The sequence below is a fragment of the Calidithermus terrae genome, assembly GCF_003574345.1.
Classification (GTDB): Bacteria; Deinococcota; Deinococci; order Deinococcales; family Thermaceae; genus Calidithermus; species Calidithermus chliarophilus.
In genome coordinates this window covers 1-57,671 of the sequence record NZ_QXDL01000001.1, presented here as the reverse complement: position 1 = coordinate 57,671, position 57,671 = coordinate 1, and the positions used below count along the sequence as shown (strand labels likewise).

Below are 57,671 nucleotides of genomic sequence, written 5' to 3'. Positions count from 1 at the left end.
AGCCCGCTGGGCAGCAGGTACAAGTAAGGCACGAGGCGTTGCCGGCGAGGCACTGGTATATTCTAGAATTGCTCACTGCCAGACAACCAAGGGAGGGGCCTATGCGAGTTTGGAAGTTCGTCGTCGGTCTGGGGGTGCTGCTGGTACCGTTTTCATGGGCGCAGGTGGAGATCACCGTCTGGCACTCGGTGAACGACCCGGCCCTGCGGCAGTTGATCCAGGGCTTCAACCGCGCGCAGGACGAGGTGCGGGTCGAGGAGGTGTACGCGGGCGACCACAACGAGCTGGTCACCCGCCTGCAGGCCGCGGTGGCGGCGCGGCGGCAGCCGGAGGTGGTCTTCCTCGAGGTCACCCGCTTCGGGCTCTTCGCCGAGCGGGGGGTGCTGGAGCGGCTGGAGCCCTACCTGCGCTCCGACCCCGCGCTGCAGGCCGACCTGCTGCCCGCGGCCCGCTCGGTCTCGACCTACCGCAACCGCACCTACGTGCTGCCGCTGGTGGTGGTGGTGCCGGTGATGTACTACAACAAGGCGCTGTTCGAGCAGGCCGGGCTCGACCCCGCCCGGCCCCCGCGCACCTGGGGCGAGCTGGAGGCGGCGGCCCGGCGGCTGAGCCGCGAGGGGCAGTGGGGCGTCAACATCCCGGGCCAGTGGGTGCGCTGGGCCTTCGTCAAGCAGAACGGCGGGGAGTGGATCGACGAGGGAGGCCGGGTGCTCATCAACGCCGCGCCCAGCGTCGCGGCCTACGAGTACCTGCTGGGGCTGGTGCGGCAGGGCTCGGCCTCGCGCGAGGCGGCGCTCAAGGAGGACGTGGGGCGGCAGCTCTTCTACGCCGGCCGGGTCGGCGTCACCTTCGACTCCTCGGGCAACTACGGCTTCTACGCCCAGAACGTCGGCTTCGAGCTGGGGGTGGCGGCGCTGCCCTGCCAGGTCAAGTGCGCCGCGCCCATCGGGGGGACCGCCATGGGCATGACCGCGGCCGCCCCGCCCGAGAAGAAACGGGCCGCCTGGGCCTTCATGCGCTACCTGCTGCACCCGGAGAACAACGCCAGGCTGGTGACCCAGAGCAACTTCATGCCCCTGCGCCAAAGCACCCTCGAGCGCCCCGAGGTGCAGGCCCACTTCCGGACCAACCCCCAGTGGCAACTGTTCAACCAGCAGCTCAAGGTGGCCTTCCCCCGCCCCCGCCCCCCGGCCATGCCGGCCATCCGGCTGATGGAGGAGACGGTGTGGCAGAGCATGGTGGTGGGGCAGAAGACCCCTCGGCAAGCCCTCGACGACTTCGCGGCCGAGATCCGGCGGCTGCTGGCCCAGCCGTAGCCCCAGGGTCTCGGCGCGCCTCGCGAACGCCCCGCGCGGCCAACCCGGCCGTGCGGGGTATTCGCGGGAACCGCTCTCAAGAACCGGCCGAGCTCTCGGTCAGCGGGAGGACCGGGGCAGCCCTGGCGAGCGGGGCGAGGGGCTGCCAGCGGCCCTCGAGCACCTGATCGGCCGCCGCCCAGAAGGCCGGGCGCCGGGAGGGGGGCAGGCCCTGGGCGAGCCCGGCGAGCACCCCGCTCGCCCGCTCGAGGCAGTCCTGGGCCTCCGCGAGCCGCCCCAGGTGGGACAGCCAGTGCGCCTGCTCGGCCTCCAGCAGCCAGTGCTCCAGGGGGAGCCCCATCGCGGCCGCGGTGTGCGCCGCCTGCCGCAGGCGCTCGAGCCCGGCGTCGAACTGCCCCTGGCAGCCCAGCAGCACCCCCCGCGAGGCCAGCGCCAGCAACGCGTAGCGGGGGTGTCCGGCGAAGTGAGCCTCGAGCCCCTCGACGTCACGCTCGGCCTCCTCGCGCGCGCCGCCCAGCAGCAGCGCCTTGGCCTCGTTCCAGCGCAGCCCGGCGAAGACGCTGAAACGGCCGTACTCCCGCCGCCCCAGCGCCGCCCGGGCCAGCTCGGCAGCCTCCTCCCAGCGGCCTTGCCACAGGCGCAGGTCGCACAGCCGGGTGAAGGGAAATTCCCCGAGCTGGTCCCAGTGGATCCCGACGGCGCGCGCCTCCTCCAGCAGCGCCTCCGCCGTGCCCCAGTCGCCCAGGTTCTGGTGGGCGAGCCCCAGCAGGATCAGGCTGCCCATGCGGCGGGGGGGACGGGCCCGCGCGCTCAGGCGGTAGGCCGACTGGGCCACCTCGAGGCCCTCGGCGTAGTGCCCGGCGGTGAGCAGGGCGAAGCCCAGCGCCAGCGCCGCGCCGAGCTCCTGCTCGTAGCTGCCCGCGCGGGCGGCCAGCGCGTGCGCCTTGCGGGCGGCCTCGAGGCTCTTGTGCGGCTCGCCCGACTGCACGTGCAGCCGCGCCTTGAGCACCCAGCCCTCGGCCTCGCCGCGGGCGTTCTCCGTACGGGCGAAGCGTTGCTGGGCCTCGCCCAGCGCCGCCTCGGCGGACGCCCAGTGGCCCAGGTAGAAGTGGGCGCTGGCTAGGGTGAGCCAGGCCCACGGCTGGATGTCCGAGAGGCCGGCCGCGCTGGAGAGCTCGACCGCCCGCCGGGCGTGTTCGATGGCCTTTTGCAGGCGCTGCCGGTGGTGGGCGGGGTCCTGGCCGGTGCGGCCCATCTGGTTGAGCACCGCCAGGTAGTACTCGGTCTGGGCCAGCTCGGCCAGCAGGCCGTGCCGCTGGGCGATGCGCTGGGCCTCGAGGTGGTGTTCCTCGGCCTGGGCGGGCCGGAGGTTGGGGCCGGCCCAGCTCAGGAGGTGGCCCAGTTGGTTGAGGGCGCGGCACTCGAGCTCGGGCGCCCGGCCGGCCCGGGCCCACTCCAGCGCCCGCTCGAAGGCGGCCTGGGCGCCGATGGCGTCGCCCTGGTAGTGGGCCAGCCTCCCCAGCAGCAGCTCGAGCTCGGCCCAGTCCCGCGCGGAGGCCTGCCCCGAGGCCTGCCACAGCGCCCGGGCCCGCTCCAGGTGCGCCACGCCGTCGGCGTAGGCGTAGGCTTTGACCGCCTGCTCGCCCGCCTGCAGCCAGTAGCGCCCCGCCTCCAGCCCCTTCCCCGCCCCCTCGGCGTGCCGGGCCTTGAGCGCGGGCGAGACCGGGCCGGGGCCGGCCTCGAGGAACTCCAGCACCCGCAGGTGCAAAAATTGCACGACCCCCGGGGGGATTCCGTGCTTGACGGTCTCGCGCCACAGGTCGTGGCTGAAGCGCAGGCCCTGCAGCACGCGGGCTTCGGCCAGGGCCTCCAGGCCCGCGCTGAGCTCGAGGGGGTCGAGGCGCAGGGCCGCGGCGGCCAGCTCGTGGGAGAAGACCTCGCCGGCCACGGCGGCCAGGCGGGCCAGCTCGCGCGCGGTGTGCGGCAGGCGCTCCAGGCGCCGCTCGATGATGGTGGTGACGGTGGGCGAGCGCGGCAGGCGGGCCTCGCCGTGGGCGGTCAGGCCGCCCGCCTCGTCGATGGCCCGCACGGTCTCGAGCACGAACAGCGGGTTGCCCCCGGTGAAGCGGCTGAAGGCCTCGGCCAGGGGCTCGAGGTCGGGGCGGCCCAGCGCCAACAGCAGGCGCCGCACCCCGTCGGGGGGGAGGGGGTGGAGGTCGAGGCGCACGGCCGCCTCGCGCTCGAGCAGCGCCCGGACCTGCGCCTCCACCGCCGGCTTGAGCTCCCCCCGGCGGTAGATGAACACCGCCCGCAGCCCGCCCTCCAGCACCCGGTTGAGCCCGTAAATGGCGGCCTCGAAGCTGGCGAGGTCGGCGTTGTGCAGGTCGTCGAGGATCAGCGTGCCGAGCCCGGGCCCGGCCCGGCGCATCAGCTCGGCGCAGGCCTCGAGGAAGCGCAGCTTCCCCTCCTCGCCCTCGATGCGCTCCAGGGCCAGGGGCTCGGCCTCGAGCTCGGGCAGGATGCGCGAGAGCTCGCGGCGCACCCACAGCGGCAGCAGCGAGCCGGGGTGGCGCTCGAGCAGGCGGCGCAGCAGGCGGGCGAGGGTGGCGTAGGGGATGTCGGCGTCGGTGGGGAAGGCCTCGACGCAGGCAAAAGTCCCCATCCCGGCCGCGAACTCGCTCGCCAGGCGGGACTTGCCCACCCCCGGCTCGCCGGTGATGAAGATCAGGCTCCCGGCGCGCCACGCCGTCTCGAGGGCCTCGAGCTCCCCCTCCCGCCCCACCAGCATCCTGGTCCGGGCGCGCGCGTCGCCCAGGAGGCCGGGGCGGGGCTCGTGGTGGCTCGGTCGCAGCAGGGGCCGCACCAGCAGCTCGGTCTCGAGGGCGGGCTCCACCCCGACCTCGCGCCGCAGCAGCTCGCACAGCGACTGGTAGGCCTCCAGGGCCTTGCCCCGGTTGCCCGCGCGCAGGTAGAGGGTGATGAGCTGGCGGTGCGCGACCTCGTCGAGGGGCTCGAGCTGGATGCGGCGCGCGGTGCTCTCCAGCGCCTTGTGGAGCTGGCCTGCCTCGGCCTGGGCCGCGGCCAGGCGCTCGAGCACCTGGGTCATCTGCTGCCGCAGCGCCTCCCGCCGCAGGGCCACCCAGTCCTCGAAGTCCGGGGCGTCGGCGAAGCCCAGCCCCTCGAGGAATTCCCCACGCCACAGCGGGATCACGGCCTCGTGGCGCTCGAGCAGGGCGGGGTGGTCCTCGGGCAGGCGCAGCACGGCCTCGAGCTCGGACAGGTCGAGCCACAGCGGCTGCTCGGGGGCGAGGGCGATCCAGTCGGTGTCCGAGCGCAACGGCTCGAGCCCGGCCGCCCCCAGCGCCTTGTTGAGCTGGGCCAGGAGGTTGCGCAGCGCGGCGCGGCTGGAGGCCCGGTTGCCCGCGGGCCACAACAGCTCGGCGAGGTGCTCGCGCGACTGAGCCCGCCCCTCCACCGCCAGGTAGGCCAGCAGGGCCACGGCCTTGCGCGGCAGCAGGCCCAGACGCACCCCCCCGGCCCGAAACTCGGGCCTGCCCAGGAGGGCGATCTCGAGGGGGATGGGGCTGGGACTGCGTTTCGACGGCACTGCGCCGGGCCTCCGGTGGGGATAGGGCGGGTGGTTTAGATGCCCCCTTCATTTTACGTTAGTACCCCGTTTTTTCGGCGGTTGCGGGACCTGGCCTCCATCGCCTCGGGGCGTTGCGTTTTCGTTGCGCCCGGGCGCTAGGCTAGCGCCATCCTCGGGGCGCAGGCCGGGGACGGAACGGGGTGAACGAGATGTATTCGGCCAACCGTGCGCTGCTCGCAGGTGGTCCCTCCCACGCGAGCGTGGCACTGGCGAGGCTGCTCGCTATTTGCCTGATCGCCCTCTTCGCCCCCGGCCTGGCTGCGAGGAAGCCTTGTGGGCCCAAGGGCCTGGAGGCCCTTGGGCTTCGCCCCGCCGACCCCCCGAACAGGCCCCGCTAAAAGCCGGCGAAACAGCCGTAGGCCCGGGCACCGCCGGGCCTGTCTTTTTCCGCCGGCGAGCCCCGGGCCCGCGGGGCAGCCCGTCGTGGGCTCGAGGCCCCCGACCGATAACCGCGTCGGGTATGGCTTCATGGGCACGGGGCTTTGCGTCCCCGCACGCGACGCTTTCGCAGAAGGTCTATAGAATCGACTTGTCATGAGGCCCTGTTCCCCGTACCCGACCGCCCGGCGCGGCCGGGAGCCTGTCCGCGCCGGGCTCGGCCTGCCGCCCGGGCCGCCTCGAGGCTGCGGCGCCGGGGGCGCGAGGAAGGCGGTATGAACGCGCCCCGCCCGCCCTCGCTCACCAAGTACGCCACCGCTACGCTCCTGACCGCGCTCGCGCTCGCCCTGACCGGCCTGCTCTTCCCGGAGAGCCGCCGCGACACCTTCATGCTGGTCCTCCCGGCGGTCATGCTCAGCGCGCTGTACGGGGGTCTGGGTCCCGGGCTCCTGGCGTCCCTGCTGGGCGCGGTGGGGGCTACCTTCTTCCTGCTCCCCCCGGCCTACGCCTTTGCCGTCGCGCTCCCCGCCGACCTCCTGCGGCTGTTCCTGTTCTCCGCCACCGCCACCCTCGTCAGCTACCTGGTCGCGGCCCGGCGCCGGGCCGAGGAGGCGGCCCGGGCCAGGAGCGAAATGGTGCGCTTCCAGGCCGAACTGCTCGACGCCGTCGACCAGGCGGTGATCGCCACCGACCTGAGCGGACGCATCACCTACTGGAACCGCTTCGCTCAGGAGCTGTACGGCTGGAGCGCGGCAGAAGCCCTGGACCAACCCCTGATGGACCTCCTGCCCGCTTACACCGAGCGGGCACAGGCCGAGACGATCATGGCCCTGCTGCGGCAGGGCCATAGCTGGTCGGGGGAGTTCGAGGTGCGCCACCGGGACGGGCGGGTGTTCACCGTGCTCGTCACCACCTCCCCCATCCGCGACAGCCGGGGGGAACCGGAAGGCCTGGTGGGCGTCTCCCTCGACATCAGCGAGCGCAAGCGGGCGGAGGAGGCCCTGCGCGAGAGCGAGGAGCGCTACCGGCGGCTGGCCGAGGCCCAGAAGCGCTTCGTGGCCGACGCCGCCCACGAGCTGCGCGCCCCCCTCACCGCCATCCAGGGCAACCTCCAGCTCCTGCTGCGCTTCGAGGGGATCGACGAGCGCGAGCGCCGCGAGGCCCTCTCCGACGCCGCCCGCGAGGCCGAGCGCCTGTCGCGCCTGGTCAACGACATGCTCGCCCTCGCGCGCGGCGACGCGGGGCTGCGGCTGCGGCTGGAGCCCGTCCGGCTCGACGAGGTGCTGCAGGAAGCTTTCGTCACCGCCCGCGGCCTGGGGAACCGGCACCGGCTCGAGCCGCCCGAGCCACGGCCGCTCACGGTGCGCGGCGACCGCGACCGGCTCAAGCAGCTCGCCCTGATCCTGCTGGAGAACGCCCTCAAGTACACCCCCGAGGGCGGGGAGGTGCGCCTGGAGCTGGAGCCGGGGGAGGGCTACGCCGAGCTGCGCGTGCGGGACACCGGCGTCGGCATCGCCCCCGAGCACCTGCCCCACGTCTTCGAGCGCTTCTACCGCGCCGACCCCTCGCGCTCGCGCGACCCGGGCGGCACCGGGCTCGGCTTGTCCATCGCCAAGTGGGTCGTCGAGCAGCACGGGGGGGAGATCCGGCTACAGAGCGAGCCGGGCAAGGGCACCACCGCCGTCGTCCGGCTGCCGCTCGAGCGGGCCAGGCAGCCAACGCCCTCCGCCAGCGAGGGAGGCTAGCCCACGAGGTTTCTCGCGGATCGGCCACGCGATGCCCCGCGAGGTTGAACCAGCCGCCGGCCTCGCCTCACCCGCCCCAGGCGCTCGACAGAAGAGCGCCGGGGCCGATACTCTCAGCCCCGGCGCCGTGCGGCACCCGTTGTTTACTGGGCCGAGAGCGTGTTGATGATCTGGAACAGCGGCAGGAACATGCCCGCGACGATCAGGCCCACCACACCGCCCAGGAACACGATCATGACGGGCTCGATGGCGGCGGTGAGGCTGCTGACGGCCTCGTCCACCTCGCGCTCGTAGAAGTCGCCGATCTTCTGCAGCATCACGTCGAGGGCGCCGGTCTCCTCCCCGATGGCGATCATCGAGCCCACCATGGGCGGGAAGACCTGGGGGTAGGCCTGGATGGTGGCGTAGACCGGCTCGCCGGCTTGGATGGTGGTCTTGGTCTCCTCGAGGATGTCCTCGATGATGGCGTTGCCGGCCGTGCCCTTGGTGATGTCGAGCGACTCGACGATGTTGACGCCGCTGGTGATGAGCAGCCCGAAGGTGCGCGAGAAGCGGGCCAGCGCACTCTTCTTGTTCAGGTTCCCGAACACCGGCATCCGCAGCTTGATGCGGTCAACCACCCTGCGGCCTTGTTCGGTGCGGTAGTAGGCGCGGTAGGCGAAGTAGCCCACGATGGCCAGCAGGATGAGGAGGGGCGTCCCTGCCCGCAGCGCGTCGGAGATGGCGATGAGGAAGCGCGTCAGCAGCGGCAGCTCCGAGCCGAGGCCCGACAAAATCCCCGCGAACTGCGGCACCACGCCGGTCAGCAGGAAGTAGGTGACGCCGATCGCGAAGACGAACACGATCGCGGGGTAGGTCAGCGCCGAGCGGATCTTGCCGCGCAGCTCGAGGTCTTTCTCCAGGAAGGTCGCCAGCCGGTCGAGGATGGCGTCGAGGGTGCCCGAGGTCTCCCCCGCCTTGACCAGGTTGACGTACAGGCGCGAGAAGAGCTTGTGCTTGGAGAGCGCGTCGCTGAAGGTGGTGCCGCCCTCGACCTCGGTGCGGATCTCCTTGATGATCTCGCGGAATTTCTTGTTCTCGGTCTGCTTCTCGAGGATCGCCAGCGACTGCACGATGGGCAAGCCCGCCGAGAGCATGGTGGCGAGCTGCCGGCTGAACACCGCGAGGTCCTTGAGGCTGGGGCCCCGGTCGAGCCCCGGGAGCTTGACGTCGGCCTGCAAACCCCTGCCCTGCTCCTTGATCTCGGCCACGAAAAAGCCCTTGTCGCGGAGTGAGCGGGCAGCCGTACGGATGTCCTCGGCTTCGATCACCGCGGCGATCACGCGCCCCTCGCGGTCACGAGCTTTATAGTTGAAACTCGGCATACTGGTAGTATAGCCAGGGTTGAGGGGCGGAGGTGTCCGTTTTCCACCCTGGCTCAAGACATCATGAACGCAGCACAGGCACAGTTGTTGGCAGTGCTCTTCGCCGCGGGCCGGCCCGTGGGCCTGAGCGAGCTCACGGCCTTAGCCCCGGAGGAGACCGTCTTGCGGGAGCTGGTGGGCCTGGAGCACTGGCTCCTCCAGCACCCCATCGGCGTACAGCTCGAGCGGGTGGCCGGCGGGTGGCGGCTGGTGGTCCACCCCAACCACCTCGACGCGGTCGAGCGGGTCCTGCGGCCCAACCCGCCCCGGCTCTCGCGGGCGGCCCTGGAGGTGCTGGCGATCGTCGCCTACCAGCAGCCCATCACCCGCGCCGAGCTCGAGGCCGTGCGCGGGCGCAACGTGGACGGGGTGCTGGAGGGGCTGCTCGAGCGCGAACTCGTGCGGGTGGTGGGCGAGAAGGACAGCGTGGGCAAGCCCAAGCTCTACGGCACCACCGACCGCTTCCTGGAGATCTTCGGGCTCGAGAGCCTCGACGACCTGCCCGAGCTCGAGGAAGGCCCCGTGCTGCTGCTGCGCGGCTAGAGCGCTCTTCACAATTACTGAGCCATTCACAACTCGATTGCACTGTCCTGCACAGCACCGTTGCCTCCCGGATGGGAGGCAACGTCTGTGAAGGGTGCGATAAGCCCCGGCCCGCCGATCCCTGATAATATGCCGTGATGCGTTTGCGGGTTGACCTTCAGCGGAACAAGAACGCTTACCCCGACCAGGTGATCGCGGTGGCCGTGTTCCACGGCAGCGTCGTCGGGGCTTTGCTCAACCAGGGGGCCAGCGAGGTCTGGGTGGCGCCGAGCATCCGGTCGGCCCGGCTGCTGGCCCGCCCCGGCGACGTGCTGCTGGGCGAGGAGGAGGGCATGCCGCCCGAGGGCTTCCACCACAGCCTCTCCCTGCGGGACCTCCTCAAGACCGACTTCTCCGGGCAACGGGCCGTGGTTTTCGCCTACACGCTGTGCAAGGCGCTGGCCCCCACCGACACGCGGGTGATGCTGGGCTACTTCCGCAACGCCCGGGCGGTGGTGGAGGCCAACCTCGACGCCCGCGAGGAAGTGGCGCTGGTGTGTGCCTCCGACGCGAGCGGGGAGCCCAGCCTGGGCAACATCCTGGCCGCGGGGTTCCTGGCCAAGCGCATCCAGCAGCTCGCCAAGGCGGAGCACCTCGAGGGAGCCATGCTGGCCTCGAGCCTGCTCAGGGCCTTTCCCGACCCACAGGAAGGCCTCTTCGCCAGCGCAGTGGGGCAGCGGCTCTACCGCATGGGCCGCAGCGAAGACCTGGCCCTCGCCAGCCTCATCAGCGTCGAGGACGTGATCCCCGAGCTCAAGGAGGTGCGCGTGCTCGACGCGAAGGAGTACGGCCTGAGCAAGAACCGCCCGGTCTACCGCTTCGGGCGCCGGGGGGAATGATGCGGCGGGCGGAAATCCTAGGGCTGCCGGTGGACCTCGTAGGCCTCGAGGAGGCCGTGGAGCGCATCGGGCGGATGCTGGACGCGCCGGGCACCCACCAGGTCATCACCCTCAACCCCGAGTACGTGGTGCGGGCCCAGGGCGACCCCGAGCTCGCGCGGGCCGCGCGGGAGAGCGAGCTGGTCACCGCCGACGGCGTGGGCATCGTCTGGGCGGTGCGCCGCCTCACCGGCGAGCGGTTGCCCGGCCGCGTGACCGGCGCCGACCTCACCCCCGCCCTCCTCGAGCGCTTCGGCCCCCGGCTGCGGGTGTTCTTCCTGGGCGCCAGGCCTGGCGTGGCCGAGAAGGCCGCCGAGAACGCCCGGGCCCGCTGGGGCATCCAGGTGGCGGGCGTGCAGGACGGCTACTTCAAGGACGAAGCCCCGGTGGTCGAGCGGATCGCCCAAGCCCGGCCCGACCTGCTGCTGGTGGGCATGGGCGAGCGCCAGGACCTGTTCATCCACCGCCACAAGGCCCGGCTGGGGGCCAAGGTCGCCATCGGCGTGGGCGGGGTGCTGGACGTGCTGTCGGGCGAGGTCAAGCGGGCGCACCCGCTGGCCCAGCGGCTGAAGCTGGAGTGGCTGGTGCGCATCGCGGGCGACCGCAGGCGCTGGGGGCGCTTCCCGCGGCTGCTCCGGTTCGTGCGGCTGGTGCGGGCGGCGGGGAAAGCCCATAGCTGATGGCCGACCGCCAAGGCGTCAGTCCTGCGGCGCCGGCTGGGCCTTCACCAGCGCGTAGGCGTAGCCGTCGGTGAGGGCCTTGAGGGAGGCCTCGAGGCTGTTGCGGCTCGCGCCCACGGTGGTCCAGCGCTCGCCGGCGCGGTGCATCTCGATCACGACGCGCACCCCGCTCGAGGTGCCGCTCTCCTGGCCGCTGAGGATGCGCATCTTGTAGTCGGAGAGCTCGATCTCGCCGATCTCGGGGTAGAAGGCCTGCACCGCCTTGCGGAAGGCCACGTCCAGAGCTGAGACCGGGCCGAACTTGCTCTCCCCCGCCGTGTGCTGCACGCTCTCCCCCACCTTCACCCGCACCGTGGCCTCGGCCCAGGTGGGGGTGTCGGGGCGGTCGTCGTTGGCGTGCATGAACACGCTGAAGCCCATCAGCTCGAAGGGGAGCTTCCCCCCGCGCAGCCGGTGGGCCAGCAGGTAGAAGCTCGCCTCGGCGCCCTCGAAGGAGTAGCCGGCGTGCTCGAGCTGCTTGACCTCCTCCAAGAGCGCCCCCGCCGTCTCCTTGGGCACCTGCACCCCGGCCTCGGCCAGCTTGGCGAGCAGGTTGCTCCGGCCCGAGAGGTCGGAGACCAGCACCCGGCGGGTGTTGCCGACTGCCTCAGGTTCGACGTGCTCGTAGGTGCGGGGGTTTTTCAGGACTGCCGAGACGTGGATGCCGCCCTTGTGGGCGAAGGCCGCGTCGCCGACGTAAGGCGCACGGATGTTGGGCGTGAGGTTGGCCCGCTCGTCCACGTAGTGCGAGACCTCGCGCAGCTCGGCGAGCTTCTCCCGGCTGATGCCCTGTAGCTCGAGCCCGCACTTGAGGATCAGGTTGGGGATGGTGCTGGTGAGGTTGAGGTTGCCGCAGCGCTCGCCGTAGCCGTTGACGGTGCCCTGCACGTGGGTCGCCCCGGCCCGCACGGCGGCCAGCGCGTTAGCGACCGCCAGCTCGCCGTCGTTGTGGGGGTGGATGCCGACGCGAACGCCCGGGAAGGCCTCCACGACAGCGCGGGTGATCTCGGCGACCTCCTCGGGCAGGCTGCCGCCGTTGGTGTCGCACAGGCACAGCGTGTCGGACCCGCCCCGCACGGCGGCCTCGAGCGTCGCCAGGGCGTAGCCCCGGTTGGCCTTGAAGCCGTCGAAGAAGTGCTCGGCGTCGTGGATGACCCGCCGGCCCTGGCTCACCAGGTAGGCGTAGGTCTCCTCGATCATGCGCAGGTTCTCCTCCAGGCTCACCTCCAGCGCCTCGGTGACGTGGAAGTCCCAGGACTTGGCGACCACCGTGACCACCGGGGTGTGGGCCCCCAGCATGGCCTGCACCGAAGCGTCGTCGTGTGGCCTCAGCCCCTTACGCCGGGTCGAGCCGAAGGCCACCAGCCGGGTCCGGCCCAGGTCCACGCCCCTCATGCGGGCGAAGAACTCGGCGTCCTTGGGGTTCGACCCCGGCCAGCCGCCCTCGACGAGCGGCACGCCGAAGGCGGAGAGCCGCCGGGCGATGGCTACCTTGTCGTCGCTGGAGAGGCTCACGGCCTGCCCCTGGGTGCCGTCGCGCAGGGTAGTATCGAGGATTTCGATCATGTCTACTCCAACCTCTCCAGATCAGCCAAGTCCTGGCTTCTGCCGGAGGCTCGTTTGTTTTTGCGTAGGTCCCGAGGCTGATGAGGGGGATCCTAATACCATCCACCTCGAACTCCTGGCGGTTTTCATAACACTCCGCGAACTCCACGCCCGAGGGTTTGGTCAATAAATCGATCCGTACAGGCGGGTATCCAATCTGGACAACCGTTCCGGCTTCGAGAAAGTCCTCGGCCTTCAACCCCAACGAGGCGAAACCGACACTCTCGATAGCCTTGACTACCTTCTCGGCATTTTCTCGCGAGGCTTCAATCCAGATATCGAGGTCTTTGGTGTACCGGGGATAGCCGTATAAACCTACAGCGTATCCCCCTATCAGCAGATACCTAACTTGGTGTTGGTTTAAGCACTCTAAGAACTCGCTGAAGTCGCGGCTGAGCAGTGCCATATTTCCACTCGTTATATTCGGCGCGGATGGACTCTATGGCTTCGAGGCGTTCCTCTATGGGCCGCGTCCTCCAGTACGCCGCGTCGGAGGGTTCCTCGCCCACCCTGCCCTTGAAAACAACCGCCGCAATTTGCCGTGGCATAGCCCAATTTTACCACCTCCCCGTCCCCAGGTCGCGCCAGCCGTACGCCCATTCCACGAGTTTCTTCCCGCCCACCTCGATCTCCCGCTCGCGCACCTTCACCCCGCCCATGCGCTCGTAAAAGCCCGTGGTGGGGTTCTCGGCCAGCACCCACAGCAGCATGGAGGAATGGCCCCTCGAGGCCATCTCGCTCGTGAAGCGGCGGAAGAGCTGCCCCCCGGTCCCCTTTCCCTGGTGTGCCCGCAGGAGGTAGAGGGCCCACAGCTCGCAGGAAAACTCCCCGTCAGGCTCTTGCGGCGGGCCCCCGGCCACGAAGCCCACGACCCCGTGTTCGGGGGCCTCGGCCACGAACAGCACGCCCTTCCAGCCGGGGTGCTCGAGCCCGCTCTTCCACATCTGCTCGCGCCGCTCGTAGGAGAGCGAGGCCAGGAAGTCGCCGGGGACGATGCCTGCGTAGGTCTCGCGCCAGGAGTCCACGTGGACGCGGGCGATGGCCGGGGCGTCGTCGGGGCGGGCCGGGCGGACGGTCACGGGTATACCGGGGTGGGGTGCCATACGGTGGGAAAGGGTTCGTAGAAGCGGTGGAGCAGCTTTTCCCAGTCCTGGTACCGCGGCGACTGCCGGGAGCCGGCGGTGTGGGCCTCGAGCGTGTCCCGCTCCACGAGCAGCAGGTAGAGGCTGGGGTCCTCGAGGGCGCGGTGCAGCCGGTGCCGGCGGTAGCCGGGGGTCGAGGCGATCGGGCTCGAGGCTCGCCCGAAGGCGGCTTCGAACTCCGGCCCCTGACCGGGCTTGACGCTGGGGTAGGCGGACTCGAGGACCATGCTGTTCCTGGCCTACGGCTATCGCCCATCGGCGGCTTCAGAAGGAAGCCTTCAGCGCACGATGCCCTTGATCTGCACCTCGTCCAGGCTCGGCGGGTGCTTGGCCGCCTGCCCGGCGACCAGCTTGTTGGCCGCGTCGAGGTAGGCGCGGGCCGAGGCCTCGATGATGTCGGGCGAGATGCCGTGGCCGGTGGCGAGCGCTTCGCCGAGCTTGAGCTTGACCGTGACCTCGCCCAGCGCCTCGGTGGTGCCGGTGACGGCCTCCACGCGGTAGAGCTCGAGATCCGGCTGGATCTCGATGGCCTCGGCGAGCGCCTTGTAGACCGCGTCCACCGGCCCGTCGCCGATGGCCGTGGTGGTCACCTCGCCCTCGGGGGTCTTCAGGCGCACGGTGGCGGTGGGCAACATGCCGTAGCCGGAGAAGAACTGGAGCTGCTCGATGCTGAACAGGTGCGCGGTGGGCGCGGTCTCGCTCTCGACCAAGGCCCGCAGCTCCTCGGTGCTGATGGGCCCCTTGCGGTCTACGATCTCGCGGAAGCGCTGGAACACCGCCTGCATCTGGCTCTCGCCGAGCTCGTAGCCCAGGTCCTGCAAGGCCTTCTTGACCGCGGCCCGGCCCGAGTGCTTGCCCAGCACCAGCACCGCGGCCTCGCGCCCGACCATCTCGGCGTTCATGATCTCGTAGGTCTCTTTGTTCTTGATCACGCCGTCCTGGTGGATGCCCGACTCGTGGGCGAAGGCGTTGTCGCCCACGATGGCCTTGTTGGGCTGCACCACCATGCCGGTGTAGCGCTCGACCATGCGGCTGATGCGGTAGATCTCGCGGGTGTTGATCCGGGTCTCGGCCTGGTAGTGGTCGCGGCGGGTGTAGATCGCCATGACCACCTCCTCCAAGGCGGTGTTGCCGGCCCGCTCCCCGATGCCGTTGACGGTGCACTCGATCTGGGTCGCGCCGTTCTCCACCGCCGCCAGGCTGTTGGCGGTGGCCATGCCCAGGTCGTCGTGGCAGTGGGCGGAGATGTGCACGTCGCGCCCGCGCACCACCTCGCCGTGGATGCGCTTGATGAGGGCGCCGTACTCCAGCGGCGTGCCGTAGCCGGTGGTGTCGGGGATGTTGATGGTGGTGGCCCCGGCGGCGATGGCGGTCTCGTACAGGCGCAGCACGAAGTCGAAGTCGGCGCGCATGACGTCCTGGGCGCTGAACTCCACGTCGTCCGTGAAGGTGCGGGCGTAGCGCACCATGGCGTCGGTGAGCTCGAGGACCTGCTCGGGGGTCTTCTTGAGCATGTACTCCAGGTGCACCCGGCTGGCGCTGGTGAAGACGTGGATGCGGCGCTTCTCGGCGGGCTCGAGCGCGGCCGCCGCCCGCTCGATGTCGAGCTTGTGGGTGCGGGCGAGCCCGCAGATCACCGGCCCCTGCACCTCGCGGGCGATCTTGTGCACGCACTCGAACTCGCTCGCCCCGTTCACCGGGAAGCCCGCCTCGATGATGTCCACGTTCAGGCGGGCCAGGGCGTGGGCGATCTCGAGCTTCTGCTGCAGCGAGAGGGCTACGCCAGGGGATTGCTCCCCGTCCCGAAGCGTGGTGTCGAAGATTCGGATGTGGCGCATAAAAAACCTCCGGTTGGGTCTTACGCCTTACGCACTACGCCAAAATCACTTCATGCTCATCGCATCCTCTAGGCGGGAACTGCTTTTAGCCCTGGGCGTACGACGTAGGACGCAAAACGTACGGCCATAAGGGCCTAATCCCCCGCTACCTCTTCCTTGGAAAAGCGCGACTTCAAGAAGGGCATCATCGCGCGCAGCTTGGGGCCGACGACCTCGATGGGGTGGTTCTTCCAGTGGTTGCGGTTGGCGTTGAGGGTGGGCTGGCCCACGGCGTTCTCGAGCATCCACTCCCGCGCGAACTCGCCCTGCTGGATCTGGCGCAGCACCTCGCGCATGCGGGCCTTGGTCTCCTCGCGGTTGACCACCATCGGGCCGCGGGTGTAGTCGCCGTACTCGGCGGTGTTGGAGATGGAGTAGCGCATGCCGGCGAAGCCCGACTCGTAGATCAGGTCCACGATGAGCTTGACCTCGTGCAGGCACTCGAAGTAGGCCATCTCGGGGGGGTACCCGGCCTCCACCAGCGTCTCGAAGCCCGCGGCGATGAGCTGGGTCAGGCCGCCGCACAGCACGGTCTGCTCGCCGAAGAGGTCGGTCTCGGTCTCGTCCTTGAAGGTGGTCTGGATGGTCCCGGCGCGGGTGCCGCCGTTGGCCTTGGCGTAGGCCAGCGCGGTGGGCAGCGCCGAGCCGGAGGCGTCCTGGTAGATCGCCACCAGCGAGGGCACGCCCGAGCCCTTCTCGTACTCGCTGCGCACGAGGTGGCCCGGGCCCTTGGGGGCGACCATCCACACGTCGAGGTCGGGGCGGGGCTTGATCTGGCCGAAGTGGATGTTGAAGCCGTGGGCGAAGGCGAGCGCGGCCCCCTCCTTGAGGTTGGGCTCGACCTCCTCGCGGTAGACCTTGCCCTGGGTCTCGTCGGGGAGCAGCACCATCACCACGTCGGCCTTGCGCACCGCCTCGGCGACGGGGAGCACCTCGAGCCCCGCCCCCCGGGCCTTGGCCTCGTTGCGGCTGCCCGGGCGCAGCCCCACCACCACCTTGACGCCGGAGTCGCGCAGGTTCATGGCGTGGGCGTGGCCCTGCGAGCCGAAGCCCAGGATCGCCACGGTCTTGTCCTTGATAAAGCCCAAGTCTGCGTCGGAGTCGTAATAGATCTTCATCGGATGGTTCTCCCTTCGTATCGCGGCGCTTCCGCGCCGAAAAAGGCAGACCCTGCGGCCTGCCTCACACCGCCGGCTTCTTCTCGCGTACCTTCAACACCTGCTCGCCGCGCGAGAGCGCGACCGCGCCGGTGCGCATGACCTCCAGCAGGCCGTAGGGCCGCATGGCCTCGACGAAATTCTGCACCTTGCTCGAGTCGCCGGTGAGCTCGAAGATGATCGACTTGCGCGCCACGTCCACGATGCGCGCGCGGAAGGCCTCGGCGATGTCCTTGATCTCCAACCGCTCCTCCATGCCCGGCACCGCCACCTTTACCAGCGCCAGTTCGCGCTCGACGTGGGGCTCGGAGTGGTCGGTGACCTTGATGACCTCGACGAGGCGGTTGAGCTGCTTCTCGACCTGCTCGAGCACCCGGTCGTCGCCCGTGACCACCAGCGAGACGCGCGAGAGCCCCTCCTGGTGGGTGCGCCCCACCGCCAGCGACTCGATGTTGAAGCCCCGGCGGGCGATCAGGCCCGCGATGCGCTGCAGGACGCCGGGCTTGTCCTGGACCAAAACGGAAACCACGTGTCGCATGAATTCTCCTTATCCGCCCCTCGCCCCGCGGGTCAGTCGCCGGCCTCGACGGTCTCGCGCGGGTTCTCGATGATCATGTCCTCGGCGGCCCCGCCCGAGGGGATCATGGGGAACACGCCCTCCTCGTGGTGCACGCGGCACTCCAGCAGCACCGGGCCGTCGTGCTCGAGCACCTCCCGCACGGTCTCGGCCAGCCGGGACTTGTCCTCCAGGGTCACGCCCTTGATGCCGTAGGCCTCGGCCAGCCGGGCGAAGTCGGGGTTGGAGTCGGCGAGGTAGACCTCGCTGTAGCGCTTGGCGTGGAAGAGGTCCTGCCACTGCCGCACCATGCCCAAAAAGCCGTTGTTGAGGATGACGATCTTGACGGGGAGGTTGTACTTCTTGACCGTGGCGAGCTCCTGCAGGGTCATCTGGAAGGAGCCGTCGCCGTCGAAGTCGATGACGGTCTCGCCCGGCCTCGCCAGCGCCGCGCCGATGGCGAAGGGCAGGCCCACCCCCATCGTGCCCAGCCCGCCGGAGTTGATCCACGAGCGGGGCTTGTCGAACTTGAAGAACTGCGCGGCGAACATCTGGTGCTGCCCCACCCCCGACGTCACCACCGCCTTGCCCCCGGTGGCCTCCCAGAAGGCGTGGATGACCTCCTGGCTCTGCAGGTAGGGCTGGGGCTTCCAGCTAAAGGGGTGGCGGGTGCGCCACTCGTCCACCTCCTGCCACCACTCCTCCAGGCGCAGCTTCTTCGCGCCCTTGGCGAGCTCGGCGGCCACCCACTTGGCGTCGCCCACCACCGGGATGGCGGTGTTGACCAGCTTGCCGATCTCGGCGGGGTCGATGTCAACGTGGATGATGGTGTGGGCGTTGGGGGCGAAGCGCGAGACCTTGCCGGTGACGCGGTCGTCGAAGCGCAGGCCGATGGCTAAGATGGTGTCGGCGTACTGGATGGAGCGGTTGGCCGCCACCGAGCCGTGCATGCCGGGCATGCCCAGGAACTGCGGGTGGGTGCCGGGGAAAGCGCCCAGGCCCATCAGGGTGGGGATCACCGGGATGCCCGACTTCTCGGCGAACTCGACGACCTCCTTCGAGGCGTGCTGGGCCCCGCCCCCCACCATCAGGATGGGCTTGCGGGCCTTCTCCAGCGCCTCCAGCGCCCGCTCGATCTGGCGGGGGTGCCCCTTGAAGGTGGGCTTGTAGCCGGGGAGGTCGATCTCGGCGTCGAAGCTGCCGGTGAAGGGCGCGAGCTGCACGTCCTTGGGGACGTCCACCAGCACCGGCCCCGGGCGCCCGGTGGAGGCGATGTAGAAGGCCTCGGCGATGACGCGGGGGATGTCGCGCACGTCGCGGATCTGGAAGTTGTGCTTGGTGACGGGCTGGGTGATGCCGCAGACGTCGGCCTCCTGGAAGGCGTCGGTGCCGATGAGCGCCTGGGGGACGTTGCCGGTGATGGCGACGACGGCGGTGGAGTCCATCAGCGCGTCCTGCAGCCCGGTGACGAGGTTGAGGGCCCCCGGCCCCGAGGTCGCCATCACCACGCCGACCTTGCCGCTGGCGCGGGCGTAGGCGGTGGCGGCGTGGACCCCGCCCTGCTCGTGCCGCACCAGGATGTGCCGGATGGGGGAGTCGTAGAGGGCATCGTAGGTGGGCATGATGGTGCCCCCGGGGTGCCCGAAGAGGGTGGTCACCCCCTGCTTCTCCAGCGCTTTCAGGATTGCCGCCGCTCCGTTCATACACGCTCCTCTTCCAAAAAAACTCCCCCGGGAAGTATCCGGGGGTTTGCGATGCGCTTAAGCTCGTACAGCTACACCCTATCCCCGGCAGGCCCGATAATTACTAGGCCTACTACGACTAGGGTTAGGGCGAGGCTCGCAGGCATCTTGCCTGTGAGTCTACGGGGCTTTGGTATACCGTGTCAAGCCGCCCCTCGAGGCTAAGGGCCGCCCCCGCCCATCTCCTCGAGCACCCCCAGCACCGCCTTGGGCTCGAGCTGCCCCTTGAACCAGACCACGGGGCCGAGGATGCCCTCGAGGTCGTCGCGGCTGACTTTTAGCCGCTCGGAGACCGCGAGCACGAGGTTGTCCAGGCCCGCTTTTCTCACCTTCTCGAACTTGCGCCGCAGGTACTCGGGGTGCCAGAAGCCCACGATCTCGACGTAGACGGTGCGCCCGCCGGGGTGGCGCAGGGCGAAGTCGGGGAGGAAGACGGTGCCCTTGAGGTCCACCACCTCCACCTCGCGCTCGAGCGCCCACTCGCTGCCCAGCTTCTCCCAGCGCCTGGCGAAGGTGGCCTCGAGCATCGAGTCGAACTCGGGCGGCTTGGGGTAGTGCGAGACGAGGTTGTTGCGCGAGCTGAGCGCGTACTCGACCTCCTGGCCGTGGAGGTTGAGCCGCGCCAGCAGCTCCCACCGGCTCACGTGGAGCAAAGCGGGCAGCAGTGCGGCCATCTGCACCCCGTAGCGGCGGGTCTGGGCGAAGAGCGAGCTGGGGCCGTCCACGTGCACGCGGTAGCCCGAGTCGAGGTCGCCCTCCACCACCCACATCAGCCGGTAGAACTTGAGGTAGCGGAACAGGCGCTTGTACTGCCCCGAGGTGTTGCGGTGGGCCTGGACGACGAGCTCGGTGGCGTAGTACAGCAGCCCCTGGGCCTGGGCGAGGTTGTAGCGCTCGAGCAGCCCCCGGGGCGTGAGGTCGGGGACCGAGACCAGGACGTGGTTCTCGGGGAGGTCGGCGTAGAGGGCGTCGCGCAGGACCTCCCCCTCCAGCTTGAACTCCTCCCCCAGCTCGCCCAGCACCGCCAGGGCCTCGCGCTCGCCGTAGCCGCGCCCGGCGGCCAGGGTGAAGGCCTTGCGCCGCAGGAACTCGGGCTCCACGAGCGAGCGCACCTCGAAGGTGGCCTCGTTCAGCGCCAGGTGGGCCAGGCCGCGCACCAGGCTGTAGTCGGGGGAGTCGCCCTCGAGCGCGAGCAGGGCCTCCTCGAGCTCCCCCCGCCGCCGGCTCAGGTGCTCGCCGATGACCCGCAGCACGCCCTCGGCCCAGGGCAGCCCCTTCTCGGGCCGGGTGAAGCGGGGCGTGGCCCGCCCGCCGCGCACGGTGTAGTGCAGCAGCTCGGAGGGGAGCATCAGTCCTCCCCCAGGTCGTCCCAGAGGATGGGCTGGTCGGCGAAGGCGGCGTTCTCGAGCCGCGAACCGCTACCCCCCGGGAACTCGAGCCGCGCACCGCTACCCCCCGTAACGAGCCGCGAACCGCTACCCCCCGTAACGAGCCGCGAACCGCTACCCCCCGGGTCGAGCCGCACCCCCTCCCTGCGCCGCTCCGAGACCCGTTCTTCGCGGGTCTCTTTGGCGATGACCTCGTAGAGCACGGCCCGCTTGCCCTCCGAGCGGCGCAGGATGCGGCCCAGGCGCTGCACGAGCTCGCGGGGCACGCTCGAGCCCGAGAGCACCACGCCCACGCTGGCGTCGGGCACGTCCACGCCCTCGTTGAGCACCTTGCTGGTGACGATGGCGCGGTAGGTCCCGTCGCGGAAGCGCTCGAGGAACTCCTGCCGCTCCTTCACGCGGGTCTGGTGGGTGAGGCAGGGGATGAGGTAGGCGCGGGAGACGGCGTAGGCGGTGTCGTTGTCGGCGGTGAAGATCAGGATCTTCTCCCCGGCGTGGCGGGCGAGGATGACCTCGAGCGCCCGCAGCTTGCCCGGCGTGGCCGCGGCGATGCGCCCAGCCTCGCGGTGCGCGCGCATGGCCCGCCGCCCGGCCTCCGAGCGGGCCGACATCATCACGAAGCGCTGCCAGCCCTGCAAGGTGCCCAGCCCCAGCCCGTGCTCGTCGAGGAAGCGGTTGCGCTCCTCGAGCGCCTGGTGGTAGGCCTGCCGCTCGGCCAGGCTGAGGTCGGTGTAGATGCGCTCGATGCGGTACTCGGCCAGCACGTCGCCCTGCAGCTCGGCGGCGTGGCGGCGGTAGACCAGCGGCCCGACCAGCTCGGGCAGCTCCTCGTGGCGCAGGTCGGCCCGCTCGAGGGTGGCGGTGAGGCCCAGGCGGTAGGGCGCGAGCGAGAACAGGGCGATGGCGCGGTAGAAGTCGGTGGGCAGGTGGTGAACCTCGTCGAAGACCAGCGTGCCGTAACGGTTGCCCAGCTTCTCGGCGTGGATGGCGGCCGAGTCGTAGGTGGCGACGGCGAGTTCCGTCACCTCGTGGTAGCCCCCGCCGATCAGCCCGACGTAGGCGCCGGGGAAGGCGGCGCGGAGGTGGGCGTACCACTGGTGCATCAGGTCGAGGGTGGGCACCACCACCAGCGCGCTCCTGCAGGCCCACGCGACGGCCGAGAGCCCCACCAGGCTCTTCCCCGCCCCCGTGGGCAGCACCACCAGCCCGCGCCCCCCGGCCCGCCTCCAGGCCGCGAGGGCCGCCTGCTGGTGCGGGTAGAGCGCGTGCGGCGGGGTGAACTCGAGCTCGAGCTTCCCGTACGCCGGGGCCCGGTTCTCCCGGATCTGGCCCCGCAAGACCCGGATCACCTCGGGGTAGCTGATGGCCGGGGCCCGGTACGCCTCCACCCGGGGGTCGAACTCGAAGGGCGCGGGCGGCAGGCTGGCGAAGCCCTCGAGCAGGAGGGTTCCCCGGTCGAAGCGCAGCACCGCCATGGGAGTTCCACCATAGCCCTCGATCTGTTAAAACACAAATTCGCAGGTCACGATCAATAAATAACAGAATAGTTGTAGAAAACGCGCTTTCACAAGGGCCCCAACGCCCCCTTTGTGACCCGGCGTTACCTCTTATCCCCGCTTAACCCGCCCAAAAGGTAACGATCGGGAGGCGCTTTTGAACCAATGGCCGCGCCCTTGCTTGCTACCCTTGGCTCTCGAGGAGGTGGTTCATGCGCAGAAATACCCATACCGATAAACATCTGCGAACCGTCTACTCGGTGTTCGCCACGGGAGCCGTCCTGTGGTTCGTCGGCGTCGTCGGGCTCCTGCTGACCCTTCAGGGCGGGACCGACACGGTGCGGCTGATAGCCGGGGTCGTGATGTTCTTCGGGCAGATCGTCGCCGCCTTCGCGGTCATCCTCAAGCAGTTCCCGCCCCGCGAAGCCCGCCAAAAGCAGGCCCCAGCCCAGCTAGCGACCGACCAGTAGCGAACACCGAGGACAAAGAAGGGGCTCCGGCAAGGGGCCCCTTCGGAATTGGCAGCAAGCGGTGAGCGGTCAGCCTTCAGCGGTCAGCTATCAGCGATAAGCAGGTGGCTAGTGGCCCGTGGTGAAGGGAACCCCTCCCCGCACGCGGGGAGGGTTTATCCCCCCCAGCCCCCCTTGCTAAGGGGGGAGTAAGGCGTCTCGCGTCTCGCGTTTGGCGTTTGGCGTCTTGCGTACGACGTAGGACGTACGACCCACGCCAGCGTCCGGCGATCGGCTATCGACTATCGACCGTCCGGCACGACACGGTAAATCTTGCTGTCGTCGGTGGAGAAGTAGATGAAGCCGTCGGGGCCTACCGTCACGTCGCGCAAGCGGCCGTAGGGGCCGGACGAGTCGCTCAGCTTGCCGATGATGAGCTCCTCCTTGGCAACGGCCTCGCCGCTGAGCTCGAGGCGGTACATGCGCCCGGTCTTGAGGGTGACGAAGAAGAGGCTTCCCTTCCAGGCGGGGAAGGCGTCGGCGTTGTAGAAGGTCATGTCGGAGATGGCGACGGTGCGGTCGGCGTAGTAGGCCTTGGTGGCGGGCTGGTAGGGTTGGCGGTCGGGGCGGTCGCAGGGGTCTTCGCCCTTGCACTCGGGCCAGCCGTAGTTATAGCCCGGCTTGATCAGGTTGAGCTCGTCCTTGACGTCGGGGCCGTGCTCGGTGGACCACAGCTTGCCGGTGGCGGGGTCGAAGGCCAGGCCCTGCGGGTTGCGGTGGCCGATGCTCCACATGGCCTTGACCGCGCCGGACACGTCGGGGTCGTTGTAGTAGGGGTTGTCGGTGGGGATGGAGCCGTCGAGGTTGATGCGGAAGATCTTCCCGGCCAAGAGCTTCTTGCTCTGGGCCTTGGCGTCGTTGCCGGGCTCGCCGGGGACGTTGGAGGGGGCCGCCGCCGCGTCGCCCATGCTGACGAAGAGGTGCTTTTTGCCGGGCGAGAGCAGCACCCGGCAGCCGTTGTGGTTCCACCAGCCCAGCATGTCGTCGAGGAGCTTGACCTCGCCGGTGAGGCCAGAGCCCGAGATCACGAAGCTCGAGAGGCGGTTGCGGGCGTTCTCCTCCTTGCTGGAGTCGCCGTTTTTCCAGTAGGAGTAGCAGACGTAGACCTTTTTGTTCGCGGCGAAGTTGGGGTCGAGCTCCAGGCCCATCACCCCGCCCTCGCCTTCGTCGCGCACCGCGGCCGAGGAGGCGTAGGCGGTGACGCTGCCCGAGGCGAGCTCGAGGGCAAAGAGCTTGACGCTCGATTGGTCGCGGTCGGTGAAGTAGAGCCTGCCGTCGGGGCCGAAGTTGAGGCTCCAGATGGTCCCGGCCTTCACGTCCTTGACCAGCTCGACCTTGTAGCCCCCGGCGGGCACGGGGTCGGCGGTCTTGGCCGAGGCCTCCACCCAAGCGCTGCTCGCCGCGCCGTTGGTGGCCTTGAGGCGGTAGGCGTAGGCGGTGCTCGGCTGCAGGCCGCCGTCGGTGTAGGTGGTGTCGGCGGGCTGGGCGACCTCGGCGTAGGCGGCGGCGCCGGTCTTGCGCTCGAGGACGTACCCCTTCGCGCCCTGGACGGCCTGCCAGTCGAGCTTGACGGCGTTGGGGGAGACGGCGGCGGCCTGGAAGCCGGCCGGGGGCTCGAGGGTTTGGCCGGGTTTCTGGCAGGCCACGGCCAGCACCAGCAGCAGGGGCAATGCGGTCGTGCGGTTCATCCGGGAATTCCTCCTTCGCGGGCCCTTCGGTTCCTCGCCCAGGTTTATCCCCGCGCATTTTCGCTTTAGTAGGGTTGCGTGAATTTTCCTTTACCCAGCCTCAGGCGCGGGGGGCGGGCGCCAGCCGCCGCGCGATCTCGGCCACCGCGGCGCGGGCGTGCTCGCGGCCGTTCTCGATGAACACCGTGCGCGTGTCGGAGCCGAAGCCGGCCGAGCCCGCCACGAACAGCCCCGGCAAGGAGGTCTCGTAGGCGGCGGAGAGCACGGGCTGGTCGCCGTGCTCGTCGAAGCGGATGCCCGCCTGGCGCAGCAGGCGGTCCACCGCGCGGTAGCCGATGTGCACCACGACGAAGTCGGCGGGGAGGGTCTGGAGGCCACCGGGCTGCTCGACGGTGAGGCTGCGCGGCCCGATCTCGAGCACCTTCGCGCTCAGCAGGAGCCGGATCGAGCCTTCCTTGACCCGGTTCTCGAAGTCGGGCTTGAGCCAGTACTTGACCCTGGGCCGGATCTCGGCAGCGTGGTGGACCACCGTCACCCTCGCCCCGCCCCGGTAGAGCTCGAGGGCGGTCTCCACCGCGCTGTTGGAGCCGCCGACCACCACCACCTCCTGCCGCCAGTAGCCCAGCGCCTCGTCGATGCCGTAGCGGACGTGGGGCAGCTCCTCCCCGGGCACCCCCAGGCGGTTGGGGTTGTCGTAGTAGCCCGTGGCGACGACCACGAAGCGGGCGCGGTGGCTGCCCTCGCCGTCGCGTCCGCGGTAGCCGACCGTGAAGTTGCCCTGTGCCCCGGCGATGCCCGTGACCTCGGCGTAGGTGTGCACCTCGAGGCCCTCCACCTCCGCCACCCGGCGGTAGTAGGCCAGGGCCTCGCGGCGGGTGGGCTTGGGGGCGAGCGAGGGGAAGGGGTGCCCGCCGATCTCGAGGTTGCGGGCCTCGGAGAAGAACACGGTCTCGCGGGGCCAGCGGTAGAGGGTGTTGAGCAGGGGCCCCTTCTCGAGCACCAGCGCCCTCAGCCCGCGCCGCTTGGCCTCGATGGCGGCGGCGAGCCCCACCGGGCCGGCCCCCACGACGATCAGATCCCACATGCCCCCCATGCTACAGGGCCGGGCTTAGGGGAAACTGTTCCCCAGGAAGCGTAGGCCGCGCCTGCCCGAGGGCGCCGCTTCTCCCGGCCGCGCCCTCGCGTCTCGCGGGGAAAACTGTTGCGTACAGCACGCGAAAACTGAGTTGGTGGGGGGCGCGGTCCTCACGAAGAGTGCTCTAAGCTTGTGCATGTATGGAGTGGATCGCCAACCCCGAAATCTGGACCGCGCTCGTCACGCTGACCGTGCTCGAGATCGTGCTGGGCGTGGATAACGTCATCTTCATCTCGATCCTGGCCGCGAAGCTGCCCAAGGAGCAGCAGGACCGCGCCCGCCAGACCGGGCTCTTGCTGGCCGCGGGCATGCGGCTGCTGTTCCTGCTGGCCATCGGCTGGATCATCGGCCTCAAGGCCACGCTCTTCACGGTGCTGGGGCAGGACATCTCGGGCAAGGACATCGTGCTGATGCTGGGCGGGCTCTTCCTGATCTACAAGGCCACCAAGGAGATCCACGAGAAGCTCGAGGGCGAGGAGGGCCACGCCAGCGCCCGCGTCGCCCCCACCTTCGCCGCGGTGATCGGCCAGATCCTGCTGCTGGACCTGGTCTTCTCCATCGACTCGGTGATCACCGCCGTGGGCATGACCCCCTACGTGCCGGTGATGATGGCCTCGGTGATCGTGGCGGTGGCGATCATGCTCTTCGCCTCCAAGAGCATCTACGGCTTCGTCAACCGCCACCCGGCCGTCAAGATGCTGGCGCTGTCCTTCCTGCTGCTCATCGGCGTGAGCCTCATCGCCGAGGGGCTGGGCCAGAAGATCCCCAAGGGCTACATCTACTTCGCCATCGCCTTCGCGGTCTTCACCGAGTGGCTCAACATCCGCGCCGGCAGCCGCAGCAAGGCCAAGCCGGTGCAGCTTCACCAGCCCTACGAGCAGACGAAGGAGTAGCCGGCAATTACCCCCCGGGCGGGCGGGCCTCGAGCTCTTCCAGCACCGCGTTCACGGCCCCGAGGAGGGGCCGGATCTTTTCGTCGGGGACCCGCGAGAGCGCCTTGACGATCTGCTCGAGCGCGGCCTGGTCGAACTGCCGGGTGATCGTGCGGCCCTGGGGGCTCAGCCGCACCTGCTTCTCCCGGCGGTTGGCGGGGTTCTCGGCGCGCTCGAGAAGCCCCTGCCGCACCATGCGCTCGACCATCTGGCTGGCCGCCGCCTTGGAGAGCCCGGTGCGCGCGGCGACCGCGGAGACCTTGAGCGACTCGTTCACGCTCAGCTCGTAGAGCGTGTTGATCTCGCGCAGGGTGAGGCCGTGGATCTGGGCCATCTCGCTCACCTGCCCGGTCCAGTCGGCGAAGGCCACCTCGCTCAGCCGCCACAGGGCCTGGGCCAACTCCTGCCGTAGGGCGTCCACCCCCCCATCTTAGGCCAAAACGGCGAACGGTTCGGCGAGCCGCTATTTACGGTTGGCAAAACAGTTTGACAAACCAAACCTTCGCGGCTAGAGTGAGCCCATGGCGCGCTCGGGCCTGCTGGTGGTGCTGGCGATCCTGTTCGTGGACGTCGCGGGCGAGGGGCTGGTCTACCCCATCACGCCCAGCTTCCTGCAGGCGCTGGGCGGCGGCACGGCGCAGGAGGCGGCCCGCCTCTACGGCGGGTCGCTGGCGCTTTACGCCGGGCTGACCCTGTTCTTCGCCCCGGTGTGGGGGATGCTCTCCGACCGTTACGGTCGCAAGCCCGTCCTGCTGCTGTCGATGGCGGGGGCGGCGGCGGGGAACCTGCTCACCGCCCTCGCGCCGGGCCTCGAGCTCTACTTCCTGGGCCGCGTCGTCGCGGGGGCCACCAGCGCCAACCTGGTGGTGATCAACGCCTACCTGGCCGACGTCTCGCCCCCCGAGCAGCAAGCCCGCAGCTTCGGCCTCGTCGGGGCGGTCTTCGGCGTCGGCTTCGTGGTCGGGCCCGCGCTGGGCGGCCTGGTGGGCGACTGGGGCTTGCGGGTGCCGTTCTGGATCGTGGCGGGCTTCTCGGCCTTCACCTTCACGCTGGCCCTGGCGCTGCTGCCCGAGTCGCTGAGGGCGGAGAAGCGCAAGCGAACGCTGCGCTGGCTCGAGGCCAACCCCTTCGGGGCGCTGGCCGCCCTGGGCCGCTACCCGCTGCTGCGCGCGCTGGCCTGGACCATCCTGCTCAACGGCCTGGCGATGAACATGCTGGTCGCGGTGTGGATCCCCTACGTCGCCTACCGCTACGGCTTCGGCCCCGCCGAGAACGGCCTCACCCTGGCGGCCTTCGGGCTGATGACCGCCCTGGGGCAGGGGCTGGTGGTGCCCTGGCTGGTCCCGAAGCTGGGGGAACGGCGGGCCGTCGTGCTGGGCCTGGGCGTGAGCGCGCTCAGCTTCGTGCTCTACGGCCTCGCCAGCGCCCCCTGGATGCTCTTCGCGGTGCTGGCGGTCACCACGCTGGGCGCGGTGGACGAGCCCGCGCTGCAGGCCCTCATCAGCCGCAGCGTCCGGCCCGACGAGCAGGGGACCGTGCAGGGCGCCCTGGCGACCCTCGGCAGCCTGATGGGCGTCGTGGGCCCGGTCGCGGGCACCTACCTCTTCAGCCGCTTCACCGGGCCTCAGGCGGTAACACAGCTCCCCGGCGCCGCCTTCTTCGCCGGGGCATTGTGCGTGGCGCTCGGCTTGGGGATCGCCTACCGCGCGCTGCGCCGTTTCGCCCCCCGGCCCAGCCGGTAAAATGGCGAAGCCATGAGCTACCGCATCGAAAAAGACACCATGGGCGAAATCCAGGTCGAGTCCAGCCGCTATTGGGGGGCCCAGACCCAGCGGTCGCTGCAGAACTTCCCCATCGGCACCGAGCGCTTCAAAATGCCCCGCAGCATAATCCGGGCGCTGGGCATCCTCAAGAAGGGCGCGGCGCTGGCCAACGCCGAGCTCGGCGAGTTGCCCCGCGACAAGGCCGAGCTCATCGTGCGGGCCGCCGACGAGGTGATCGCCGGGAAGCTCGACGAGCACTTCCCGCTGGTGGTCTTCCAGACCGGTTCGGGCACCCAGAGCAACATGAACGCCAACGAGGTGATCTCCAACCGGGCCATCGAGCTGGCGGGCGGGGTGCTGGGCTCTAAAGACCCCATCCACCCCAACGACCACGTCAACCGCGGGCAGAGCTCCAACGACACCTTCCCCACCGCCATGCACATCGCGGTGGTGGAGGAGCTGCACCGCCAGCTCTACCCCAACGTGAAGAAGCTGCGCGACACCCTGGCCGCCAAGGCCGAGGCCTACGGGGGCGTGGTCAAGGTGGGCCGCACCCACCTGCAAGACGCCACGCCCATCACGCTGGGCCAGGAGATCGGGAGCTGGGTCGCGCAGATCGACTACTGCCTCGAGCAGGTCCGCCACGCCGAGCAGGGCCTCTACGAGCTAGCCATCGGCGGGACCGCGGTGGGCACGGGCCTCAACGCGCACCCCCGCTTCGGCGAGCTGGCCGCGGCCTACTTCGCCAAGGAGACGGGCTTCCCCTTCGTCTCGGCCCCCAACAAGTTCGCCGCGCTGGCCGCCCACGACGCCCTGGTGACCACCAGCGCCGCGCTGCGCACCCTGGCGGGGGCGCTGATGAAGATGGCCAACGACGTGCGCTGGCTGGCCTCGGGGCCGCGCAACGGCATCGGGGAGCTCGTCATCCCCGAGAACGAGCCGGGCAGCAGCATCATGCCGGGCAAGGTCAACCCCACCCAGAGCGAGGCCATGACCATGGTGTGCGTGCAGGTCTTCGGCAACGACGCGGCGGTGGCCTTCGCCGGCAGCCAGGGCAACTTCCAGCTCAACGTCTTCAAGCCCGTGATGGTGTATAACGTGCTCACCAGCGTCCAGCTCCTGGGCGACGCCTGCAGCGCCTTCAACGACCACTGCGCGGTGGGCCTCGAGCCCAACCTCCCCCGCATCCGGGAGAACCTGGAGAAGAACCTGATGCTCGTAACGGCGCTTAACCGCCACATCGGCTACGACAAGGCCGCGGCCATCGCCAAGAAGGCCCACAAGGAGGGCACCAGCCTCAAGGAGGCCGCGCTGGCCCTGGGCTACCTGAGCGAGGAGGAGTTCGACCGCTGGGTGGTGCCCATGGAGATGACCCGCCCGAGCGGTTCCTGAAGCTTTTCCGTCTCCGACGACAATCCCCGCCTCGCCCGAGCGGGGATTGCCCTTTGGGAGTGGGAAAATCACCCCGTGAACTTCGTTACATTAACCGGGTCTTGGTCATTTTCCCGCCTGCGACGGCAAGGGGGCGGATATATTTGCTTTGTAATCGCTATAGGAGTCCACAAGGGAGTAGCAGCTCAATGTGGTGGCGAGACGAGGCCCGAACCATGACCCCTAACTCTTCCCACCCCCCCCACGGCCAGGCCCCGCGTAAGATGCTGGGCCGGTTCCTCGCGTGGGTCCTCCCGCTGGCCCTGGCTGCCGGGTGCAACCCCGCGACCCCGCCCGCGACGGGAGACGTCCCCCTGAGCGCGAACCAGCCCCGTGCCGACTTCGTCCTGACCGTGCCGCTGGCAGGCTCGGAGAGCCGCTCGAGCCTCGAGGCGCGGTACGGGGGCAAGGCCCTCGTCTGGGAGAGCGGCCGCTACGCCATGCTGGGGCTCGACAGCAAGACCGCCGAGGCCAAGAAGGACGTGATCGTGGCCGACAACCTCACCCTCGAGCCCAACGACTGGAGCTTCCTCTCGGGCGGCCAGGCGGCCTGGATGAGCGGCTCCTCCACGATCTGGGCCGGGGGGACCTCGACGATCTGGGCCGGGGGAACCTCCACGATCTGGGCCGGGGGGACTTCGACGATCTGGGCCGGGGGGGAGTTCACCTGGATGCCCGAAAACACCGCGATCTGGAAGCGCGTCCGGCTCGAGCAGGGCCACCGGCTGGCGAAGAATCTCGGGTACGGGGTGAAAGTCGCCGTCATCGACACCGGCATAGACCTCGAGCACCCGGCCCTGAAGGAGGCCCTGGCGCCGGCGGGCGAGTGGTGGGACTTCTACGGCAACGACCCCGTCCCGCAGGAGGAGGGGGTTTTGGGCCAGGGCGGCTACGGCCACGGCACCAACGTCGCGGGCATCGTCCGCCAGGTGGCCCCCCGCGCCACCCTGCTGCCCCTGCGCGTGCTGGGCCCCGACGGCTACGGCGACGTGGTCGCGGTGGCCGCGGCCATCAACTGGGCCGTGGTCAAGGGCGCCAAGGTCATCAACCTGAGCCTGGGCAGCGACCAGAAGCACGACGCCATCGAGCAGGCCATCCGCGCGGCCAACGCCAAGGGCGTGCTGGTGGTGGCCTCGACCGGCAACACCGGCGATACCAACGTGACCTTCCCCGCCTCGACCATGGCCGACGACAAGAACGGCTGGAAGCGCCTGAGCGTCACCAGCGTGAACCTCGCCGACGCCAAGTCGGGCTTCGCGACCTACGGCAAGAGCGTCGAGCTGGCCGCGCCGGGCGAGAACGTGTACGGCCCGGCCCCTGGGCTGAGGAAGGCCGCCTGGACCGGCACCTCGATGGCCGCGCCCATGGCCTCGGGGGCGCTGGCCTTGGCGCTGGGCGAGGAGCTCGAGGTCCCGGCGGCCAACCTCGCCGACGAGCTGCGGGTGCGCTCGAGCGACATCTACAACAACGGCCTCAACGAGGCTTACAAAGACCAGGTGGGGAAAGGACGCCTCGACCTCGAGGAGTTCCTGCGCAACGTCCTCGACGACTGAGGCGCTGGGCGTGAACGACGTGAGCGAGGCCAGCTCCCCACCCGACGGCACCCTGGGCGAGGGCGACGTGGCGCAGCTCGAGCCCGCCGCCCTCACGCCGGGCTCCCCCCCGCTCACCGCCGATCAGGCCGGGGCGCGGCTCGAGGAGGGCCTGGCGCTTTACCGGCAGGGGAGCCTGGGCGAGGCCATCGGGGTCCTGGTCCAGGCCCAGCAGGGCTTCTTCACGCTGGGGCACCTGGCACCTCTGGCGCAATGCCTGCTGGCGCAGGGGCGGGTCTACCGGGACCTGGGGCAGCTCGAGAAGGCCGTGCAGCAGTTCGCCCAGGCCTCCTCCCTCGCCCGCCAGGCGGGCGACCACAAGGCGGTGGTGGAGGCGCTCAACCTCGAGGCCAGCGTGCTGAGCATCCAGGGCGAGCACGCGCGGGCCCTGGAGCGCCTGAGCGAGGGGCTGGCCGCCGCGCGCCGCCGGGGGCTGGCGGAGACCGAGGCCAACATCCTCAACAACGCCGGCCAGGTGCACCTCGCCCTGGGCGACCACGCCCAGGCCCTCGAGCACCTCAAGGCGGCCTACGAGCTCTTCAGCGCCCTGGGCCTGAAGTCGCGGGGCGGCATCAGCAACCTGGTCAACCTGGGCATGCTCTACCAGCGGCTGGGCGACTCCGCGCGGGCGCTCGAGTTCTTCGAGCAGGCCCTCGCCGCCAGCCGCGAGGCGGGCGACCAACTCGCCCAGACCGCCGTGCTCAACAACCTGGCCAACCTCTACCTCGGCAAGGGCGAGTGGGCCAAGGCGCGCACGCTCTTCCAGAAGGCGCTCAACAAAGCCCGGCAGCTGGGCCTGAGGCAGTTCGAGGTCGATAACCTCGACGGGCTGGGGCAGGTCTACATGGCGCTGGGCCAACACCCACAAGCCCTGCGCACCCACGTCCAGACCCTCGCCATCGCCCGGGCCCTGGGCGACCGCGAGGGGGAGATCGACGCCCTGCTCAACCTGGGGCGCAGCCACCTGGCGATGGGCCGCTTCGGGCAGGCCCTGGGGCCCCTCCAGGAGGCGCTGAGCCTGGCCCAGAGCCTGGGCAACCGCCGCTCGGCTTACGAGGCGCACGAGCGCCTGTGCGAGGCGCACCGGGGCCTGGGCCGCTTCGAGCAGGCGCTCGAGCACCACCAGGAGTTCCACCGCCTCGAGCGCGAGGTCTTCAACGAGGAGAGCGAGCGCCGCACCCGGCAGCTCAGCGTGCAGTTCGACCTCCAGCGCGCGCGCAACGAGGCCGAGATGTACCGCCTGCGCACCGAGCTCGAGCAGAAAGCCCGCGAGGAGGCCGAGGCCAAGGTGCGCGAGCGCACCCGCGAGCTGGAGGAGGCCCACCTCGAGGTCGTCAACCGGCTGGCGCTGGCCGCCGAGTACCGCGACGACGCCACCGGCGAGCACACCCGCCGCGTGGGGCGCCTCTCGGCCCTCATCGCCCGCACCCTGGGCTGGCCCGAGCCCGACGTCGCGCTCCTCCAGTCGGCCGCCCGCCTGCACGACGTGGGCAAGATCGGCATCCCCGACGCCATCCTGCTCAAGCCCGGCAAGCTCAGCCCCCCCGAGTTCGCCCTCATGCGCCAGCACACCCACATCGGCTCGCAGATCCTCTCCGGCGGCAATTCCAAGCTGCTGCAGATGGCCCAGGAGATCGCCCTGGCCCACCACGAGCGCTGGGACGGCACCGGCTACCCGCTGGGCCTGGCCGGCGAGCAGATCCCGCTCTCGGCCCGCATCGTGGCCGTGGCCGACGTGCTCGACGCGCTGCTCAACGAGCGCCCCTACAAGCCGGCGTGGCCGCTGGAGCGGGCGGTGGAGGAGCTCGGGCGCCAGAGCGGGCGGCAGTTCGACCCCGCGGTGGTGCGCGCCTGCTTGGAGGTCATCCGCCAGGGGCTGCTGGAAGAGGGAGCGCCGGAGTAGCGCCAAAAGTAGTGCCCTGCCCTTTGCAGGGGGGGCGGTGAATTAGAATCGGCCTTGGAGGTGGAAGCATGAGTTATCCTTTCAAACTGCCCGACCTTCCCTTCGACAAGGCCGCCCTCGAGCCCCACATCGACGCGCAGACCATGGAGATTCACCACGGCAAGCACCACGCGGCCTACGTCAACAACCTCAACGCCGCGCTGGAGAAGGCCCCCGAGCTCCAGGGCTGGAGCCTGGAGGAACTCCTCGGCCGCATCACGGAAGTGCCCGAATCCATCCGCCAGGCCGTCATCAACAACGGCGGCGGCCACCACAACCACACCCTCTTCTGGGACATCCTCACCCCGGGCGGCTCCCAGCAGCCCACCGGCCGCCTGGCCGAGGCCATCGGCGCCGCCTTCGGCTCCTTCGACGAACTCAAGGCCAAGATGACCCAGGCCGGGGCCACCCGCTTCGGCTCGGGCTGGGCCTGGCTGGTGAAGGACGGCGAGGGCAAGCTGCAGGTGTATTCCACCCCCAACCAGGACTCCCCCCTCATGCAGGGCCACACCCCGCTGCTGGGCATCGACGTGTGGGAGCACGCCTACTACCTCAAGTACCAGAACCGCCGCCCCGACTACCTGGCGGCGATCTGGAACGTGATCAACTGGGACAAGGTGGCCGAGCGGCTTTAGGCTCGAGCGCGGGCACCGAGGCCGGGGGGATCCCCCCGGCCTCCGCCTTTGGTCCGCCGACGCCTGGCCTTACGGGGTGGTGAAGTTGAAGGTCTCCGACTGGCCGATCCCGCCGTCCGCGTCGGGCCCCGCGCCGCTGCCGAGCAGGGCGACCTTGACGTAATCCCTCAAGAAGCCGCCGGGCCCCGCCGCGAGGTCGGTGGAGGTGAAGGGCGCGACCCCGATGACCTGCCACGAGTAGCTGACGGCCCCGGAAGTGGGCAACCCCAGGCCGATGGCGCTCAGGTCGGGAATTTTGGTGGTGTTGGCGGTGGTGATCACGTAGATGTCGGGGTTGGAGCCGGCCAGGTGCTTGAAGTAGAAGACGTTCACCCCGCCGCTGAAACCGGTGGTCTGGAAATCGGTGTTGATGGTGACGCCCGTGGCGTTGTTGACCGGCACCGTCAGGCCAGGGGCGGCGGTCAGGCTGACACTGACCCCGGAAGCGTTGGTCGCGGCCCCGGCCTTCCAGGCCAAGGACGACTTGACCCCGCTACTGGCCGTCGCCAGGAGCGAAATGGTCGCGCCGGTGATCCTGGGGGTGACGTAGCTGAAACCGGCGGCGGCCGAAGCGTCGGTGAGCAGGACCGTGCCCGATCCGGGGGCTACCCGCAGGTTGACCCTGCGCTGGTTCAGGGTATACCCCGCCGGGACGCTGACGCTCCCGCTGAAGGTGTCCTCGGCCAGGCTGCCCAGCGTCACGTCCTGATTATTGAAGGTGCCGCCGTTGCTGAGGGTGAGGGCCTTGCTCCCGAAGCCCTTGTAGTCGATCGGGAAGCCGGTGCCTGGGTCGAATTGCCACTGCAGAGCGTACACGTTGCCCGAGGTGCTGTCCGGGCCGAACCACGCGGCGCTCACCGGGCCGTACGCGGGACCGGCGACGCTGCTGCCGCTCTGCAAAGTCTCGGGCGAGCCAAAGAACACGCGGGTCGTGTGGTTGGCGGGGTTGGGGAAGCCGGCGCCGCCGGAGAGGTTGCCCGAGAAAGAGGCAGACTTGGGCGGGGTGAAGGACGCGAGGTTGATGGCCGTCAGGCTGGGGTCCGAACGCGTCAGCCCCTTGTAGTAGTTGACGATCTTGGTCCCGCTGTTGAACACCACGGCGTCGTAGGGGGTGCTGACGTTCGGGATGCTAAAGGTCCCGTCGGAGGCCGTGGTAGTGGTAGTGTTGCCGATCCTGACGGCGAGCCCGCCCACTCCCTGGCCGAAGAAATCGATCACCTTGCCCGAGACGGTGATGCTGGCGGGCGGGTTGATGGTGATGGTGGCGTTGTCGGAGAGCGAGCCGGAGGTCGCGGTGAGGGTGGCGGTCTGGGGGCTCGCCACGGAGGCGGGCGGGGTGTAGGTGGTGCCGGCGCCGGTGGTCGTGGAGATGCTGCCCGGCCCGCTTAGGCTCCAGGTGATGGTTCCCGAGGCGCCCGTGAGGGTCGCGGTGAAGTTGACCGGCGCGCCTCCGGCCACGACGGTCTGCGTCTTAGGAGAAACCGTAAGCTTGGGTGCCCCTCCACCCGGGCACGCCACCAGCAGCAGCAAGAGCAACGAGCCTAACAGCACCCTAGACATAGGACCCCATCGCTTCATATTCCCTCCTGCGACTGACCCCTTGGTCAGGCTACGCGAAGGGTAACAACGGCGGTGTTAAATCCCCGTTACAGCGGGGAGGGGCTCAACGCCCATCCGTCGGGCCTCGTCGGGCCGCGCCTCCGTGGCGTTCGCGTCCGTCGCGGGGGCCCGGGCTCAGGGGCTATGGAAGGACCGGCTACTTGAGTGCCTTCCCCAAGGCCCATCGGACGAAGCGGTTGTTCAGCAGCCGCGCGGAGAGGTCGGGGGGCAGGCGCTCGGAGAGGCCGGCGAGGTGCTGTTGGGTGCGCCCCAGCAGATCCGCCCCCGCCTCCTCCCCCAGGGCCCGGGCCCGGGCGTACAGGATGAAGGGCAGGTCGAAGATGCCCTCGGCCCACTCCTCGCGGCCCTCGTAGGCCAGCCTCGAGGCCTCGAGCGCCCTCTCGCGCTCGCCCCGGCGCAGGTAGGACAGGGCCAGCCCGGCCAGGGCGCGGGCGCGGTCGCGGCCCTGCCGGCGCTCGCCCCAGTGCTCGGCGGCGCGGGTCAGCACCTCCTCGCCCTCCTCGTGGCGGCCCTGCTCGACCTGGGTGAAGCCCAGCGAGAACAGCGCGTAGCCCAACGTGGCCTGCTCGCCCAAGCCCTCCATCACCCGCAGGGCCTGCTGCAATTGCTCCACGGCCTCCCCCAGCCGGTTCTCCACCATCAGGGCCGTGCCCAACGAGGTGCGCAGGATCGAGACGTCGCGGTAGGCCCGCACGGCCTCCGCCTCCTGCAGCGCCTGGCGCAGGGCCTGCTCGAGCCCGGCGCTCAGCCCCACCGCCCCGGCGTTGAGGCTCAAGATGTGCAGCGCGTCCCACACCGCCCACAGGTCGCCGCGCTCGCGGGCCTCGGCCAGCAGGGTCTCCCCGGCGGCGATGCTGAGGTGGTAGGCCCCGCGCACGAAGTCCACGATGGCGCCGTCGGCCTTGAGGCGGCGCAGCAGGAGGTCGTCGGCCAGGCCCTCGGCCAGCACCAGCGCCTTGTTGTAGGCCTCGCGGGCCCTGGCGTGGTCGCCGATGCGCGAGTAGTAGCCCGCCAGGTTGCGCAGGGCGTGGGCCTCCATGGGGCGGTCGCCCGAGATCTCGAAGTAGCGGATGGAGTCGGTGAGGGGCTCGAGCTGGGCGTCGGGGTCGCCGCCGCGGTACTCCAGCCAGGCCAGCCGGAACAGGGCCTGCCCCTTCTGCCAGGCGGTGCGGGCGAGCTCGAGGGCCCGCCGCGCGGTCTGGGTGCCCTCGGCCACCTGCCCGGACTGCACCGCGGCCTCGGCCTCGAGCAGGAAAAGCCGGAAGCGCTCCTCCGGCACCTCGCTGGAGAGCCGGGCGAGCTCCAGGCGCTCGGCCTGGGCCTGGTCGCCCAGCGCCAGCCTGAGCTCGGCGCACTCGGCCAGCACCTGGAAGCGCTCCTGGGGCGGGGCCATGGGGCCCATGAGCTCCAGCGCCTTGGTGTAGTGCACGAGCGCGGTGCGGCCCAGCGGCCCGGCCCGCAGCTTGCGGCCCACGGCCAGGTGGGCCCGCGCGGCCTGGGCCAGTTGCCCGGCGGCCTCGAGGTGGTAGGCCAGCCGCTCGGGCGGGGCGCCGGTGTCGCGCAGCACCTCGGCCAGGCGGTGGTGCACCCGCCGGCGGGCGGCCTCGGAGAGGGTCTCGAGGACGGAGGAGCGCAGCAGGTCGTGGGCCAGCGCGTAGCCCTCCGGGCCCTCCTGGACGATGCCGCTGCCCAGGAGATGGTCCAAGGCGGTGTCGTCGCTGCTGAAGGCGGCCAGCACCGCGGGGGCGAGCGGGGCGTCGGCGATGGCGAGGGCCTGGGCGAGCTCGCGGGCAGGGGCGGGGAGCCGCTCGAGGCGCTGCTGCACCACCTCGCGCACCGAGGGCGGCAGGGGGAGCTCGCGGTAGTCGGCGGTGATGGTGTCGAAGGGGGTGTGCCAGCGCCCGCCCTCGACCCGCAGCAGGCCCTGGTCGAAGAGGAATTGCAGCGTCTGGAGCAGGTACAGCGGGTTGCCCGAGGTGGCCTGGTGCAGCCGCTCGGCGAAGAGGGTGCCGCCCTGGGTGCCGGAGAGGCGCTGCACCAGCTCGTGCACCCCGGTCTCGGGCAGGGCCTCGAGCGCGCGCACGTGCAGGCGCTTCTCGCCGCTCAAGGGCCGCAGGGCCTCGTAGAGCGGCCGCCCGCGCTGGTAGCCCTCGGCGCGGGCCGTGCCCAGCAGGTAGAGCCCCAGGTGGGGCGCGCGCTGGGTCAGGTAGGCCAGGAATTCCAGGCTCGAGGGGTCGGCCCAGTGCAGGTCCTCCCACAGCACCGTGCCGCCCGGCCGGGCCAACGTCAGCAGCAGGCGGGCCAGGGCCTCGAACAGCCGCAGCTTGCCGTTGGGGGCTCCCCCGGCGAAGGAGCCCAGCTCGGGCAGCAGCTGGGCCAGCTCGTCGCGCCAGACGGGCTCGAGCCCCTCCAGCGACTGCCCGGCCTCCAGCGCCGCCCGCACCGCCTCGATCACCCCGCCGAAGCCCAGCTCGCCCAGGCTCTCGCGCTGGCGCACGGTGAACACCTCGCCCCGGCGCTTGGCGAAGTCGCGGGCCAGGCGGCTCTTCCCCACCCCCACCTCGCCCACCAGCAGCACCAGGCCCTGGCCCAGGTGGGTCTCGAGCCAGGCCCAGTCCTCGCTGCGGGCCACCAGGGGCGGGTCCTGCAGCGAGCTCGGGGAGGCGGGGGTCAGCAGCACCGCGTCGAGGCTGCCTTGCCGCAGGTGCCGGTAGAGGGCCTGGGTCTCGGCCGAGGGCTCCACGCCGAGCTCGGCCCCCAGCAGCCGGGCGTACTGCTCGTACTGCCGCAGCGCCGCCGGGACCTCGCCCAGCGCGGCCAGCAGGCGCATCACCGCCTGCTGCTCGGCCTCCTGCAGGGGGTCGTGCTCGAGCAGGCGCTGGTAAACGGCCAGCGCGTCGCGCCGCTGCGAGGCGGCCTCCAGGCCGCGGGCCCAGCCCAGCATGGCCTCGCGGTAGAGGTTCTGCCAGCGGGTCTGCTCGAGGGCCAGCCACTCCTCGAAGGCCTCGGTGGCCCGCACCTCGAAGCCCGCCAGCAGCCCGCCCCGCCACAGCCCCGCCGCCGCGGCCCAGCGGCCGCGGCTGAGGGCCTCGAGGAAGCGCTGCAGGTCGGTCTCGACCTCGCCCAGCACGATCTGCTGACCGCCTTGCTCGAGCATCCGCTCCCAGGGCGTGCCCTTGAGCCGGAACAGTTCCTGCCGCAGGTTGCGCCGGGTGCTCTCCTCGTCGCCCTCCCACAGCAGCGAGGCCAGCGTGCCCCGTTCGGCCTGCCCCCCCTGCGCCGCCAGGTAGGCCACCAGCGCCACGGCCTTGCGCGGCATCTGCGGCCAGGGTTGGTCGTCGATGAGCAATTGGGGGGGGCCAAGGAGACTCAGGAACATGGTCGGGAATCAGGGCCAGTGGCCCGCGCTTCAGCGCCACCTCCACACGCCGAGGTCGGCAGCCGGGCGGCCAGAACGAACCTAACATCGACGTTGTCGAGCCTGAGTCTACCCCTGTCGTTCAGATAGGGGGTAAACAACGCTTATTATTAAGATTTCTTAAGCCAAGCGAAGGGCAGCCGGGCGGCCCGCTCCTCACCGCCCCCGGTCAGCTCGAGGTCGTGCTGCGCTCGAGCTTGCCGAAGAGCAGGCGGCCTACTTGGGTCTGGATGGACTGGGTGATCACCACCGCCACCTCCTGCCCGCGGTAGGGCAGCGCGTCATCGACGACGATCATGGTGCCGTCGTCGAGGTAGCCCACCCCCTGCCCCGCCTCCTTGCCCTCCTTGGTGATGGTGATGCGCACCACCTCGCCCGCCACGTAGGGCGTGCGCAGGGCGGTCGCGAGGGCCTGCACCGACAGCGCCTTGACGCCGTAGATGCGGGCGAGTTGCAGCAAGGCCGAGTCGTTGGTGACCAGCGCGGCCGAGTTCTGGCGGGCGAGCGTGAGGAGCTGGTCATCGACGGGCTCGTCGCTGGCGGGGGCCTCGAGCACCTCCAGCCCTACGCGGTCCTTGAGCCGCTCGAGCACCTCCAGGCCCCGCCGCCCCCGCGCGCGCCGCTGGGCGTCGGGGTGGTCGGCGAAGTTCTGCAGCTCGCGCAGCACCATCTGCGGCACCAGCAGGGGGCCTTCCAGAAAGCCCAGGTCGGCCACCTCGGCGATGCGCCCGTCGATGAGCACGCTGGTGTCGAGGATCTTGCCCCCCCTGGGGCGCACGGGGTGCGCGGGCGGGCGGATGCGGAAGGCGTCGCGGTTGGCGAGGGCCAGCGCCGAGAAGAAGCCCGAGAGCACCAGGGCCAGCAGCAGCGAGTACCAGGGGGTGTAGCCCTCGAACTGCGAGAGCAGGTTGTTGATCAGCACCGTCAGCAGCAGGCCGGCGCTCGAGGCCACGATCAGGGCCACCGGCACCTCGGGCGGCAGCGACTTCAGCCAGCGCTGCAGCCGCAGCCACCAGCCCTCCAAAGCCGCCTCCGCGCGCGGCACCAGCAAGAAGCCCAGCAGCAGCCCGACGAGCCCGAGGTAGAGCCGGTTGAGCGAGAGCAGGCCGCCCGACTCCGCGCCCAGCAGCCCGCGCGCCTCGAGCCAGCCCCCCACCTGGAAGCCGGCGAAGAGCATCAAGAAGTAGAGCACCAAGCGCAGACTGCTCATATCAACCGCTTCACCGCCTCCTCCACGTTTCGAACGACTCCCGGATACAGCAGCCGCTCGAAGCCCGCGCGCTTGCCCTCGCGCAGGCGGCGCTCCAACCCCTCCACGCTGCGCACCTCCCCGGCCAGCCCGACCTCGCCCACCACGGCGAAATCGGCGGGGATGGGCTTGCCCACCACCGCAGAATACACCGCCAGCGCCACCGCGAGGTCCAAGCCGGCGTCGAAGACCCGCAGGCCGCCGGCCAGGTTGACGTAGACGTCGAGGTTGCCCAGCGGCAGCTCGAGCCGCCGCTCGAGCACCGCCAGCACCACGTCCACGCGGCGCGAGTCGAGGCCCTGCGAGACCCGCCGGGGCGCGGGGAAGGGGGTGCGCGCGGCCAGGGCCTGCAGCTCCAGCGCCAGGGCCCGCTCGCCGGAGAGGGTCAGGGCCACCACCGAGCCGGGCGCGCCCACCGGGCGCTCGGCCAGGAAGGCCTCCGAGGGGTTAGCCACCTCCTCCATGCCCGCCTCCTCCATGCGGAAGACCCCCATCTCCCCCACCGGGCCGAAGCGGTTCTTCGTCGAGCGCAGCACCCGGAAGTTCCCGGCGGTCTCGAGGTAGAGCGTGGCATCGACGACGTGCTCGATCACCTTGGGCCCCGCCACCACGCCCTCCTTGGTCACGTGCCCCACCAAGACGGTGGTGACGCGGTGGGCCTTGGCGAAGCGGGTGAGGGCCGAGGTCGCGTCGCGCACGGCGACCAGCGAGCCGGGGGCCGAGGTGGTCTCGAGGGTCTGGATGGAGTCCACCACCAGAAACTCGGGCGGGGCGGCCTCGAGGGTGGCGAGCATGGCCTCGAGCTCGGTCTCGCGCAGGAGCTCGAGGTCGCCCGAAACGCCCAGGCGCTCGGCCCGCAGCCGGATCTGGCCCGGCGACTCCTCCCCGGCCAGGTAGATCACCCGCTTGCCCCGCCGCAGCATCCGGTCGGCGACCTGGAGCAGCAGGGTGCTCTTGCCCACCCCCGGCTCGCCGCCCAGCAGCAGCACCTCGCCGGGGACGAAGCCCCCGCCCAGCACCCGGTCGAGCTCGGCGATGCCGCTGTCGAAGCGGGTCTCGCCGCCGGGGTCCACCTCGCCCAGCCGGACCACGGCGTCGGGGTTGGGCAGGGGGCGCACCTTGGCGAGGCCGCCGCGCGAGCCCCCCGCCAGGGCACGGCCCACCGGCGACTCCTCCTTGAAGGAGTCCCAGGCCCCGCAGTTGGGGCAGCGGCCCAGGGCCTTGACGGACTTGTAGCCGCACTCGACGCAGGTGTATTGGGTCTTGGCCATGAGGGCTCCCGCTTTAACGCCGAACGCCGAACGCTAAACGCCTTCCGGGGTTCGCGTTCGACGTTCGGCGTGGGCGTGGGGCATCAGACGGTGAAGACTTCCTCTTCCTCGAAGTGGATCTCCTCGCCCTTGAGCGTCACGAAGAGCGTGCGGCCGGGGCGGGTGAGCAGCGCCAGCGACAGCGGGTCTTCGACCTTCTCGCGGATGAGGTTACGCAGGATGCGGGTCGAGCCCTGCTTGGGGGCCTGCCCCACCAGCCACGCGGCGAGCGCGGGGTCGAAGCGCACGATCTTCTCGCGGCTCTCCAGCTCCTTGGCGATGTCCTCGAGCATGATCTGCGCGACCTGCACCAGCTCGGGCTCGTCGAGGTTGCGGAAGCGGATCACCTCGTCGAGGCGGTCGAGGAATTCGGGGGTGAAGATGGCCTTGAGCGGGCTCTCGGTGTCGACCTCCTTGGCGGTGAAGCCGATGGCCGGCCCGACGTTGAAGCCGGTGTTGGAGGTCATGATCAGGATGACCCGGCGGAAGTCCACGGTGCGGCCGAGCCCGTCGGTGAGGCGGCCCTCGTCGAGGACCTGCAGGAAGGTGTTGTAGATGTCGGGGTGGGCCTTCTCGATCTCGTCGAGGAGCACCACGCTGAAGGGCTGGCGGCGCACGGCCTCGGTCAGGCGGCCGCCCTGCTCGTAGCCCACGTACCCGGGAGGGGCCCCGATGAGCTTGGAGATGGAGTGGGGCTCCTGGAACTCGGACATGTCGAAGCGGATCAGGGCGCGCTCGGAGCCGAAGAGCACCTCGGCGAGGGCCTTGGCGAGGTGGGTCTTGCCCACGCCGGAGGAGCCGGCGAAGAGGAAGCTGGCCGAGACGCGGGTGCGCCCGCCCAGGCCCACGCGGGCCCGGCGCAGCGCGGCGGCGAGGGCCTCGATGGCCTCGTCCTGCCCGATGACCCGCTTCTTCAGCTCGGCCTCGAGGCTGAAGAACTTGGCGTCGTCCTTGTCATCGACGTAGACGCCGCCCCAGCTATCGACCACCGACTCGATGTCCTCGCGGCTGACGAGCGGGGTGCCGTCCTCGTCCTCGGCCACGGGCAGGCCCAGGCTGGCGTTGAGGCGCACCCTCGAGGCCGCCTCGTCGATGAGGTCGATGGCCTTGTCGGGGAAGTTGCGGCCGGGCAGGCTGCGGATGCCGATCTTGACCGACAGCTGGAGGATCTCGTCGGGCACCACCACGCCGTGGTGGGCCTCGTAGCGCGGGCGCAGGCCCTTGAGGATCTCCAAAGTCTCGTCGGGGCTCGGCTCGAGCACGATCACCGGCTGGAAGCGGCGCTCGAGGGCGGCGTCTTTCTCGATGTAGCGGTGGTACTCGCCGGTGGTGGTCGCGCCGATGACCTGGATCTCCCCGCGCGAGAGCGGGGGCTTGAGGATGTTGGCCGCGTCGAGGGTGCCCTCGGCGCCGCCCGCCCCGATGAGGGTGTGCAGCTCGTCGATGAAGGCCACCACCTTGGCGTTCTTGAGCTCCTCGATGATCTGGCGCAGGCGTTCTTCGAACTCGCCGCGGTACTTGGTGCCCGCGACCACGCCCGCGAGGTCTACGGAGACGATGCGGGCCCCGCGCAGCACCGGGGGCACGCGCCCCTCGATGATGGCCTGGGCCAGCCCCTCCACGATGGCCGTCTTGCCCACGCCGGGGTCGCCGACGAGCACGGGGTTGTTCTTGGTGCGCCGGGCCAGGATCTGGATGACCCGGTTGATCTCCTCCGAGCGACCGATCACGGGGTCGAGCTTGCCTTCTCTGGCTTCACGGGTCAGGTCGCGTCCGTATTCGTCGAGGAATGGCGTTGCCACGGCCTTCTCCTTCTGGCCCTCGCCCGCTTGCGAGAGAACCCGCCAGCGGATGGTGTCCACGTCTTTGGCGTAGTGGGTCATGATCCGGTAGGCGATGCCGTCGCCCTCGCGGATGATGCCCAGAAGGATATGCTCGGTGCCGATAACCTGACTCGACATATTGCGGGCTTCCGCCCCCGCCAGCTCCATCACCCGGCGGGCCCGCGGGGTGATGGCAGGCGGCTCGCCGGTGCGGCTGCCCTCCCCCCGGCCCACCAGCTCCTCGACCATGCGCCGCATGGCCTCGAGGCTAGCGCCATATTCCATGAGGATGCGCGCCGCAGTACCGCCCTCGCGCATCAGCCCCAGGAGCAGGTGCTCCGGGCCGATCATGCTGTGGCCCAGACGGCTGCCTTCCTCCCTGGCGTAGTGGAACACCAACCGCGCGCGGTCGTCGTACCTGTTCAAAGGCAACCCCCTTCTGGCGTGTAAGCGGCGTCCATTTCTACCACAATGATATACTACGCCCGCAGCGTATTCGGTGTTTGAGCCGCTACTTACATCCGTTATTAGGACGTTATGAAGCGGCGCTGGGGGCGGGGAGGGGGCTGCCCGACGGCCGCGGCCGAGCCGGCCTGGGTGGCGGGGGTTAAGCCAGACCCCGACGCGATTCCGGCCCCGCGCCGCGGGCCGTGAAGATGAGAGCAGCTTATGTTTTTGCCCTAAAGGCCAGCCGCCACACCCCTGTACGGCATAGCTTGGGTTTTGCTTTAACTGGAGGGGGGCTCAGGCCTCCTCGAGGCTCACCGGCCGGGGTTGTCTGCCGTCAACGTCGCGGAAGCCGTACTCCAGGCCGAGCCGCGCCGCCACCAGCGCCTGGCCGCTGCGCTCCATCACACGGGGGTCGCTGGCGAGCGCCGCGACGGCCCGCCCCGGGAAGCGGGGCGACTCGGAGTTGGAGAGGTCGAAGTGCTCCGCCGCGCGCAGCACGCCCTCGGTGCGCACCAAGCCCGGGTAGAGCGACACCGCCGCCACGCCGTAGGGGCGCAGCTCGAGGGCCATGTCCTTGGCCATGCGGTCGTTGACGGCGTGGGCGAGCCCGTAGACCACGTTAGCCATGTACTTCTGCGCCGCCCAGAAGGAAATGTTGACGATGAGCCCCTTCCGCGCTTCGACCATCCGGGCGGCGGCCAGTTGGCTGCACACGTAGCGGGCGCGCACCCCCGACCCGAACATGGCGTCCCAGCGCCAGCGCGGTTGCTGCCAGAAGGGGTTTCCCCAGGTGAACGCCCGGCCCCCGGCGGTGTCCTCGAGCATGTACTGGTAACCCGCCCACACGTTGTTGACCAGGATGTCCAGGTGGGGGTGCTCGGCGTGGACGCGTTCGAAGACCGCCAGGGTCTGGCTGTCGTCGGCGTGGTCGCACAGCAGCGGGATGCACTTTCCCCCCTCCCGCTCGATCTCCGCCGCCGTGTCGAAGACGCTCCCGCCCAGCCCATCGACCGTCTCGCCCGGCCGGGTGCGGCCCGTGACGTAGACGGTGGCCCCGCAAGCGGCGAGCTCGAGGGCGATCCCCTTCCCGACCCCCCGGCTCGCCCCGCTAACCAACGCCACCTTCCCTGACAGGTCGAACATGCGCACCTCCAGGGCCTGATTCTGACACTGCCGAGCCACCGCCGCCGGGGGCCATCTCGCGGCAGAAACGCCGTATAATTCGGACAATCCCAGCAGCGGGGTTTCCGCTGCGCCCCGCTGGCGCAGCGCCTTAATTCAGTGCAAGTCCAAACGGCCCCCGTGGCTGCGCGCCGGGCTGGCATCGGCGACCGTTCAGGCCAGCGTGTCGAGCCAGGGCAGCATCTCCAGCAGGTTTCGCACCTCGAGGCCGGCCCGGTAGCGGGGGTCGGGGTCCTTGAAGCCCCGGTTCACCAGCACCGAGCGCATGCCCGCGTTGAGGGCCCCGGCCACGTCGCGCTCGGGGTTGTCCCCCACCATCACGCAGTCCTCGGGGGCGACGTCGAGCTCCTTGCAGACGCGCTCGAAGATGCCGCGCTCGGGCTTGCCGATGTCCACCGCCCCCGAGATCACCGCGGCCTGGAAGCGGTGCAGCAGCCCGCAGCCCTCGAGCTTGTCCTGCTGGAGGTCGGGCACGCCGTTGGTGACGATACCCAGCTTGTAGTGCGGGGATAACGCCCTTAGCAGCGCGTCCACCTCGCCGTAGCGCGGGTAAACCCGCCGCTCGTTGAAGAAGCGGTCGGCCAGCGCCTCGCACAGCGCCTCGTCGGCGACGTCCTGCTCGGCGAGCGCGTCGCGCCAGACCGCCACCCGGTAACTCTTGGCCCACTCGTGCAGCCGGGCGATCTCGGGGATGCCGGTGTCGGCATAGCGGGCCCACAGCCCTTCACCTGCGCTGTGGCCGATGCGCTGGGTGTAGTCATAGACGGGGGAAGTCTTCCACAAGCGCGTGGCCTGGTTCCCGGCGGCCTCTACGAGGGCCTCGAGGTCGAGGCTGTACCACGACGCCGCGTAGTACGCACAGTTCCACAGCGTATGAACCGAAACCGGGTGGTCGAGGATGAGCGTCTCGTCGAGGTCGAAGAGGATGGCGCCGATCACCGGACAATCTTACCGTGGGGAAAGCGATAAGCCCTCAGCCCTCAGCAAAAAGCGGGGGCTCGTGGCAAACCCACCCCGGCCCTCCCCGCCGGCGGAGAGGGGGGTGCAGAAAGGGCATTTGACGTACGACGTACGACGTACGACGCAGGACACGCGTCTTGCGTCTTGCGTACGGCGTACGGCGCAGGACGCACGACCCGCGCCCGGCGTCCGGCCATCACCCACCCACACCCCTCACGCCTTCTCCCGCAACAACAGCTCCGCCCCCTGCGTCAGCGCCGCCTCGCTCGAGGCCATCCCCGCGCGGATGCCCGCCTCGACCGCCTCGCCGTAGCTCTCCTGGATGATGGCGAGCTCGATGGCGATGATCTTCTCGAAGGCCTCGACGGCGGCGTAGAGCTCGGTGGCCTTGAGCACGGTGTTCATGTGCTCGAGGGAGAGCTCCTGCACGATGCCCATGGCGGGGATGATGAAGCCGGGGCGGATGCCCAACCGGGCGTGCACCAGCCCGATGCGGCGGCGGTTTTCGGCGTAGTGCTCGTCGTAGACGCCGGAGAAGAGCTCGCGGTACCAGTCGGCGAAGCGGCCGTACAGCCGCTCGACCCTCCCCGGCACCGCCCACAAAATCGCCCGCATCTCGGGGTCGCGGCCCAGGTAGTCGTAGAAGGCCAAGGCGACCTCGGAGGCCATGGGGGTCATGCACCGGCCGAGGTTTTGCAGCACCCGGACGTGCTGTTCGGTGAAGCCGGTCCGGCGCTTGAGGTCGTCCAAGAGGGCCTCCGTGATCAGGGACATCTGTCCTATCCTACCCCCTGGAGCGCTGATCGGCGATAAGCAAGGCTGAACGGCCGACGGCATTACCCGCCATCGGCCGCCGGCGAACCGACGAGGGGCCGAGGGCTACTCCGTGCTCACCTCCTGGGCCACCTGCTGGTTGACCGGGACCACCATGCGGAAGTAGTGGGCGGGGTCTTGCAGCAGGCGCTCGAGGCGCTCTGCCTTCTCCGGCCGCTCGGCGGCGTGCAGCTCGGCGACGTAGGCGCCCAGGAGTTCCTTCACGTCGGCCACGCCGCGCTCGTCGAGCTTCTGCACCGCCACCTTGGCTCCCTTGGCGAGTCGGCGGCGCATGGCGACCTCGTCCAGGCCCATCTCCGGCCAGTGGCGCAGGTAGACCCGCCCGCCGGTCATGCCCGAGCAGATCCAGGGGCCGGGGTCGCCCAGCACCACCGCGCGGCCGCGGGTCATGTACTCGAAGGCGAAGCCCTTGGCCTGGGCGCGGGTGGCGATGTTGCCCAGCTCGTCCTGCAGGGGGCGCTCGGGCTCGCCGCCCAGCACCACGTCGGCGCCGGAGAGCCGGATGCAGAAGCGGCTGTCGGCCATGCCCTCCACGATCAGCAGGCCGCTGATGGCCCCGTAGGCGAAGGACTTGCCCACCGAGCCGTCCACGTACTGCCCGTAGGGGTTGCGGCCCTTGAGGATCGCCACCTTGCCGCCGAAGGCGTTCTTAGCCACCCCGTCCTGGGCCCCGCCCTCGACGTGGACCTCGAGCCCCTCGCAGTTGAAGGCGGCCAGGCCGTTGCCGGCCACCGAGCCCGAGTCGAAGCGCAGCTCCACGTGGGCGTCGAAGCCCTTGCCGTAGAGGCGCCGGCGGGCGATCTCCCCGGAGAGGTGCACCCCTAGGGCGCGGTCGGTGGAGCCTACGGGCCCCTCCTGGAAGATCAGGTCGCGGCTGCCCTCCTCGTAGGCGGCCGAGACCACCTCGGTGATCGAGCGGGTGAGCTGGTTGAGCGGCTTGCGCAGCACGTGGGCCGAGCGCTCGTTGACCCAGTCGGGGGCGCTGACGCCCTCGAAGAAGTAGCCCAGGTCGATGGCGTCCTCGAGCCCCTCCTGGCGCAGCAGGTCGCTGCGGCCCACCAGCTCGCGCAGCGACTTGAAGCCCAGCGCCGCCACCATGCGGCGCAGCTCCTCGGCCTTGAGGCTGAAGAAGCGCACGAGCTGCTCGACGGCGCGGCCCTCCTCCTGGGGCACGAAGCGCTTGAGGCCGTGGGCCTGGGCCTGCTCGAGGGTCTCGATCTGGGTGGTGATGCCCACGTGGCAGGTGTCGAGCTGGCAGCCGCGGCAGATGGTGCAGCCGATGGCGACCATCGCCATCGTGGCCATGCCCACCCGGTCGGCGCCCAGCAGCACCATGCGCAGGGTGTCGTAGGCGGTCTTGAGCCCGCCGTCGGCCCACAGCTCGACCCTGTCGCGCAGCCCGGCCCGCACCAGGGCGCGGTGGGCGCGGCGCACGCCGACCTCCACGGGCAGCCCGGCGTACTTCAGGGCGTGCCAGCGCGCGGCGCCGGTGCCGCCCTCGAAGCCCGACAACGCGATGATGTCGGCCCCGGCCTTGGCGATGCCGACGGCGATGGTGCCGATGCCGGGGATCACGGGCACCTTGACCGAGACCTTGGCCTTGGGGTTGACGGTCTTGAGCTCCTCGACGAGTTGGGCGAGGTCTTCGATGGAGTAGAGGTCGTGGTTGTTGGAGGGCGAGATCAGGTCCACGCCGGGCACCGCGTTGCGGGCGGCGGCCACCTTGACCGAGACCTTCTTGCCCGGCAGGTGCCCGCCCTCGCCCGGCTTGGCCCCCTGCCCGATCTTGATCTCGATGACCGAGGCCGAGTTGAGCATGTAGCTGTGCACCCCGAAGCGCCCGGAGGCCACCTGCTGGCCGCGCCAGTGGGTGTACTTGCCCAGCATCTCCGGGATCTCGCCGCCCTCGCCGTTGATGCACAGCATGTTGAGCTTCTTCACCGCCTCGACGTAGGAGCGGAAGGCGGTCTCCCCCTGCGAGCCGAAGCTCATGGCGGTGATCACGAAGGGCATGGAGTGGCCGCCCACGCCGATGTCCACTTCCTCGGGCAGCACCTCGCTCTTCTCGGGGAACTTCACCTCCAGAAGCTGCCGCGCCGCCACCGGCGACTCCTTCTCCAGCCCCCGCACCCGCTCCTGGAAGGTCTCGTAAGGGGCCTCGCCGCCCGAGACGTCCATGGCGGCCTTGAAGATGCGCGGGTTGAAGCGGAAGTCCTTGGCGGGCAGCACCTTCTCCTGCGAGAGGAAGGACAGGCGCTCCAAGGCGGTGCGCTCGAGCTCGCTGAAGCCGTAGCCGGCCTTCTGGGAGGCCAGGAAGGTGCGGATGCCCAGCCGCTCGGCCAGCTCGGGCTTGAGGCCCACCGCGCTGAAGATGCGCCCGTAGCCGCGCAGCTCGTGGATGCCCATGGTGGAGATGACCTTCTCCAGGCCCTTCTTGAGCCCCTCGAGCAGGTTTTGCAGCGCCACGAAGCCGTGGGCCGCGTGGGCCTTCTGCTGCATCAGCCAGGGGGCCACCGCGTCGGCGCCCAGGCCCAGGCACACCGCCACGTCGTGCAGGTTGCGGACGCCGCCGGAGTGCACCACCACCGAGGTGCGGCGGCGCAGGCTCACGCCCTCGCCGTCGCGGGCGTGCTCGAGCGCCTGGTTGACGGCCGCCAGCGCCAGGTACACGTCGAGCCAGGCGCCGTGCTCGAAGGAGCCGCGGTCCGAGAGCACCAGCAGCTCGGCGCCGTCCTGCACGGCCTGCACGGCCTGCTCCTCCAGCCGCTTGAGCCCGGCCAGCAGCCCCTCCTCCACCGTGAACTGCGACAGCAAAACCGCGCTCTTGAGGCGGCGCTGGGCCTCCTCGAGCGTCAGCGTGCCCTGCCCCTGCACCACGTCCCGCACCTCGGGGTGGGTCTCCTCCAGCAGCACCGGCACCAGCAGCTCTTCGGTGCGGCCCCCGCCCACGCCGTTGGGCAGCGCCCGCCGGCCCAGCACGGTGCGCACGGAGAAGTGCTCGATCTCGCGCTCGCGGTCGATGGCCGGGTTGGTGACCACCGCGACCGTCTCCTTGAGGAACTCGGAGAGGTTGGGCTTCTCGGGGTTGAGCGCGGCCAGCGGGCCGTCGTAGCCCAGGCTGCCGATGGGCTCGTTGGCGGTCTCGGCCAGGGCGTCGAGGTAGCCCGCGTCCCAGCGGTCCCAGCCGAAGGCCCGCTCGAGGTTCAGCGAGGGCGGCGCGGGCTTCTCCTCCACCCCGGCCCCGGCCCCGCCCGCCAGCGGCGGCAGGCTGTCGTAGCGCGGGCCCTTGAGGTGCACGTTGTACTCGCCCAAGGTGCCGCTCTTAGCCAGGAAGCGCTCGAGCACCTGCCGCTGGTGGCGCTCGTAGGGCAGCAGCCGCACGCCCTCCGGGGTCACGCGCAGGTAGATCTTCTCGCCGGGGGCCAGCGGGCGGGGGTCGCCCACGAACTCCTCGGCGGTGAAGACCCCGCGCTCGGAGGAGAAGATGTACTCGGCCTCGGTCTCGATGAACCACAGCGGGCGCAGGCCCATGGCGTCGGTGCAGAACACCGCCTCCTCGCGGTGGCGCGTCACCAGCGCCGCCGGCCCCTGCGCGAGCGGGCCGAAGCGCTGCCGCAGGGCCATGTAGAGGTCCTGCAGGGCGGGCGAGTAATTCTTGATCTCGCCCAGAATGGGCGGGAAGGCGATGTCGAGCGCCTCGGGCAGCGAGAGGGCGTAGCGGTAGAGCAGTCCCTCGAGGACGCGGTTGAGGTCTTGCGAGTCCGAGCCGCCCGTGAGGGGGATGCCCAGGAAACGGCCCTCGCGGCGCAGGCGCTCGATGGTGTTGATCTCGCCGTTGTGCCCCAGCAGGCCGAAGGGCTGCACCGCCTCGAAGGTGGACATGGTGTTGGTGGAGTAGCGGTTGTGGCCCAGCGTGATCGCCGACTTGTACTCCGCGCGCGAGAGCTCGGGGTAGTAGCGCTTGAGGATCTCGGCCGAGCCGCGCACCTTGTAGACGACGCAGGAGGTCGAGAGCGAGACCACGTGCACCGGGAAGCGCTCCTCGAGCACCAGCCCCAGCTCCCACAAGGGCCCGTCGCCGTCGGTGGAGAGCCCCGCGACCTGGAAGAACAGGGGCTCGGTGCGCTTGCCCACCGGCCCCAGCACGCTCGAGTTGACCTCTCCCCGGCGCTCCAGGAGCAGCTTGATGCCCCGGCGGCTGCCCTCGACGCGGATCAGGTCCATGAGCTCTTGCACCCGCTCGGCGCTGCTCTTGGGGATGAAGAGGTGGCCCACGAAGAAGCGGGGGTTGTTGGCGAGGTTGCCGTCGAAGCCGGCCTCCTCGAGGTAGCCCGCCCACAGCTCGCGCGGCAGGTCGGTCTGGATGCCCGTTCCGTCCCCCTCACCCCGGATCAGGCCCGCGCGGTGGGCCATGCTGTATAGGCTCTCGATCACGCGCTGCACGTTGGCGTGCGTGGGCTTGCCCGCCTTCTCCGCGATGGCGATGATGCCGCAGGCGTCGTGTCCGATAGGTACGTCGGGGTATGCCTTCCTGAACTCCATTAGGGGGCCTCCTGTAGCGCGGGTTGGGGTGGGGGGTTGACCTTCGCATAGTCATGCAAAGGTTTCAGCGAGTATACGGGCGAGGGTATACCAAGTCAAGGGACTAAGCGCCGCAAACGCTGACCAGCGCACGCCAAACGCCCCGCGGACGCGATTTTTGGAACCAGTGGTTCTAAAAAAATCTTCATTCTGGGAGAAAATTACGTGTTTATCGCTGTTTTCCCGCCTTGACTTTTAAACATGGCCCCAACTACAATGCAATTCAGCGGCGAGTGCCCAGGAGGGTATGTGGAAACGTTGCGCGTGTCCGGCAAATCTCGTCCCAATTCCGTAGCAGGTGCCATTGCTGCATTGTTGCGTTCCCAAGGTGAGGTGGAAGTTCAGGCCATCGGGCCCGCGGCGGTCAACCAGGCCGTCAAGGCCATCGCCATCGCGCGGGGGTACATCGCCCCGGACAACCTCGACCTGCTCGTCAAGCCGGCCTTCGTCAAGCTCGACCTCGAGTCCGAGGAGCGCACGGCCTTGCGCTTCACCATCAAAAGCCAGCCCCTGGACTCGTAAAGGTTTCGACCCTGACATAAAGCTCGTGACCCAGCTTGCAGAAGCTGGGTTGCATTTTTTGTACTTTCGGTAAGGGGTAAACCAAGATGACGAGCGTGACTTTCCTGCTAATGATCGTGGTGTTCATCGCGACCTTAGGCATCCAGTTCTGGCTGCAGCGGACTTACGCCCGCTACAGCCGCGTCGCCAACGCACGCGGGCTGACCGGGGCCCAGGTGGCCCGTACCATCCTCGACGCCCACGGGCTGCACGGCGTGCGGGTCGAACCGGTCCCGGGCGCCCTGACCGACCATTACGACCCCATGCAAAAGGTCGTGCGGCTGTCGGAGCCCAACTACGCCTCGCCCTCCTCGGCGGCGCTGGCCGTGGCCGCCCACGAGGTCGGGCACGCCATCCAAGACGCCAAGGGCTACGCCTGGCTGCGGGTGCGGGCCCAGCTCTTGCCCGTCGCCAACATCGGCAGCATGTTCGGGCCTTGGATCTTCCTGCTGGGCATGCTGATGAGCTTCAACGAGACCCTGATGAGCGTGGGCATCTGGCTCTTCGGGGCGGCCGCGCTGTTCCAGCTCGTGACCCTGCCGGTGGAGTTCGACGCCTCCAACCGCGCGCTGGCGATCCTGCAGCGCATGAACTTCCTCGACAACCGCGAGATGGGCGGGGCCCGCGCGGTGCTCACCGCCGCCGCCCTGACCTACGTGGCGGCGTTGGCCAACTCGCTGGCGACCATCCTGCACTACGTCGCCATCATGCAGTCGGCCCGCGAGGAGTAAAGCCCGCAGCGCCGAGGGGCTCCCCGGCGCCGGGGAGCCCCTCCCGTCAGACGGGGGGCGCCGGCAGCCCCCGCACGAAGAGCTGGACCCCGGTGCGCAGCATGCCCTCGAGCTCGTAGCCCGGCAGGTGGCGGGCCATCATGTAGGCCCCGTGGACGATGGAGGCGAAGATGGCGGCCAGGGGCTGCCCCTGGCCGGGGACCGCCTGCTCGAGGCTCTGCTGCAGCCGGACCAGGCCCCGCGACATGGCCTCCAGCGCCACCCTCGCGGCCTGCTGGTCGCCGCCGCGGCGGCCCGACTGCGCGGTCATGAGCGCGGTGAGCGGTTCGATCTGGTCGCGGTAGGCCAGGGCGTAGGAGAGCAGGCGCTCCTCGAGGGTCTCGCCCTGCTCGAGCGCGCGGTCGGCCTTCTGGAACGACTCCTCCAGCAGAGCCTCCAGCAGCTCCCGCTTGGAGGCGAAGTGGTGGTAGACGGCGGCCTTGGTGAGGCCCAAGCCGCGGGCGAGGTCCTCGAGGCTCGTCGCGGCGTACCCCCGCTCGGCGAAGGCGTGGCGGGCGCGGTCGAGGAGGGCCTGGCGGGTGTCCATCCCGAGGCCCAGGATATCCCCGCCCAGGCGAAACACTGTAGGGCAGGCCGGAGGTCGCCTCAGCGCACGGGGAGGGCGCGGGCCTCCAGGCGCACCTCGAGCCCGTCCTCCACGGTGAGGAAGAGGACGGTGGGGGGCTTGAGGTTCCACTCGGTGAAGCGGGTCCGGAAGCCCCCGGCGAAGCGGTAGGCGTCGCCCTCGAGCCTGAGCGTGCCCTCGATGCGCATAAATTTCCGCACCCCGTGGATCTCGAGCACCCCCTCGAGCACCGCCCGCTCCCCCTCGCGGCGCAGGGCGCTGACGTCGAGGCAGCTCTGCGGGTACTTGGCGACCTCGAGCACCCCCCGCGCGTCGTTGTCGCGCAGGCCGATGCCGGAGTCGAACTTGCTCATGTCCACGCAGACCCGCCCGGAGGCCTCGGGCTCGGCCCAGCGCACCTGGCCGCGGGCGGTGGGGTTGGTCCCCTGCCAGCTCCCCAGCGGCATCCGCCCCACGTAGGTCACGCTGCCCTCGACCGCATAAAGTTGCGGCGCCTGGGCCAAGGCGCCCCAGAGCCAGGCCAGAATTACCGCGAAGCGGCGCACGCCGGACCCCCTTCCCGCCTGTTCGAAGTACGCGCCCCTGCCCCAGGCGGATTCACGGCAGGGCCTCGAGGTAGCGGGCGAGGGGCCCCACGGCCGGCCCCTCGCGCCCCAGCAGGACGTCGAGGTGGGTGAGGCCGGGCAGGACCTCCCCGCGCACCTCGGTGCCGGGGAAGAGCGCCCGGGCGGCGGCGAAGCGGGCCGCGTCGGTGACGGCGCCGCGCCCGGCCCCCAGCCCCAGCACCCGGAAGCCCAGCCGGCGGGGCTGGAGCTCGGGCACCGCGAGGTCCCAGGCGGCGAGGTCGAGGGAGAGCCGCACGGGGAAGAACCACTCGGAGAAGCCGGTCTCGGGCCAGGCGTACAGGCCGAGGAGCTCGCGCGGGTCGGTGGCCTCGCCGGTGTCCCGCCACTCCACCCGCCTCCCCCGGGCCCCGATCACCGCGTAGCCGAGTTGCCCCTGCAACAGCCGCGGCAGGCTGAAGCCCTCGCGCCCCCAGGCCCGCCCCACCGAGGCCGAGAAGAGGGCGACGGGGTTGTAACGGTCGTCGATCTGGGCCAGGGCGGCGGCCTCGAGGCTCGCCGGGAAGCGCGCGGCGCCGGGCGGGGCGTCGGCTTCGGGGTCGCGCGCAGCCAGGAAGGCCAGGGCTTCGGCGCGGGCCAGGAAGGCCGGGCTCAGCCCCAGGCCCAGGACGCTGAACTCGAGGTAGGGCGTGGCCCCACCCGCCAGCAGCGCGTCGAGCCCGGGCGAGCGGCCGAAGCCGCCGGGGCCGCCCTCGAGGTACTGCTCGCGCGTGAGCCGGTTGGGGCCGGGGGCCCCGTCGATCCAGGCCAGGCCGGCCAGCTTCTCGCCCTTCCACTGGGCGTAGGCCGCGCTCAGGCTCGCCCCCAGGGAGTGCCCCGCCAGCACCACCGGGCCGCGCGGGCGGGCAGCGTCCACCAGGGCGTCGAGGTCTTGGAGGTGCACCCGCAGGCCCCAGTCCTTGAGGAAGGGGACGCCGGGGAGGGCGTAGCGCTGGTAGTAGGCCCAGGGGTCGGCGCCGAGGAAGCCCCGGCGGTCCTCGAGGCCGTTGGCGCGGCGGTCCCAGGCCCATACCTCCCAGCCCGGGGCGGCGAGCACCAGGCGGCGGGCCAGCGCGTCGAAGCTGGTGGCCCCGCCCAGCAGGCCCGGCACCAGCAGCACCGTGCCCCGGAAGGGCCCCTGGGCCGGGTAGACCAGGGCGTAGCTGCGGTCGAGCGCGGGCCCGGCGCTCGTGGGGGCCCCCGCGAAGCTGCGGTACTCGGGCTGCCCCGCCCAGCGCGCGGTCTGGGCCAGGGCCGAAGCACCGAGCAGCAGGAGCCAGATCAGCGGCCGCATGAGCCTATCCTCGAGCATCCCCCGCCCCTGCGGGTGCAAGCCCCGCCACAAAAAACCGGAGAGCGAGTCGCTCTCCGGCCGGCGACGGCGCCGGGCTACTTGGGCAAGAGCACGGTGTCGATGACGTGGATCACACCGTTGCTGGCCTTGATGTCCACGGCCGTGACCTTGGAATTGCCGTTGAGGGTCACCGCGCCCCCGCTGACCGCGATCGTCACGTTCTGGCCCTGCACGGTCTTGGCCTCCTTCAGCTTGACCACCTCGGCCGACGTCACCCTGCCCGCCACAACGTGGTAGGTCAGGACCTTGGTGAGGGCGGCCTTGTCCTTGAGCAGGGCGTCGAGGTCGGCCTTGGGGATCTTGGCGAAGGCCTCGTTGGTGGGCGCGAAGACCGTGAAGGGACCGGGCCCCGAGAGCGTCTGGGCCAGGCCTGCGGCCTGTACCGCCGCCAGCAGGGTGCTGAAGTTGGGGTTCGAGGCCACGACCTGGGCGATGGTCTGGTTGGCGGTGGTGTTCTGGGCGCTGGTCAGGGTCATGCCTAAAGCGGCCAGGGCCAAGCTTCCTGCGACGAGCAAGGTCTTAATCTTCACGGTTCGCCTCCTGAAATGCTTTCCAGGTCGGCAAAGGGCCGCCGCACTCGAGGCGCTCGGAAGCACTCCGGGCTCGAGGGCTCGCGCTAGGCCTTTGCCTTTCCCGCTATGAGCCTAGCTGTTCAGCTTATGTACAATTTTTGTCCACACTACGTTCAGGCTCGAGGTTTCGCCCGGGCGATCCGCGCGGCCGCCTCGAGGTAGCGCCGGCGGGCGGCCTCGAGGTCGAGCACCGGGCGCCCGTAGGGCTCGGGCCTGCCCCCGGACTCGGGCACCCAGCGCCGCAACCAGGCGCCGCCGGGGTCGTGGGTGTGGGCCTGGGCGAGGGGGTTGAACACCCGGAAGTAGGGGGCCGCGTCCACCCCCAGACCCCCGGACCACTGCCAGCCCTGCAGGTTGGAGGCGTTGTCGCCGTCGAGGAGCAGGTCGCGGAAGGCCCGCTCGCACTTCTGCCAGGGCAGCAGGGCCAGCTTCACCGCGAACTGCGCCACCACCATGCGCGCGCGGTTGGAGAGGAAGCCGGTCGCGCGCAGCTCGCGCATCCCCGCGTCCACGGCGGGGACGCCGGTGCGGCCCTCGAGCCAGGCCCCGAACATCTCGTCGTCGTCGGCCCAGGGCAGGGCGTCCCAGCGCGGGTCGAAGGCCGAGCGGGCCATGTGGGGGAAGTTGTGGAGCAGGTCGCCGCTGAAGTCGCGCCAGGCCAGCTCGCCGACCCACTTGTGCGCCCCCTCGCCCCCCGCCCGCATGGCCCGCTGCGCCGCCAGCCGGGGCGAGAGCACCCCTAGGGTGAAGTAGCACGACAGCCGCGAAACCCCGCTCCCGTCGAGCCTGTCGCGGGCCTGGTGGTAAAGCGGCAGCCCCTCCGAGAGGAAGGCCTCGAGCGCCCCCAGCGCGGCCTCCTCGCCCGCCGGCGGCAAGGGCACGTCGGAGGGCTCGTCAGGGACCGAGCCCGGGTCGTGGCCGGGCGGGAGCGCCGCCGGGGGGAAGCGCCCGGGCGCTTCGGGCAACTCCGCCTCGGGCGCGGCCCACCATCGCCGGGAGTAGGGCGTAAACACCGTGTAGGGGCTGCCGTCCGGCTTGACGATCTCGCCGGGCTCCTGGACGTACTGCCCATGGGACCACGCCGTCCGGCCCGGCAGGGCCTCCTCCACCTTCCGGTCGCGGAAGCGGGCGTAGGGCGTCGAGTTGCGCACCGCGAAAACGCGGTGAACGCCCAGTTCGGCCGCCGCCCGGGGCAGCACCTCCCAGGGCAGGCCGCTTCGCACCAGCAGGGCCCCCCCGCGCCGGGCGTAGGCCTCGCGCAGCGCGGCGACGTTGCGGTAGAACCAGGCCCGCCGGCGCGCAGAGGTGCCGTTCAGGATGTTGGGGTCGAGGACGACGAGGCCCACCGCGGGGCCGCTTCGCAAGGCGGCCGCCAGGGCCGGGTTGTCGTGGGTGCGCAGGTCGGCGCGGTGCCAGACGAGGTTCATGCCCTCCTTTTACCTGCGGGGCCGCACGCCGCCTTTAGCGTGACCTACAAAGCCCAAGATCACCCGCCGGCTCCCCGCGAACGGGCGCCGGGCGCGTCCCCAGGGCTCCCCAGCCTGCGGAGCACCGCCTCGGCCACCCGGACTCCCCCCATCGCCACGGCCGGGACCGATTGGCCGGGGAAAACCGTCTCCCCCACCCGCCACAGGTTGGCGAACGGGGTGCGCGGCGCGGGCGTGCGCAGGGGGTGGGACTGGGGGTAGCCCCCCACCCAGCCGTCCTGGCGCGAGGTGTAGCGGGCGTAGGTGTGGGGCGAGCCTGCCAGGAGCAGGGCGGCCGCGTCCTGAAACCCCGGGATCAGCCGCTCGACCTGCCGCGCCACCCGCTCCTGCCAGGCCCTCTTCCGGGCGGCGTACTCCTCTGCCGACAGGCCGCGCCACGCCTCGAGCCGGGTGTGCACCGAGGCCGAGAGCACCCGCATCCCCGGAGGCCCGCGCAGAGCGTCCCCCGGCTCGGACAGGCTGACGAAGACCCAATCGCCCTCCCCGGCCCACTGCCGGTAGGGCGGCCCCGGCGGGACGGCGGCCTCGGGGAGCGCCGCGTGGAGCACGAAGGCGCCCCAGCCGTCGGCGGGCGGGCGGCCCGGCCGGCCCAGCAGGCGGCCCAGGTCGGCGGGGGTCAGGTTGGCGACGAAGAGGTCGGCCTCGAGCCGCTCCCGCTGCCCCCTGCGCCGCCCGCCCAGCGCCACCTCCACGGCCCACACCCGGCCGCCCCGCGCCAAGAGCCGCTCCGCCCGGTGGCGGTAGAGCACGCGCCCGCCGTGGCGTTCGACGGCCTGCGCCAGCGTCTGGGCCACCGCCCCCATCCCGCCCCGCGCCATGGCCGGGCCCCGGTGCGGCAGGTCGAGGGCCGCCGCGCCGAAGAGGGCGTAGGTGCCCCGGGCGTCGGCCTGGGAGGCGATGAGCAACTGCGCGTCGAGGAAACGGCGGAAGGCCGGGTCTCGGGGGGCGTGGGCCGCGGCCGGGCGCAGGAGGTCGAGCAGGAGGGCGGGCAGGTCGGGGAGGTGGCGCAAGGC

The 57,671-nt window shown here is 70.5% G+C and carries 44 protein-coding genes (1 of these 44 running past the window's edge); 14 read left to right on the top strand and 30 right to left on the bottom strand.

The window, feature by feature from the left end:
- Window positions 1-53 carry the start of a carbohydrate ABC transporter permease gene (locus Mterra_RS00230; protein WP_119313329.1) on the bottom strand. 826 nt of this gene lie to the left of the window's left edge, so only the first 53 of its 879 coding nucleotides appear in the window; it begins with the start codon at window positions 51-53; its stop codon lies beyond the left edge, outside the window.
- A gap of 48 nt (window positions 54-101) precedes the next feature.
- On the opposite strand from Mterra_RS00230, the gene Mterra_RS00225 reads away from it, so the two are divergent.
- Entirely contained in the window at window positions 102-1,316 is a 1,215-nt protein-coding gene (locus Mterra_RS00225; RefSeq protein ID WP_119313328.1) for an ABC transporter substrate-binding protein, read from the top strand.
- Between the two features lie 76 nt (window positions 1,317-1,392).
- Here Mterra_RS00225 and Mterra_RS00220 read toward each other — a convergent pair whose 3' ends face one another.
- A complete protein-coding gene (locus tag Mterra_RS00220; protein ID WP_119313327.1) occupies window positions 1,393-4,923 on the bottom strand; it encodes an ATP-binding protein in 3,531 nt (1,176 codons plus the stop codon).
- Between the two features lie 695 nt (window positions 4,924-5,618).
- Here Mterra_RS00220 and Mterra_RS22815 point away from each other — a divergent pair.
- On the top strand, window positions 5,619-7,088 hold the full coding sequence (locus Mterra_RS22815) for an ATP-binding protein (RefSeq protein WP_218022852.1): 1,470 nt from the start codon (window positions 5,619-5,621) through the stop codon (window positions 7,086-7,088).
- A 143-nt stretch (window positions 7,089-7,231) separates the two neighbouring features.
- On the opposite strand, the gene pilC is transcribed toward Mterra_RS22815, so the two are convergent.
- Window positions 7,232-8,452 carry a type IV pilus assembly protein PilC gene (gene pilC, locus Mterra_RS00210; protein WP_119313326.1) on the bottom strand — a complete coding sequence of 407 codons (1,221 nt, stop codon included), beginning with the start codon at window positions 8,450-8,452 and terminating at the stop codon, window positions 7,232-7,234.
- A gap of 63 nt (window positions 8,453-8,515) precedes the next feature.
- Here pilC and scpB point away from each other — a divergent pair, with 63 nt between their 5' ends.
- From scpB to Mterra_RS00195, 3 genes are all read left to right on the top strand, one after another.
- On the top strand, window positions 8,516-9,034 hold the full coding sequence (gene scpB, locus Mterra_RS00205) for an SMC-Scp complex subunit ScpB (RefSeq protein ID WP_119313325.1): 519 nt from the start codon (window positions 8,516-8,518) through the stop codon (window positions 9,032-9,034).
- A 137-nt stretch (window positions 9,035-9,171) separates the two neighbouring features.
- On the top strand, window positions 9,172-9,912 hold the full coding sequence (locus Mterra_RS00200; protein ID WP_119313324.1) for a 2-phosphosulfolactate phosphatase: 741 nt from the start codon (window positions 9,172-9,174) through the stop codon (window positions 9,910-9,912).
- On the top strand, window positions 9,912-10,631 hold the full coding sequence (locus tag Mterra_RS00195; RefSeq protein ID WP_119313346.1) for a WecB/TagA/CpsF family glycosyltransferase: 720 nt from the start codon (window positions 9,912-9,914) through the stop codon (window positions 10,629-10,631). Before Mterra_RS00200 ends, Mterra_RS00195 begins: the two co-directional genes overlap by 1 nt.
- Before the next feature lie 18 nt (window positions 10,632-10,649).
- On the opposite strand, the gene cimA is transcribed toward Mterra_RS00195, so the two are convergent.
- From cimA to Mterra_RS00140, 9 genes are all read right to left on the bottom strand, one after another.
- Window positions 10,650-12,236: a citramalate synthase gene (gene cimA / locus Mterra_RS00190; RefSeq protein WP_119313323.1), complete on the bottom strand. Its 1,587-nt coding sequence runs from the start codon at window positions 12,234-12,236 to the stop codon at window positions 10,650-10,652.
- A 596-nt stretch (window positions 12,237-12,832) separates the two neighbouring features.
- Entirely contained in the window at window positions 12,833-13,354 is a 522-nt protein-coding gene (locus Mterra_RS00175; RefSeq protein WP_245971419.1) for a GNAT family N-acetyltransferase, read from the bottom strand.
- Entirely contained in the window at window positions 13,351-13,644 is a 294-nt protein-coding gene (locus Mterra_RS00170; protein ID WP_119313320.1) for an antibiotic biosynthesis monooxygenase family protein, read from the bottom strand. The genes Mterra_RS00175 and Mterra_RS00170 overlap by 4 nt, the downstream gene beginning before the upstream one ends.
- A 51-nt stretch (window positions 13,645-13,695) precedes the next feature.
- Window positions 13,696-15,255, bottom strand: a complete 1,560-nt coding sequence (locus Mterra_RS00165) for a 2-isopropylmalate synthase (RefSeq protein WP_119313319.1) — start codon at window positions 15,253-15,255, stop codon at window positions 13,696-13,698.
- A gap of 134 nt (window positions 15,256-15,389) precedes the next feature.
- A complete protein-coding gene (ilvC, locus tag Mterra_RS00160; protein ID WP_119313318.1) occupies window positions 15,390-16,412 on the bottom strand; it encodes a ketol-acid reductoisomerase in 1,023 nt (340 codons plus the stop codon).
- Window positions 16,413-16,476: 64 nt separating this feature from the next.
- Window positions 16,477-16,989 carry an acetolactate synthase small subunit gene (ilvN, locus tag Mterra_RS00155; RefSeq protein WP_119313317.1) on the bottom strand — a complete coding sequence of 171 codons (513 nt, stop codon included), beginning with the start codon at window positions 16,987-16,989 and terminating at the stop codon, window positions 16,477-16,479.
- 32 nt (window positions 16,990-17,021) lie between these two features.
- Complete coding sequence (gene ilvB / locus Mterra_RS00150) at window positions 17,022-18,710, bottom strand: biosynthetic-type acetolactate synthase large subunit (protein WP_119313316.1); 1,689 nt, start codon at window positions 18,708-18,710, stop codon at window positions 17,022-17,024.
- A 200-nt stretch (window positions 18,711-18,910) separates the two neighbouring features.
- A complete protein-coding gene (locus Mterra_RS00145) occupies window positions 18,911-20,098 on the bottom strand; it encodes a DUF790 family protein (protein WP_119313315.1) in 1,188 nt (395 codons plus the stop codon).
- Window positions 20,098-21,612: a DEAD/DEAH box helicase gene (locus tag Mterra_RS00140; protein WP_119313314.1), complete on the bottom strand. Its 1,515-nt coding sequence runs from the start codon at window positions 21,610-21,612 to the stop codon at window positions 20,098-20,100. Before Mterra_RS00140 ends, Mterra_RS00145 begins: the two co-directional genes overlap by 1 nt.
- A gap of 233 nt (window positions 21,613-21,845) precedes the next feature.
- Here Mterra_RS00140 and Mterra_RS00135 point away from each other — a divergent pair, with 233 nt between their 5' ends.
- Entirely contained in the window at window positions 21,846-22,103 is a 258-nt protein-coding gene (locus Mterra_RS00135) for a hypothetical protein (protein WP_147372467.1), read from the top strand.
- Between the two features lie 281 nt (window positions 22,104-22,384).
- On the opposite strand, the gene Mterra_RS00130 is transcribed toward Mterra_RS00135, so the two are convergent.
- Both Mterra_RS00130 and Mterra_RS00125 read right to left on the bottom strand, forming a co-directional pair.
- Window positions 22,385-23,830, bottom strand: coding sequence for a PQQ-dependent sugar dehydrogenase (locus tag Mterra_RS00130; protein ID WP_119313312.1), 1,446 nt, complete (start codon window positions 23,828-23,830; stop codon window positions 22,385-22,387).
- A 100-nt stretch (window positions 23,831-23,930) separates the two neighbouring features.
- Window positions 23,931-24,914 (bottom strand): YpdA family putative bacillithiol disulfide reductase, encoded by a 984-nt coding sequence (locus Mterra_RS00125; protein ID WP_119313311.1) that lies wholly within the window; start codon window positions 24,912-24,914, stop codon window positions 23,931-23,933.
- A gap of 191 nt (window positions 24,915-25,105) precedes the next feature.
- On the opposite strand from Mterra_RS00125, the gene Mterra_RS00120 reads away from it, so the two are divergent.
- The gene (locus Mterra_RS00120; RefSeq protein ID WP_119313310.1) at window positions 25,106-25,858 is read left to right on the top strand and encodes a TerC family protein; all 753 of its coding nucleotides are present in this window, start codon (window positions 25,106-25,108) and stop codon (window positions 25,856-25,858) included.
- Between the two features lie 7 nt (window positions 25,859-25,865).
- On the opposite strand, the gene Mterra_RS00115 is transcribed toward Mterra_RS00120, so the two are convergent.
- Entirely contained in the window at window positions 25,866-26,318 is a 453-nt protein-coding gene (locus tag Mterra_RS00115) for a MarR family winged helix-turn-helix transcriptional regulator (protein ID WP_119313309.1), read from the bottom strand.
- A 100-nt stretch (window positions 26,319-26,418) separates the two neighbouring features.
- Between Mterra_RS00115 and Mterra_RS00110 the strand changes: the two genes are divergently transcribed.
- The 5 genes from Mterra_RS00110 (at window position 26,419) to Mterra_RS00090 (ending at window position 33,260) form a co-directional block, all read left to right on the top strand.
- Entirely contained in the window at window positions 26,419-27,639 is a 1,221-nt protein-coding gene (locus Mterra_RS00110) for an MFS transporter (RefSeq protein WP_119313308.1), read from the top strand.
- Between the two features lie 12 nt (window positions 27,640-27,651).
- Window positions 27,652-29,052 carry a class II fumarate hydratase gene (fumC, locus tag Mterra_RS00105; protein ID WP_119313307.1) on the top strand — a complete coding sequence of 467 codons (1,401 nt, stop codon included), beginning with the start codon at window positions 27,652-27,654 and terminating at the stop codon, window positions 29,050-29,052.
- 215 nt (window positions 29,053-29,267) lie between these two features.
- Window positions 29,268-30,644 carry a S8 family peptidase gene (locus Mterra_RS00100; RefSeq protein ID WP_218022851.1) on the top strand — a complete coding sequence of 459 codons (1,377 nt, stop codon included), beginning with the start codon at window positions 29,268-29,270 and terminating at the stop codon, window positions 30,642-30,644.
- A gap of 10 nt (window positions 30,645-30,654) precedes the next feature.
- Window positions 30,655-32,586, top strand: a complete 1,932-nt coding sequence (locus Mterra_RS23360) for a tetratricopeptide repeat protein (protein ID WP_119313305.1) — start codon at window positions 30,655-30,657, stop codon at window positions 32,584-32,586.
- Between the two features lie 68 nt (window positions 32,587-32,654).
- On the top strand, window positions 32,655-33,260 hold the full coding sequence (locus Mterra_RS00090; RefSeq protein WP_119313304.1) for a superoxide dismutase: 606 nt from the start codon (window positions 32,655-32,657) through the stop codon (window positions 33,258-33,260).
- Window positions 33,261-33,329: 69 nt separating this feature from the next.
- Here the strand turns inward: Mterra_RS00090 and Mterra_RS00085 are convergent, their stop codons facing one another.
- The 9 genes from Mterra_RS00085 to Mterra_RS00045 form a co-directional block, all read right to left on the bottom strand.
- The gene (locus tag Mterra_RS00085; protein ID WP_147372466.1) at window positions 33,330-34,859 is read right to left on the bottom strand and encodes a carboxypeptidase regulatory-like domain-containing protein; all 1,530 of its coding nucleotides are present in this window, start codon (window positions 34,857-34,859) and stop codon (window positions 33,330-33,332) included.
- 196 nt (window positions 34,860-35,055) lie between these two features.
- Complete coding sequence (locus Mterra_RS23355) at window positions 35,056-38,298, bottom strand: ATP-binding protein (protein ID WP_119313302.1); 3,243 nt, start codon at window positions 38,296-38,298, stop codon at window positions 35,056-35,058.
- A 208-nt stretch (window positions 38,299-38,506) separates the two neighbouring features.
- Window positions 38,507-39,547, bottom strand: coding sequence for a PIN/TRAM domain-containing protein (locus Mterra_RS00075; protein ID WP_119313301.1), 1,041 nt, complete (start codon window positions 39,545-39,547; stop codon window positions 38,507-38,509).
- Window positions 39,544-40,857: a DNA repair protein RadA gene (radA, locus tag Mterra_RS00070; protein WP_119313300.1), complete on the bottom strand. Its 1,314-nt coding sequence runs from the start codon at window positions 40,855-40,857 to the stop codon at window positions 39,544-39,546. The genes Mterra_RS00075 and radA overlap by 4 nt, the downstream gene beginning before the upstream one ends.
- An 83-nt stretch (window positions 40,858-40,940) precedes the next feature.
- Entirely contained in the window at window positions 40,941-43,145 is a 2,205-nt protein-coding gene (locus Mterra_RS00065) for an ATP-dependent Clp protease ATP-binding subunit (RefSeq protein WP_119313299.1), read from the bottom strand.
- A 318-nt stretch (window positions 43,146-43,463) separates the two neighbouring features.
- Window positions 43,464-44,312 (bottom strand): SDR family NAD(P)-dependent oxidoreductase, encoded by an 849-nt coding sequence (locus tag Mterra_RS00060; protein WP_119313298.1) that lies wholly within the window; start codon window positions 44,310-44,312, stop codon window positions 43,464-43,466.
- Window positions 44,313-44,504: 192 nt separating this feature from the next.
- The gene (locus Mterra_RS00055) at window positions 44,505-45,290 is read right to left on the bottom strand and encodes an HAD family hydrolase (RefSeq protein WP_119313297.1); all 786 of its coding nucleotides are present in this window, start codon (window positions 45,288-45,290) and stop codon (window positions 44,505-44,507) included.
- A 234-nt stretch (window positions 45,291-45,524) separates the two neighbouring features.
- Window positions 45,525-46,085 (bottom strand): protoglobin domain-containing protein, encoded by a 561-nt coding sequence (locus Mterra_RS00050; RefSeq protein ID WP_036218510.1) that lies wholly within the window; start codon window positions 46,083-46,085, stop codon window positions 45,525-45,527.
- A 105-nt stretch (window positions 46,086-46,190) separates the two neighbouring features.
- Window positions 46,191-50,687, bottom strand: a complete 4,497-nt coding sequence (locus Mterra_RS00045; protein WP_119313296.1) for a glutamate synthase-related protein — start codon at window positions 50,685-50,687, stop codon at window positions 46,191-46,193.
- Window positions 50,688-50,975: 288 nt separating this feature from the next.
- Between Mterra_RS00045 and Mterra_RS00040 the strand changes: the two genes are divergently transcribed.
- Both Mterra_RS00040 and Mterra_RS00035 read left to right on the top strand, forming a co-directional pair.
- On the top strand, window positions 50,976-51,248 hold the full coding sequence (locus tag Mterra_RS00040; RefSeq protein ID WP_026234850.1) for a stage V sporulation protein S: 273 nt from the start codon (window positions 50,976-50,978) through the stop codon (window positions 51,246-51,248).
- 86 nt (window positions 51,249-51,334) lie between these two features.
- Window positions 51,335-52,018 (top strand): zinc metallopeptidase, encoded by a 684-nt coding sequence (locus tag Mterra_RS00035; protein WP_170159491.1) that lies wholly within the window; start codon window positions 51,335-51,337, stop codon window positions 52,016-52,018.
- A 46-nt stretch (window positions 52,019-52,064) separates the two neighbouring features.
- Here Mterra_RS00035 and Mterra_RS00030 read toward each other — a convergent pair whose 3' ends face one another.
- The 6 genes from Mterra_RS00030 to Mterra_RS00005 form a co-directional block, all read right to left on the bottom strand.
- A complete protein-coding gene (locus tag Mterra_RS00030; protein ID WP_119313294.1) occupies window positions 52,065-52,604 on the bottom strand; it encodes a TetR/AcrR family transcriptional regulator in 540 nt (179 codons plus the stop codon).
- A gap of 59 nt (window positions 52,605-52,663) precedes the next feature.
- Window positions 52,664-53,188, bottom strand: coding sequence for a YceI family protein (locus Mterra_RS00025; protein WP_245971417.1), 525 nt, complete (start codon window positions 53,186-53,188; stop codon window positions 52,664-52,666).
- Between the two features lie 52 nt (window positions 53,189-53,240).
- Entirely contained in the window at window positions 53,241-54,539 is a 1,299-nt protein-coding gene (locus Mterra_RS00020; protein WP_119313293.1) for an alpha/beta fold hydrolase, read from the bottom strand.
- Between the two features lie 95 nt (window positions 54,540-54,634).
- Window positions 54,635-55,129, bottom strand: a complete 495-nt coding sequence (locus Mterra_RS00015) for a fasciclin domain-containing protein (protein WP_119313292.1) — start codon at window positions 55,127-55,129, stop codon at window positions 54,635-54,637.
- 155 nt (window positions 55,130-55,284) lie between these two features.
- Window positions 55,285-56,598, bottom strand: coding sequence for a cryptochrome/photolyase family protein (locus Mterra_RS00010; RefSeq protein WP_119313291.1), 1,314 nt, complete (start codon window positions 56,596-56,598; stop codon window positions 55,285-55,287).
- A gap of 59 nt (window positions 56,599-56,657) precedes the next feature.
- Window positions 56,658-57,671, bottom strand: a 1,014-nt coding sequence (locus tag Mterra_RS00005; protein WP_420836684.1) for a phytoene desaturase family protein, incomplete at its 5' end; no start/stop codon positions are given.

Excerpts from the sequence above, each read along its gene's own strand:
- Mterra_RS00125 (WP_119313311.1), bottom strand. The coding sequence starts at position 24,914 with ATGTGGGATCTGATCGTCGTGGGGGCCGGCCCGGTGGGGCTCGCCGCC.
- Mterra_RS00165 (WP_119313319.1), bottom strand. The coding sequence starts at position 15,255 with ATGCGCCACATCCGAATCTTCGACACCACGCTTCGGGACGGGGAGCAA.
- Mterra_RS00020 (WP_119313293.1), bottom strand. The coding sequence starts at position 54,539 with ATGCGGCCGCTGATCTGGCTCCTGCTGCTCGGTGCTTCGGCCCTGGCC.
- Mterra_RS00170 (WP_119313320.1), bottom strand. The coding sequence starts at position 13,644 with ATGGTCCTCGAGTCCGCCTACCCCAGCGTCAAGCCCGGTCAGGGGCCG.
- Mterra_RS00075 (WP_119313301.1), bottom strand. The coding sequence starts at position 39,547 with ATGAGCAGTCTGCGCTTGGTGCTCTACTTCTTGATGCTCTTCGCCGGC.
- scpB (WP_119313325.1), top strand. The coding sequence starts at position 8,516 with ATGAACGCAGCACAGGCACAGTTGTTGGCAGTGCTCTTCGCCGCGGGC.
- Mterra_RS00225 (WP_119313328.1), top strand. The coding sequence starts at position 102 with ATGCGAGTTTGGAAGTTCGTCGTCGGTCTGGGGGTGCTGCTGGTACCG.
- Mterra_RS00120 (WP_119313310.1), top strand. The coding sequence starts at position 25,106 with ATGGAGTGGATCGCCAACCCCGAAATCTGGACCGCGCTCGTCACGCTG.
- Mterra_RS00200 (WP_119313324.1), top strand. The coding sequence starts at position 9,172 with ATGCGTTTGCGGGTTGACCTTCAGCGGAACAAGAACGCTTACCCCGAC.
- Mterra_RS00050 (WP_036218510.1), bottom strand. The coding sequence starts at position 46,085 with ATGTCCCTGATCACGGAGGCCCTCTTGGACGACCTCAAGCGCCGGACC.
- Mterra_RS00140 (WP_119313314.1), bottom strand. The coding sequence starts at position 21,612 with ATGGCGGTGCTGCGCTTCGACCGGGGAACCCTCCTGCTCGAGGGCTTC.
- Mterra_RS23355 (WP_119313302.1), bottom strand. The coding sequence starts at position 38,298 with ATGTTCCTGAGTCTCCTTGGCCCCCCCCAATTGCTCATCGACGACCAA.
- Mterra_RS00130 (WP_119313312.1), bottom strand. The coding sequence starts at position 23,830 with ATGAACCGCACGACCGCATTGCCCCTGCTGCTGGTGCTGGCCGTGGCC.
- cimA (WP_119313323.1), bottom strand. The coding sequence starts at position 12,236 with ATGATCGAAATCCTCGATACTACCCTGCGCGACGGCACCCAGGGGCAG.
- Mterra_RS22815 (WP_218022852.1), top strand. The coding sequence starts at position 5,619 with ATGAACGCGCCCCGCCCGCCCTCGCTCACCAAGTACGCCACCGCTACG.
- Mterra_RS00010 (WP_119313291.1), bottom strand. The coding sequence starts at position 56,598 with ATGAACCTCGTCTGGCACCGCGCCGACCTGCGCACCCACGACAACCCG.
- Mterra_RS00085 (WP_147372466.1), bottom strand. The coding sequence starts at position 34,859 with ATGTCTAGGGTGCTGTTAGGCTCGTTGCTCTTGCTGCTGCTGGTGGCG.
- Mterra_RS00100 (WP_218022851.1), top strand. The coding sequence starts at position 29,268 with ATGACCCCTAACTCTTCCCACCCCCCCCACGGCCAGGCCCCGCGTAAG.
- fumC (WP_119313307.1), top strand. The coding sequence starts at position 27,652 with ATGAGCTACCGCATCGAAAAAGACACCATGGGCGAAATCCAGGTCGAG.
- Mterra_RS00090 (WP_119313304.1), top strand. The coding sequence starts at position 32,655 with ATGAGTTATCCTTTCAAACTGCCCGACCTTCCCTTCGACAAGGCCGCC.
- radA (WP_119313300.1), bottom strand. The coding sequence starts at position 40,857 with ATGGCCAAGACCCAATACACCTGCGTCGAGTGCGGCTACAAGTCCGTC.
- Mterra_RS00135 (WP_147372467.1), top strand. The coding sequence starts at position 21,846 with ATGCGCAGAAATACCCATACCGATAAACATCTGCGAACCGTCTACTCG.
- Mterra_RS00145 (WP_119313315.1), bottom strand. The coding sequence starts at position 20,098 with ATGCTCCCCTCCGAGCTGCTGCACTACACCGTGCGCGGCGGGCGGGCC.
- Mterra_RS00110 (WP_119313308.1), top strand. The coding sequence starts at position 26,419 with ATGGCGCGCTCGGGCCTGCTGGTGGTGCTGGCGATCCTGTTCGTGGAC.
- Mterra_RS00035 (WP_170159491.1), top strand. The coding sequence starts at position 51,335 with ATGACGAGCGTGACTTTCCTGCTAATGATCGTGGTGTTCATCGCGACC.
- pilC (WP_119313326.1), bottom strand. The coding sequence starts at position 8,452 with ATGCCGAGTTTCAACTATAAAGCTCGTGACCGCGAGGGGCGCGTGATC.
- Mterra_RS00030 (WP_119313294.1), bottom strand. The coding sequence starts at position 52,604 with ATGGACACCCGCCAGGCCCTCCTCGACCGCGCCCGCCACGCCTTCGCC.
- ilvC (WP_119313318.1), bottom strand. The coding sequence starts at position 16,412 with ATGAAGATCTATTACGACTCCGACGCAGACTTGGGCTTTATCAAGGAC.
- Mterra_RS00060 (WP_119313298.1), bottom strand. The coding sequence starts at position 44,312 with ATGTTCGACCTGTCAGGGAAGGTGGCGTTGGTTAGCGGGGCGAGCCGG.
- Mterra_RS00045 (WP_119313296.1), bottom strand. The coding sequence starts at position 50,687 with ATGGAGTTCAGGAAGGCATACCCCGACGTACCTATCGGACACGACGCC.
- ilvN (WP_119313317.1), bottom strand. The coding sequence starts at position 16,989 with ATGCGACACGTGGTTTCCGTTTTGGTCCAGGACAAGCCCGGCGTCCTG.
- Mterra_RS00195 (WP_119313346.1), top strand. The coding sequence starts at position 9,912 with ATGCGGCGGGCGGAAATCCTAGGGCTGCCGGTGGACCTCGTAGGCCTC.
- ilvB (WP_119313316.1), bottom strand. The coding sequence starts at position 18,710 with ATGAACGGAGCGGCGGCAATCCTGAAAGCGCTGGAGAAGCAGGGGGTG.